Origin of the sequence: Streptomyces sp. SID10853, from assembly GCF_010548145.1 — a bacterium.
Lineage (GTDB): Bacteria > Actinomycetota > Actinomycetes > Streptomycetales > Streptomycetaceae > Streptomyces.
This window is the reverse complement of sequence record NZ_JAAGLN010000039.1, coordinates 1-41,988: the sequence shown is the minus strand read 5'-3', so window position 1 is coordinate 41,988 and position 41,988 is coordinate 1. Positions and strand designations below refer to the sequence as shown.

34 protein-coding genes and 1 pseudogene are annotated in these 41,988 nt (G+C 69.6%); 14 read left to right on the top strand and 21 right to left on the bottom strand.

Features of this window, described 5'->3' with window-relative positions:
• Positions 1-560 precede the first annotated feature (560 nt).
• From G3I19_RS37400 to G3I19_RS10910, 3 genes and pseudogenes are all read right to left on the bottom strand, one after another.
• Positions 561-1,862, bottom strand: a pseudogene (locus tag G3I19_RS37400) (protein kinase); the annotation flags it as partial.
• Positions 1,863-2,005: 143 nt separating this feature from the next.
• Positions 2,006-3,925 carry a serine/threonine-protein kinase gene (locus tag G3I19_RS10915; protein WP_164262606.1) on the bottom strand — a complete coding sequence of 640 codons (1,920 nt, stop codon included), beginning with the start codon at positions 3,923-3,925 and terminating at the stop codon, positions 2,006-2,008.
• An 800-nt stretch (positions 3,926-4,725) separates the two neighbouring features.
• On the bottom strand, positions 4,726-6,435 hold the full coding sequence (locus G3I19_RS10910; protein ID WP_164262604.1) for a glycerol-3-phosphate dehydrogenase/oxidase: 1,710 nt from the start codon (positions 6,433-6,435) through the stop codon (positions 4,726-4,728).
• 217 nt (positions 6,436-6,652) lie between these two features.
• On the opposite strand from G3I19_RS10910, the gene G3I19_RS10905 reads away from it, so the two are divergent.
• Positions 6,653-7,903 (top strand): nucleotide sugar dehydrogenase, encoded by a 1,251-nt coding sequence (locus G3I19_RS10905; RefSeq protein ID WP_164262602.1) that lies wholly within the window; start codon positions 6,653-6,655, stop codon positions 7,901-7,903.
• Positions 7,904-8,202: 299 nt separating this feature from the next.
• Positions 8,203-8,625, top strand: a complete 423-nt coding sequence (locus G3I19_RS10900; protein ID WP_239074155.1) for a hypothetical protein — start codon at positions 8,203-8,205, stop codon at positions 8,623-8,625.
• 116 nt (positions 8,626-8,741) lie between these two features.
• On the opposite strand, the gene G3I19_RS10895 is transcribed toward G3I19_RS10900, so the two are convergent.
• The 4 genes from G3I19_RS10895 to G3I19_RS10880 all read right to left on the bottom strand — a co-directional run bounded on the left by G3I19_RS10895 (position 8,742) and on the right by G3I19_RS10880 (position 13,268).
• On the bottom strand, positions 8,742-9,866 hold the full coding sequence (locus tag G3I19_RS10895; RefSeq protein ID WP_164262598.1) for a GuaB3 family IMP dehydrogenase-related protein: 1,125 nt from the start codon (positions 9,864-9,866) through the stop codon (positions 8,742-8,744).
• 105 nt (positions 9,867-9,971) lie between these two features.
• Positions 9,972-11,474 (bottom strand): IMP dehydrogenase, encoded by a 1,503-nt coding sequence (guaB, locus tag G3I19_RS10890; protein ID WP_164262596.1) that lies wholly within the window; start codon positions 11,472-11,474, stop codon positions 9,972-9,974.
• 361 nt (positions 11,475-11,835) lie between these two features.
• Positions 11,836-12,423, bottom strand: a complete 588-nt coding sequence (locus G3I19_RS10885) for a sigma-70 family RNA polymerase sigma factor (RefSeq protein ID WP_164262594.1) — start codon at positions 12,421-12,423, stop codon at positions 11,836-11,838.
• A gap of 233 nt (positions 12,424-12,656) precedes the next feature.
• On the bottom strand, positions 12,657-13,268 hold the full coding sequence (locus G3I19_RS10880; protein WP_003948568.1) for a response regulator transcription factor: 612 nt from the start codon (positions 13,266-13,268) through the stop codon (positions 12,657-12,659).
• Positions 13,269-13,661: 393 nt separating this feature from the next.
• On the opposite strand from G3I19_RS10880, the gene G3I19_RS10875 reads away from it, so the two are divergent.
• Positions 13,662-13,985 carry a WhiB family transcriptional regulator gene (locus tag G3I19_RS10875; RefSeq protein WP_164262592.1) on the top strand — a complete coding sequence of 108 codons (324 nt, stop codon included), beginning with the start codon at positions 13,662-13,664 and terminating at the stop codon, positions 13,983-13,985.
• Positions 13,986-14,266: 281 nt separating this feature from the next.
• Here G3I19_RS10875 and G3I19_RS10870 read toward each other — a convergent pair whose 3' ends face one another.
• A complete protein-coding gene (locus G3I19_RS10870) occupies positions 14,267-15,157 on the bottom strand; it encodes a LysR family transcriptional regulator (protein ID WP_164262590.1) in 891 nt (296 codons plus the stop codon).
• Between the two features lie 126 nt (positions 15,158-15,283).
• Between G3I19_RS10870 and G3I19_RS10865 the strand changes: the two genes are divergently transcribed.
• Both G3I19_RS10865 and G3I19_RS10860 read left to right on the top strand, forming a co-directional pair.
• Positions 15,284-15,958 (top strand): MOSC domain-containing protein, encoded by a 675-nt coding sequence (locus G3I19_RS10865; protein ID WP_164262588.1) that lies wholly within the window; start codon positions 15,284-15,286, stop codon positions 15,956-15,958.
• A gap of 194 nt (positions 15,959-16,152) precedes the next feature.
• Positions 16,153-16,926, top strand: a complete 774-nt coding sequence (locus G3I19_RS10860) for an SDR family oxidoreductase (RefSeq protein ID WP_164262586.1) — start codon at positions 16,153-16,155, stop codon at positions 16,924-16,926.
• A gap of 99 nt (positions 16,927-17,025) precedes the next feature.
• Here the strand turns inward: G3I19_RS10860 and G3I19_RS10855 are convergent, their stop codons facing one another.
• Positions 17,026-18,534, bottom strand: a complete 1,509-nt coding sequence (locus tag G3I19_RS10855; protein ID WP_164262584.1) for a right-handed parallel beta-helix repeat-containing protein — start codon at positions 18,532-18,534, stop codon at positions 17,026-17,028.
• Between the two features lie 263 nt (positions 18,535-18,797).
• On the bottom strand, positions 18,798-20,990 hold the full coding sequence (locus G3I19_RS37395) for a DUF2264 domain-containing protein (protein WP_239074154.1): 2,193 nt from the start codon (positions 20,988-20,990) through the stop codon (positions 18,798-18,800).
• Between the two features lie 231 nt (positions 20,991-21,221).
• Between G3I19_RS37395 and G3I19_RS10845 the strand changes: the two genes are divergently transcribed.
• The 5 genes from G3I19_RS10845 (at position 21,222) to G3I19_RS10825 (ending at position 26,983) form a co-directional block, all read left to right on the top strand.
• Positions 21,222-22,376: a substrate-binding domain-containing protein gene (locus tag G3I19_RS10845; RefSeq protein WP_164262582.1), complete on the top strand. Its 1,155-nt coding sequence runs from the start codon at positions 21,222-21,224 to the stop codon at positions 22,374-22,376.
• Positions 22,377-22,597: 221 nt separating this feature from the next.
• Entirely contained in the window at positions 22,598-23,917 is a 1,320-nt protein-coding gene (locus tag G3I19_RS10840) for a sugar ABC transporter substrate-binding protein (protein ID WP_164262580.1), read from the top strand.
• Positions 23,918-23,922: 5 nt separating this feature from the next.
• Positions 23,923-24,810 carry a sugar ABC transporter permease gene (locus G3I19_RS10835; RefSeq protein WP_164262578.1) on the top strand — a complete coding sequence of 296 codons (888 nt, stop codon included), beginning with the start codon at positions 23,923-23,925 and terminating at the stop codon, positions 24,808-24,810.
• A complete protein-coding gene (locus G3I19_RS10830) occupies positions 24,807-25,664 on the top strand; it encodes a carbohydrate ABC transporter permease (RefSeq protein ID WP_164262576.1) in 858 nt (285 codons plus the stop codon). The genes G3I19_RS10835 and G3I19_RS10830 overlap by 4 nt, the downstream gene beginning before the upstream one ends.
• Positions 25,665-25,954: 290 nt before the next feature.
• Positions 25,955-26,983, top strand: coding sequence for a hydroxyacid dehydrogenase (locus G3I19_RS10825; protein ID WP_164262574.1), 1,029 nt, complete (start codon positions 25,955-25,957; stop codon positions 26,981-26,983).
• 141 nt (positions 26,984-27,124) lie between these two features.
• Here the strand turns inward: G3I19_RS10825 and groL are convergent, their stop codons facing one another.
• Both groL and groES read right to left on the bottom strand, forming a co-directional pair.
• Positions 27,125-28,747, bottom strand: coding sequence for a chaperonin GroEL (groL, locus tag G3I19_RS10820; protein ID WP_164262573.1), 1,623 nt, complete (start codon positions 28,745-28,747; stop codon positions 27,125-27,127).
• A 126-nt stretch (positions 28,748-28,873) separates the two neighbouring features.
• On the bottom strand, positions 28,874-29,182 hold the full coding sequence (gene groES / locus G3I19_RS10815) for a co-chaperone GroES (protein WP_164262571.1): 309 nt from the start codon (positions 29,180-29,182) through the stop codon (positions 28,874-28,876).
• Positions 29,183-29,478: 296 nt separating this feature from the next.
• Between groES and G3I19_RS10810 the strand changes: the two genes are divergently transcribed.
• Complete coding sequence (locus G3I19_RS10810) at positions 29,479-30,798, top strand: SAM-dependent methyltransferase (protein ID WP_343235063.1); 1,320 nt, start codon at positions 29,479-29,481, stop codon at positions 30,796-30,798.
• A 115-nt stretch (positions 30,799-30,913) separates the two neighbouring features.
• On the opposite strand, the gene G3I19_RS10805 is transcribed toward G3I19_RS10810, so the two are convergent.
• Positions 30,914-31,279, bottom strand: a complete 366-nt coding sequence (locus G3I19_RS10805) for a hypothetical protein (RefSeq protein ID WP_164262567.1) — start codon at positions 31,277-31,279, stop codon at positions 30,914-30,916.
• 470 nt (positions 31,280-31,749) lie between these two features.
• On the opposite strand from G3I19_RS10805, the gene G3I19_RS10800 reads away from it, so the two are divergent.
• Positions 31,750-33,387, top strand: coding sequence for an alpha/beta hydrolase (locus tag G3I19_RS10800; RefSeq protein ID WP_164262565.1), 1,638 nt, complete (start codon positions 31,750-31,752; stop codon positions 33,385-33,387).
• Positions 33,388-33,567: 180 nt separating this feature from the next.
• On the opposite strand, the gene G3I19_RS10795 is transcribed toward G3I19_RS10800, so the two are convergent.
• The gene (locus G3I19_RS10795) at positions 33,568-34,266 is read right to left on the bottom strand and encodes a nucleotidyltransferase domain-containing protein (protein ID WP_239074153.1); all 699 of its coding nucleotides are present in this window, start codon (positions 34,264-34,266) and stop codon (positions 33,568-33,570) included.
• A 289-nt stretch (positions 34,267-34,555) separates the two neighbouring features.
• On the opposite strand from G3I19_RS10795, the gene G3I19_RS10790 reads away from it, so the two are divergent.
• The gene (locus tag G3I19_RS10790; protein WP_239074152.1) at positions 34,556-36,286 is read left to right on the top strand and encodes an HNH endonuclease signature motif containing protein; all 1,731 of its coding nucleotides are present in this window, start codon (positions 34,556-34,558) and stop codon (positions 36,284-36,286) included.
• 111 nt (positions 36,287-36,397) lie between these two features.
• On the opposite strand, the gene G3I19_RS37390 is transcribed toward G3I19_RS10790, so the two are convergent.
• The 4 genes from G3I19_RS37390 to tsaB are packed head-to-tail and all read right to left on the bottom strand — an operon-like array spanning position 36,398 to position 39,057.
• Entirely contained in the window at positions 36,398-36,685 is a 288-nt protein-coding gene (locus G3I19_RS37390) for a hypothetical protein (protein ID WP_164262563.1), read from the bottom strand.
• Positions 36,682-37,806 (bottom strand): tRNA (adenosine(37)-N6)-threonylcarbamoyltransferase complex transferase subunit TsaD, encoded by a 1,125-nt coding sequence (gene tsaD / locus G3I19_RS10780; RefSeq protein ID WP_164262561.1) that lies wholly within the window; start codon positions 37,804-37,806, stop codon positions 36,682-36,684. Before tsaD ends, G3I19_RS37390 begins: the two co-directional genes overlap by 4 nt.
• Complete coding sequence (rimI, locus tag G3I19_RS10775) at positions 37,799-38,278, bottom strand: ribosomal protein S18-alanine N-acetyltransferase (RefSeq protein ID WP_164262608.1); 480 nt, start codon at positions 38,276-38,278, stop codon at positions 37,799-37,801. The genes tsaD and rimI overlap by 8 nt, the downstream gene beginning before the upstream one ends.
• Positions 38,279-38,295: 17 nt before the next feature.
• A complete protein-coding gene (gene tsaB / locus G3I19_RS10770) occupies positions 38,296-39,057 on the bottom strand; it encodes a tRNA (adenosine(37)-N6)-threonylcarbamoyltransferase complex dimerization subunit type 1 TsaB (protein ID WP_164262559.1) in 762 nt (253 codons plus the stop codon).
• Positions 39,058-39,163: 106 nt separating this feature from the next.
• Between tsaB and G3I19_RS10765 the strand changes: the two genes are divergently transcribed.
• Positions 39,164-39,730, top strand: a complete 567-nt coding sequence (locus G3I19_RS10765; protein ID WP_164262557.1) for a hypothetical protein — start codon at positions 39,164-39,166, stop codon at positions 39,728-39,730.
• A gap of 196 nt (positions 39,731-39,926) precedes the next feature.
• Here the strand turns inward: G3I19_RS10765 and G3I19_RS36855 are convergent, their stop codons facing one another.
• The 3 genes from G3I19_RS36855 to G3I19_RS10755 all read right to left on the bottom strand — a co-directional run.
• Positions 39,927-40,091 carry a hypothetical protein gene (locus tag G3I19_RS36855; protein WP_203599421.1) on the bottom strand — a complete coding sequence of 55 codons (165 nt, stop codon included), beginning with the start codon at positions 40,089-40,091 and terminating at the stop codon, positions 39,927-39,929.
• Positions 40,092-40,442: 351 nt separating this feature from the next.
• The gene (gene tsaE / locus G3I19_RS10760; protein WP_164262554.1) at positions 40,443-40,991 is read right to left on the bottom strand and encodes a tRNA (adenosine(37)-N6)-threonylcarbamoyltransferase complex ATPase subunit type 1 TsaE; all 549 of its coding nucleotides are present in this window, start codon (positions 40,989-40,991) and stop codon (positions 40,443-40,445) included.
• The coding region (locus G3I19_RS10755; RefSeq protein ID WP_164262552.1) for an alpha/beta hydrolase at positions 40,963-41,988 on the bottom strand (1,026 nt) is incomplete at its 5' end. The genes G3I19_RS10755 and tsaE, both read right to left, overlap by 29 nt.

Here is a 41,988-nt window from a genome sequence, read left to right as displayed (position 1 = left end):
TCCGATCTCGCAGGGACCTGCCCCTGCCCCCAGCCGCCGGGCACGGCGACGGCCGCCGCAGGGGGGCGGGGGGCGAGCGGGTCGTGCGGCGCCGCCCCCGGGTTCCAGGCCGGATTCTGGGCCGGATTCTGGGCCGACCGGCCGCGGGCTGCTACGTCCTGAGCTGCTTGGCCGTGGGCTGCTTGGTCGTGGGCTGCTTGGCCGTGGGCTGCTTGGCCGTGGGCTGTCCGGTCGCGGGCCTGCCGGTCCTGGGCTGCTTGGTCCTGGGCTGCTTGGTCTTGGGCCTGCCAGTCCTGAGCTGCCCGGTCCTGAGCTGCCCGGTCGTGGGCGCCGCGCAGGTCGTCGGCGCGCATACCGTCCCCGGCGCCGGAACTCGGCTGCGCCCCGGGCCAGAAGCCCGAGCCCGCCGGTTCCTGCCGCCCGGACTGCCCCTGCCGCCCGGACTGCGCGGAGCCGGGCTGTGACGTACCTGTCTGTGAAGGGCCGGGCTGCTGCGGAGGGCCGGACGTGGGGCGCGGGCGGGCGAACGACCCGGTGTCGCTCCCCGGCTCGTCCCCGCTGACACGTGCGGCAGCTCGTGCGCCCGCACGGTAGGCGGCTATGGCACCAGCGCGCGCAGCACGGACGTCCCCCGCCGTAACAGCACCGTCCCCATCCCTGGCAGCGGGCAGACCGGAGCCGACCGGACCGGAGCCGGCCATTCCAGGGCCGGGCACCCCGGGAGCATCCGGTCCAGAAGCAGCCTGCCCAGAGGCAGCCTGTCCGGAGGCAGCAGGTCCAGGGACACCAGGTTCCGAGAGAGCAGGTCCAGGGGCAACAGATCCAGGGACAGCAGGTCCAGGGACAGCAGGTATGGACGAAGCCGTTCCAGGGGCAGGAGGTCCCGAGGAAGCCGCACCAGAGGCAGACGGCCCCGACACCTGCCCCGATTCGCGCGGCGGGTCCTGAAGCTGGTCGTACATCCGCCCACCCAGCTGCCCAGGCCGCTGGTCCTGGGTGTAGCCGGGCGGCAGCGCCGGTCCGGCCGGAAATACCGGCGTACCGGACGGCGCCTGCTCCCAGGGGAACGGCCGGTCAACGGCCGGCTCCACGACCCCACCGACCGGGCCGTCCACGACCACGTCCCCGGGCCCATCCGCCCCGTACGCCCCATACGTCTCATCGGGCCCTGACGCAGTAGGAGAATCGCGCTCGGACCGTCCCCCGCCCTCTCCACCTCCGGGCTGCGATAACTCCAACTCCGCCGGCGGCACCGGGTCGTAACCGCACAGCGCCTCCTCCGCCGCTCCGGCCGCCAGCCCGGTCAGGACCACCCGCCCGTCGTCACAGACCAGCACCGTACGGGCGGTGATATTGCGATGGGTCCAGCCATGGGCATGCAGCACGCGCAGCGCGGTGAGTACATCGGAGGCGATCTCCGCGGCGCGGTACGGGTTCAGGGGGCGCTCCGCGAGCATCGCGGCCAGGGGTGTGGCCTCGACCAGTTCGCTCACCACCCAGAGCGATCCGCCCTCGGCGAAGACGTCGAAGACCTGGTCCAGCCGTGGGTGGTCGGGAATCTGCGCTGCGGACTGCGCCGCCTCCATGGCCCGTCGTACGGCAGGGTCGGCGGGCCTGCGTGTGGTACGGGCCGACGCACGCCGCGCCTCGGAGAACCCGGCGCCCGGCCCACCGGCCGAGCCGGCGCCGTCCTCGTCGAGCATCTCCGCGTCCACGACCTCCGGCAGCGGCACCTGCCGGACGAGGACTTCCTGTCCGCTGTAGGTGTCGAACGCGCGGATCTCCGCAGGCTCGAACTCGTCACCGGGCAGCAGCGGAAGACGGTAACGGTCGGCAAGGACCCTTCCCGCGTACTCGTCCACGACGCCTCCCCGGAGCGCGCTGTTCCCTGGTCTCAGGGGCCACGTTAATCCGCACCGATCCCTATCAATCCGTCAAATACGGTCGATTACCGGCCCATTGCGGCTGCGTACGGTCCGCGTCCTCTCACAATACGTGGCCGGGGTCACTTCTTGGGAGCGAATGTCTTGAACGCCGTATTACGCAGCGTGGTGCACTCGCTGCCGTCCCAGTCGCTCGCCTTGCAGCTGATCATGATGGAGTAACCACGCTTGGCATCCACCTTGAATCCCCGGTTCAGCACCCGGACCCGCTGGCCGTTCTGGTCACGCTCGAACGACCAGTCGGCGACCGTCGGATAGCCGTTGTACTCGACCTTGTGTATGCCGAGGTGCTTGTAACCGCCGACGCTGGCCGACAGTCCACCGACCGCTGCCTGCCAGGCGGCCGCCGCGTCGTCCTTGGGCGAGTCGTTGAAGTCGATCTGGACGCGCGGGAACCCGCCCCTGGACTTGTTGTAGATGCCGCCCGAACTCACCCCCGCTATGGCCGTGCGGTGGAACCCGGCAGGCATCGCCATGGTGAAACGGAACCGGTCGTCCGTGACCTTCTTGTACCCACTGGGCAGCGCGTCACCGGCGGGCGGCGCGGGCGCCTTGCCGCCGGGTGAGGCCGAAGCGGTGCCACCGCTCTGGCCCTTGCCCTGATCGCCGCCCTTGCCCTGGTCGTCCGTCTTCCCCTTGTCCGTGCCCTTGCTGTCGTTCTTGCCGTCGCTCCCGGCCGTCGCGCCACTCGAAGCGCTCTTGTCGTCCTTGGACTTGCTCTGATTGCCCTGGTCATTGCCCCCGTTGAGAGCGAAGGCGAGGACAGTGCCGAGCACCGCGAGTGCGACGACGGCCGCGATTATCACCAGGGTGCGGCGCGGCACCACATCGGTGAGCGGCGCCCTGACCCGGGCGGGCGGCCCGGCCGGTGCGGTGGCCGGCTTGGCCGGAGCGGGCTCGGACCTGGCGTTCCGTACGGAGTTCAGCGCACTGCGCACCCGGTCCGCCGCGGCGGCGGTGTCCCTGGCCTTCTGTGGCCTTGGCTCCTTCGCCGGCTTCGGGTCCTTGACGAGCCTGGGCGCCTTGGCGGGCTTCGCGGGTCTGGACTCCCCCGCGTCCTTGGCCTCATCGGGCACCGGCGGCAGCGGCACGACCCGCGTCGCGTCCGCCGCGACCGGCTCGGCTTCGGCTTCCGGGACGGCCGGGGCGTGGATCACGTCGTTCAGCAGACGACGCGCACCCGCGTCGTCGAGACGCTGGGCTGGGTCCTTCGCGAGCAGCCCGTAGATGACCTCCGAGAGGGCGCCCGCGTTCTTCGGCGGGTCCAGCGGTTCGGTCATCACCGCGGTCAGGGTCGCGATGGCCGACCCCTTGTCGTACGGCGGCACACCCTCGGTGCTCGCGTACAGCAGTCCGCCCAGTGACCACAGGTCGGCCGGCGGGCCGGGTTTGTGCCCGCGGGCCCGCTCGGGCGAAATGTACGAGGGGGCGCCGACCAGCATTCCGGTCGAGGTCACCGACGGGTCGCCCTCGACCTGGGCGATGCCGAAGTCGGTCAGTACGACCCGGCCGTCCTCGGCGATCAGCACATTGGACGGCTTCACATCGCGGTGCAGGATGCCCTCACGGTGCGCGAGGCGCAGCACGTCGAGAATCGCGAGGCCCACCTCGGCCGCGCGCACCGGTGTGAGGACGCCCTTTTCCCGTACCAACTCGGCCAGCGAGCAGCCCTCGACGAGCTCCATGACGATCCAGGGCCGGTCGTCCTCGTCCACCACGTCGTAGACCGTGACGGCTCCGTTGTTACGGATCCGGGCAATCGCCTTGGCCTCGCGCAGCGTACGCGTCACGAGTCTGCGCTTCTCGTCCTCGTCGATCGCCGAGGGGAAACGCAGCTCCTTCACCGCCACGGTGCGGCCGAGCGTCTCGTCCACCGCCCGCCACACGGTGCCCATGCCGCCCTTGCCGAGCACACCCCCGAGCCGGTACCGCCCAGCCAGGAGGCGCCCCTCGGTGTCCTTCGCCTGCTCCGCCTCCGACATGCGTCCCCTCTGCATTCAACCCGCCCTGGCAGAGCGTTCATTGTCTCTCACTCCGGCACCGAAGATGGTGCCGGGTCCGTGGGCGACCATCATGGGCCATACGGGAGACGTTTCCCGCCACGCCTGTGCCGCAGCCGCCGCCCGCCACCGCGCCGGATCCCGGAACCACCCGGCAGCACCGCCCAGTCCCTGCCCGGATAACCCGAGGTCAAGCAGGCCCACAGCGCCCGCCCACCCCTCACACCACCAGCCCCGGACCCCACCGGAAGCCGCCCCGACTCGGCCTGACTCAACCTGACTCAGCCCGGCTCGGCCTGACTCAGCCCGCCCCGTCCCGTCATTTCGGCCCGCACAGCCCGGCCGTCGCCGGCCCGCGCACCCCGGCCCTCCTGGCCCGCGCACCCGAGCCGTCGCTTCGGCCCGCACAGCCCGGCCACCACTTCAGCCGTCGCTTCGGCCCGCACAGCCTCGCCACCTCTTCAGCCCGCGCAGCCCGGCCGTCACTGGCCCTGGCAGCCCGTCCACCACTTCGGACCGCGCACCAACCCGCGCGCCCCGGCCCGCTTTCCCGGCCCGCCTCACCCCAACCCGTCGGCCACATCACGGCGTCCCACCCCGCTCCAGGCACCTGACCCGGCCTCATACCCTGAAACGGCGACGCCCGCCAAGGAGTTCCAACGGACCGGCCGACCGGCAGACCTTCCGACCTTCCCACCGGCCCACCGGCCCACCGGCCCACCGGCAGACGATCAGCCCCCACTCGCTCAAGCGCACAGCCGCCCAGCCGCCCAGCCACACACTCACTCCAACGGCACGATGTCCGGCGCCCCCAGCCGGGCCGCGTCCGCCGTCAGGTCGTCCGGCTGGCGCTGCGACTCCCGCTCAGCCTCGACCCGCTTCTCGTAGTGCTCCACCTCCGCCTCGACACGGTTCTTGTCCCAGCCCAGCACCGGGGCCATCAGTGCGGCCACCTCCCGTGCGCTGCGCGTGCCCCGGTCGAACGTCTCGATCGAGATGCGCGTGCGCCGGGTGAGCACGTCGTCCAGATGCCTGGCCCCTTCGTGCGAGGCCGCGTAGACGACCTCCGCCCGCAGATAGTCGTCCGCGCCGCCCAGCGGCTCGCCCAGCGAAGGGTCGTCGGTGATGAGGTCGAGGACCTCCTGGGTCATCGCTCCGAACCGGTTCAGCAGGTGTTCCACCCGGGCCACATGCAGGCCCGTCCGCTTCGCGACGCGCGCCCGCGCGTTCCACAGGGCGTTGTACCCCTCGGCGCCGATCAGCGGCACGTTCTCCGTGACGCACTCGGCGACCCGCTGGTCAAGCCCGTGCACCGCCTCGTCCACCGCGTCCTTCGCCATCACCCGGTAGGTCGTGTACTTCCCACCCGCGACGACCACAAGGCCCGGCACCGGGTGTGCCACCGTGTGCTCCCGGGAGAGCTTGCTGGTCGCGTCGGACTCCCCGGCCAGCAGCGGCCGCAGACCGGCGTACACCCCCTGCACGTCGTCGCGCGTCAGCGGTACGGCGAGCACCGAGTTGACGTGTTCGAGCAGGTAGTCGATGTCGGCGCTGGATGCGGCCGGATGCGCCTTGTCGAGGTCCCAGTCCGTGTCCGTGGTCCCCACGATCCAGTGGCGTCCCCACGGGATCACGAACAGCACCGACTTCTCGGTCCGCAGGATGAGCCCGGTCGTCGAGTGGATCCGGTCCTTCGGGACGACCAGGTGGATCCCCTTCGACGCCCGTACGTGGAACTGCCCGCGCTCGGCGATCAGCCCCTGGGTGTCGTCCGTCCACACCCCGGTGGCATTGACGACCTGCTTGGCACGGATCTCGTACTCCCCGCCGCCCTCGGCGTCCTGCACGCGCGCGCCCACGACGCGCTCGCCCTCCCGCAGGAAGCCGGTCACCTTGGCCCGGTTCGCCACCAGTGCGCCGTAACTCGCGGCCGTCCGCGCGAGCGTCGCCACATAACGCGCATCGTCCATCTGCGCGTCGTAGTACTGCAGGGCGCCGACCAGCGCGTCCTTCTTCAGGGCCGGTGCCACCCGCAGTGCGTGCTTACGGGTCAGATGCCGGTGCAGCGGCAGCCCGCGGCCGTGTCCCGACGAGACCGACATGGCGTCGTACAGCGCGACACCCGAGCCCGCGTACCAGCGCTCCCAGCCCTTGTGCTGCAGCGGATAGAGGAAGGGCACCGGCTTCACCAGGTGAGGTGCCAGGCGCTCCAGGAGCAGCCCGCGCTCCTTCAGCGCCTCCCTGACAAGTGCGAAGTCGAGCATCTCCAGATAGCGCAGACCGCCGTGGATGAGCTTGCTCGACCGGCTCGATGTGCCCGAAGCCCAGTCCCTCGCTTCGACCAGGCCGGTCGCCAGCCCGCGGGTCGCGGCGTCCAGCGCCGTCCCCGCACCGACCACACCGCCCCCCACGACCAGTACGTCCAGTTCACGCTCGGCCATCCCGGCGAGCGCCTGTGCGCGCTCCTCGGGCCCCAGTGTCGCTGTCCTCACTGCTGCCTCCCGTTGATCAGGCCGCCGAAGCGGTGTCCGGTGCACCCTCGATTCTGTCCGCGATCTCCCACTTCAGCCACCGCCTGTGGACAACACACGGACATCCCGGCCCGCCCAATACCGCATATCGGTCATATTTACTCCTAACCTGACATTGCGCTGTCCACAGGAGTTGCGCACTCGTCCCCCTCCGGCTATTGGGAAGGACGGATCACCCATGCCCGCAGATCTCGCCGTGATCGGACTCGGCCACCTCGGCCTGCCGCTCGCCCAGGCCGCCGTCGCCACCGGTCTCGAAACCATCGGTTACGACACCGACCCGCGCCGCCTGCTGCAACTCGCCGCCGGCCACACCCCCGTCGACGGCTCCCTCAGCGCGGCCGACATCCGCCGGATGCTCTCGGGGGGCTTCCGGCCCGTCACCGATCCGGCCGAACTGGGCCGGGTGCGAACCGCCGTCATCTGCGCACCCACCCCCCTCGGCGAGGACCGGGCACTCGACCTGGCCCCCGTCACCGAAGCGACCCGCGCACTCGCCACCAGGCTCCGCCCGCACACCACGGTCATCGTCGAATCGGCCGTCTATCCGGGCACCACGGAGGAAATCCTGCGCCCCCTCCTGGAGGAGGGCTCAGGGCTGCGGGCCGGCCGGGACTTCCACCTCGCGTACTCCCCCAGCCGCCTCGACCCCGGCAACCGGACCCACCCCTACGCGGCGACACCCAAAGTCATCGGCGGCCTGACCCCCGCCTGCACCGAATCCGCGGCCGCCTTCTACGGCCGGTTGAGTGACAAGGTCGTCAGGGCACGCGGCCCCCGCGAGGCCGAAATGACCAAACTGCTCGAAACCAACTACCGGCACGTCAACATCGCCCTCGTCAACGAGATGGCCGTGCTCTGCCACGACCTGGGCGTCGACCTCTGGGACGTCATCCGCTGCGCCGAAACCAAGCCCTTCGGCTTCCAGCCGTTCCGGCCGGGCCCCGGCGTCGGCGGCCACGGCGTCCCCGTCGACACCGCGGGGCCCCCGCACACCGTCCGCCCGCTGCGCATGGTCGAACTCGCCCAGCAGGTCAACGACCGGATGCCGCAGTACGTCATCCAGCGCTGCGCCACCCTCCTCAACGAGCACGGCAAGTCGGCGCGCGGTGCCCGTGTGCTGCTCCTCGGCGTCACCTACAAACCCGACCTCGCCGACCAGCAGAACTCCCCGGCCTGCGAGATCGCCCGCAGGCTGATGGACCTGGGCGCATCGGTGAGCTACCACGACCCGTACGTCCCCGACTGGCGCATCCGCGACGTGCCGGTCCCCCGCGCGGACTCCCTCTACGAGGCGGCGGCGGGCGCGGATCTGACCGTGCTGCTCCAGCACCACCGCACGTACGACCTGCAGGGCCTCGCCGTGAAGGCCCAGCTCCTGCTCGACACCAGGGGAGCCACGCCGGTGGGAGCCGCCCACCGCCTGTGACGGCTGCACGTGACGGCACACGTCGTAACGGCACACGTGAACGCGCATGTAAATGCGCACGCAAACGCGCAGGTGAAGCCGCACGCGAACGCGCACGTGAAGGCATATGTGAATGTGATGTGTGGATGTCGGTCGGGACTGCTAGCGTGCGACGTTCGCTTCTCGCACACCCGTGCGCATCCATCCAGGGGGACCACATCATGACCCAGCCCGTGCCACCGCCCCATTCGCCGGAGCCGTCCTCGCACCAACCTCCCGGGGACCGGCCGCCGGGGCAACAGCCGGGCTACGGCTTCCCGATGGCCCCGCAGGCCGCCCCGCCGAAGGTCAACATCGCGGGCGGCATCGTGGTCGCCGTGATCACCGCCCTGGTCGTGGGCGCGGCGTACGGAGGCATCCTCGGCGCCACCAAGCACGAGTTCGGCTACGCGGCGGTCGCCGTGGGGTTCATCATCGGCTTCGCCACCGGCAAGGTCGGCGGCGACCATGTCGGACTCGCGGCCGTCGGCGCCGTCCTCTCCCTGGCATCCGTCTACTTCGGGCAGCTGTTCGGCGAGGCGATCGTCGCGGCCAAGGAGCTCCCGGTCTCCGTCCCTGAGCTGTTCTTCCAGCACTTCGGCCTGCTCAACGACGCCTGGCGCGCCGACGCCGACTTCCTCAGCTACCTCTTCATCGCCATCGCCGCGGGGGCGTCCTTCGCCGGCATGAAGCGAGCCCTCTGAGTCACCCCCCTACCGCCGGCGCTCGCGCACCCAGCACGAAGCCCGGACCGCAGCCGCGGTCCGGGCCTGTACACAGCACGACGCAGGCGGTACCGGACCGGTACCGCCCCGCCGGCTCAGCGCTTGTGCTGGGCGTCCGCCACCGTCACCTCGACGCGCTGGAACTCCTTCAGCTCGCTGTACCCGGTGGTCGCCATCGAGCGGCGCAGCGCCCCGAAGAAGTTCATCGAACCGTCCGGGATGTGCGAGGGCCCGGCGAGGACCTCCTCGGTCGTGCCGACCATCCCCAGGTCCACCAGCTTGCCGCGCGGCACGTCCTCGTGGACGGCCTCCATGCCCCAGTGGTGCCCCTTGCCGGGCGCGTCCGACGCACGGGCCAGCGGCGAGCCGATCATGACCGAGTCCGCACCGCAGGCGATGGCCTTCGGCAGGTCGCCCGACCAGCCGACGCCACCGTCCGCGATGACGTGCACATAGCGGCCGCCGGACTCGTCCATGTAGTCACGGCGGGCCGCCGCCACATCGGCGACCGCGGTCGCCATCGGGACCTGGATCCCCAGCACGTTGCGCGTGGTGTGCGCGGCGCCGCCACCGAAGCCGACGAGCACCCCGGCCGCTCCGGTGCGCATCAGGTGCAGCGCGGCCGTGTACGTCGCACAGCCGCCCACGATGACCGGGACGTCCAGCTCGTAGATGAACTGCTTCAGGTTCAGCGGCTCGGCGGCGCCCGAGACATGCTCGGCGGAGACCGTCGTACCGCGGATGACGAAGATGTCGACCCCCGCGTCCACGACCGCCTTCGAGAACTGAGCGGTGCGCTGCGGGGAGAGCGCGGCCGCGGTGACCACACCCGAGTCGCGCACCTCCTTGATCCGCAGGCCGATCAGGTCCTCCTGGATCGGAGCCGCGTAGATCTCCTGGAGCCGACGCGTCGCGGTCTCCTCGTCGAGTCCGGCGATCTCGTCGAGCAGCGGCTGCGGGTCCTCGTACCGCGTCCACAGACCTTCGAGGTTGAGCACCCCGAGGCCGCCCATCTCACCGATGCGGATGGCGGTCTGCGGGGACACGACCGAGTCCATCGGAGCGGCCAGGAACGGCAGCTCGAAGCGGTAGGCGTCGATCTGCCAGGCGATCGAGACCTCCTTCGGGTCCCGGGTGCGCCGGCTCGGCACGATGGCGATGTCGTCGAACGCGTACGCCCTGCGGCCGCGCTTGCCGCGCCCGATCTCGATCTCAGTCACGATGTGTGGCCTTTCCCTCTACGTATGCCGTTCCAGTATCCCCGACGCGCGCGCGGAAGCCCGCGGGCCGTCCGGCCCGCGGGCTTCCGCGGTGGTACGTACGCCTCAGCGCCGTGCGTAGTTCGGCGCCTCGACCGTCATCTGGATGTCGTGCGGGTGGCTCTCCTTGAGCCCCGCCGACGTGATCCGGACGAACCGGCCCTTGCTCTCCATCTGGTCGACGCTGGCCGCGCCCACATAGCCCATCGTCTGGCGCAGACCGCCGACGAGCTGGTGCAGGACATTGCCCAGGGGGCCCCGGTAGGGCACCTGGCCCTCGATACCCTCGGGCACGAGCTTGTCGTCGGACGACACGTCGGCCTGGAAGTAACGGTCCTTGGAGTACGAGCGGGCCTGGCCGCGCGTCTGCATCGCGCCGAGCGAACCCATGCCCCGGTACGACTTGAACTGCTTGCCGTTGATGAACAGCAGCTCACCGGGCGACTCCTCGCATCCGGCGAGCAGGCTGCCCAGCATCACGCTGTCGGCGCCGGCGGCGAGCGCCTTGCCGATGTCCCCGGAGTACTGGAGGCCACCGTCACCGATCACCGGGACGCCGGCGGCACGCGCGGCGAGCGCGGCCTCGTAGATCGCGGTGACCTGCGGGACTCCGATACCGGCGACCACTCGGGTGGTGCAGATCGAACCGGGCCCGACACCGACCTTGACGCCGTCCACACCCGCGTCGACCAGCGCCTGCGCGCCGTCACGGGTGGCGACGTTCCCGCCGATGACGTCCACGGAGACGCCCGATTTGATCTTCGCCATCCAGTTGAGCGCGTTGCTGTTGTGGCCGTGCGAGGTGTCGACGATCAGGAAGTCGGCTCCGGCCTCGGCGAGCGCCTGGGCGCGGTCCAGCGCCTCCGGGCTCGCGCCGACGGCCGCACCGACGAGGAGCCTGCCCTCGGCGTCCTTCGCCGCGTTCGGGTACTTCTCGGCCTTGACGAAGTCCTTGACCGTGATCAGGCCCTTGAGGATGCCCGCGTCGTTGACCAGCGGAAGCTTCTCGATCTTGTGGCGGCGCAGCAGCTGCATGGCGTCGGCGCCGGAGATGCCGACCTTGCCGGTCACCAGCGGCATCGGGGTCATGACCTCACGCACCTGGCGGTTGCGGTCCGACTCGAACGCCATGTCGCGGTTGGTGACGATACCGAGCAGCTTGCCTGCCGGGTCGGTCACCGGGACACCGCTGATACGGAACTTGGCGCACAGCTCATCGGCCTCGCGCAGCGTCGCGTCGGGGTGCACCGTGATCGGGTCCGTGACCATGCCGGACTCGGAGCGCTTGACCAGATCGACCTGGTTCGCCTGGTCCTCGATCGAGAGATTGCGGTGCAGCACACCGACGCCGCCCTGCCGGGCCATGGCGATGGCCATCCGGGCCTCGGTGACCTTGTCCATCGCGGCGGACAGCAGCGGGATGTTCACGGTGACGTTCCGCGAGATCCTGGACGAGGTGTCGACAGCGTTCGGGAGCACTTCCGATGCGCCCGGCAGCAGCAGCACGTCGTCGTATGTCAGCCCGAGCGTCGCGAATTTCTCGGGCACTCCGTCGACGTTTGCAGTCATGACACCTTCCCCAAATGGCCTTGATCGGTGCGGATGTCCATGCTAACGGGCCCGAAGGGCGTCTCATTCCACGATCAGCCCGATCCGGAATCCTTGGAGGTTTCTACCGACCGGAGCGCCTCGGGGTGCCGAGAGGTGCCCGGCCCGCCGACGGGCGCGGACTACTGCCGGTGTCTGCCGGTGGCTACGGGGCGAACGGAAGCGGACCACCGTTGCCTGCCTCTGGGATCCGGCAGCCGGAGCTGATCACTGGTGCCCGGCGGCTGTGACGAATGTCCTGGCGGCCGGTCCCTGTTCTGGCGGCCGGTCCCGCGCCTACCGCCTACTGCTGCCTACCGCCGACCGCTCGGCGAGGCACCCCCTACTGCTCGGCCAGCGCCCGCAGCCGGCTCAGCGCGCGGTGCTGAGCGACCCGTACGGCCCCCGGCGACATCCCCAGCATCTGCCCGGTCTCCTCGGCGGTCAGCCCCACGGCGACCCGCAGCACCAGCAGCTCGCGCTGGTTCTCCGGGAGATTGGCCAGCAGTTTCCTGGCCCAGGCGGCATCGCTGCTGAGCAGCGCACGCTCCTCGGGGCCGAGCGAATCGTCCGGCCGCTCGGGCATCTCGTCCGACGGCACGGCCGTCGACCCGGGATGGCGCATGGCCGCCCGCTGAAGGTCCGCGACCTTGTGAGTGGCGATGGCGAAAACGAAGGCTTCGAAGGGCCTGCCGGTGTCCTTGTAGCGCGGCAGTGCCATCAGAACCGCGACACAGACCTCCTGCGCGAGGTCCTCCACGAAGTGGCGGGCGTCGCCCGGCAGCCGGTTCAGCCGCGTACGGCAGTAGCGCAGGGCCAGCGGATGGACGTGCGCCAGCAGGTCGTGCGTGGCCTGCTGGTCTCCGTCGACAGCGAGATGGACGAGCGCGCCGATAGTTCCCTGGCCGTTCGCAGCCTCGTCGTCACGCATCGGTCCATGGTGCCTTGGCACCGAACCTTCCGCTTCACCGCGCTCGTAGTTGTGCACCGAAGCGTTATGAGCAGGTGCGCCGGAACTCATCCGCTGCGCCCTCCCCTCCCGCTCGAACGACTCGTCCCCGAGGAACTCCACACCTCAAGGATGCGGCATCGCGCGGGAAACAGAGTTGGGGCGTCCGCCACCCCGTCCGCCACCGAGCGGACGGGGGTACTGCCGGTCACCGTCTAACGGACCAGGCCCCATCGGAAACCGAGCGCCACGGCATGCGCACGGTCCGAGGCGCCGAGCTTCTTGAACAGCCGCCTGGCGTGCGTCTTCACCGTGTCCTCGGAGAGGAAGAGCTCCCGGCCGATCTCCGCGTTCGACCGGCCGTGGCTCATTCCTTCGAGCACCTGGATCTCACGCGCAGTGAGCGTGGGAGCCGCGCCCATTTCGGCCGAACGGAGCCGTCGGGGGGCGAGCCGCCAGGTCGGATCGGCGAGCGCCTGCGTGACCGTCGCGCGCAGCTCGGCGCGCGAGGCGTCCTTGTGCAGATAGCCGCGGGCACCGGCGGCGACCGCCAGCGCGACCCCGTCCAGATCCTCGGCGACCGTCAGCATGATGATCCGGGCACCGGGGTCTGCCGAGAGGAGCCGGCGCACCGTCTCCACACCCCCCAGACCGGGCATGCGTACGTCCATCAGAATCAGGTCCGAACGGTCGGCTCCCCAGCGGCGGAGGACTTCCTCGCCGTTGGCCGCCGTCGTCACACGCTCGACGCCGGGCACGGTCGCGACCGCTCGACGGAGCGCTTCTCGGGCAAGCGGGGAATCGTCGCAGACGAGGACGGATGTCATGACCGCCCTCCGCAGCTGATGCGCGTCACCTTGAGCCTCCAGGCTGGGTACTAATCGTCACCTGTGCGGTCGACGCCTCTCGGACATGTGCCCGAGCGCTTGTTGTTTCAACCGCCCACGCACTCTCAACGATGGTCACTCGAAAGAGTTACGGGCCGGACGGCCGCCTTCGACACTCTACGTGAGGACGTGGTCGCGGAGCAGAGTCCCACACCCCAATTGTCTAGTTTGAAAGGTAATGACCCGTTCAGCTGCTTTTCTTCCATTTTGCTGGTGTCTATGGCTAGATTCGTAATGAGTCATATTTACATCTACTTACATCGTGGATGTACGGTCGCGGGTGCGGTCGACATCACCGCCCCCGCCTCAGCAACGGCTTCAAGGGGACAAGCAATGGCAGATTTTTCCCGCCTTCCCGGACCCAATGCCGACCTATGGGACTGGCAGCTCCTCGCGGCCTGCCGCGGGGTGGACAGCTCGCTCTTCTTCCACCCGGAGGGCGAACGGGGCGCAGCGCGCAGCGCGCGTGAGACCTCGGCCAAAGAGGTGTGCATGCGCTGCCCGGTCCGCGCCGAGTGCGCGGCGCACGCGCTTGCCGTACGCGAGCCCTACGGGGTGTGGGGCGGCCTGACCGAGGACGAACGCGAGGAGCTGATGGGGCGCGCCCGCAACCGACTGATCACCGCCGCGACCCCGAACGGGTCCGGGCCCGCTTAGCGTTCAGCGCAGGATGCCTTGAGGGGAAACGTTCCTGCGCACGCACCCGTCTCCTGAACACGGCGTCTCGTGAGTGAACACGGTCTCGTGAACACGGCCTCTCAGCCTCCGTATGCCTTGCCGCACGGCCGTTTCTGTACGCCCGCTTCTGCGGGCCCGCTTCTGCGAGCCCTGCTTTCACACGCCCGCTGTGTCTGCTCCACCGCGTCCGTTCGACCAGATCCGTTCGACCGCGTCCGTGCGACCGGTCGGCGCCCGGCCCCGTTTCGGCGGTGAGCGGTTCAGCGCGCGGCGGCGCGGGCCAGCCGGTCCAGAGTCGCCGCGACGGCGGGGACCTGGGCCAGGTCCGGAAGTGTCAGTGCGACGATCTCGCGCTGGACCGCCGGTTCCACCGATACCGTCCTCGCACCCATGGGCCGTACCGACTCGATCGCCAGCTCCGGCAGCACCGCCACCCCGAGCCCGGCGCCGACCAGGCCGATCACTGCCGGGTAGTCGTCCGTGGCGAAGTCGATCCGGGGCGTGAAGCCCGCGCTCTCGCAGACCTCGACCAGCTGCCGGCGACAGCGCGGACACCCCGCGATCCACGACTCGTCGGCCAGGTCCCCCACCGTGATGGTGTCCGCGTCGGCCAGCCGGTGCCCGGCCGGAACCAGGCCGACCATGCGGTCGGTGAGCAGCGGCCGTACGACCAGGTCGTCCCACTCGTCCGTGGCGGGCCCGTAGCGGAAGGCGAGCGCCACATCGCAGTCCCCGTCACGCACCATCTCGACGGAGCGCGGCGGCTCCCCCTCGACCAGCGAGACCCGGGTGCCGGGATGGGCGGCCCGCAGCGCCGCCAGGGCGGTGGGCACCAGGGTCGAACTGCCACTGGGGAACGACACCAGCCGCACCCGTCCCGCGCGCAGACCGGCGATGGCGGCGACCTCCTCCTCTGCGGCCGTGAGCCCGGCGAGGATGCCGCCGGCGTGGCGGACCAGCGCTTCGCCCGCCTGTGTGAGGCGCATTTCGCGGCCCGTGCGGATCAGCAGCGTCGTGCCCGATGACGCTTCCAGTGCCTTCATCTGCTGGCTGACCGCGGGCTGGGTGCAGCCCAGTTCGCGGGCGGCCGCGGAGAAGGATCCGGTGGTCGCGACGGCTCGCAGGACGCGGAGATGACGGGCCTCGATCATGCGGCAAGCATAAGCGATTCTTGGGGTGGGTGCGGATTACCGCGTACTGGCTATGACATACACCGGCTATGACCGCTGCGGCCATGGAGTGGCGCTGTTCGCAGAGCGAGCCTCTAGCCTCCTTCCATGAGACTTCTGTCAGTGAATGTGGGGCGGGCCAGAACCGCCGCGTACACGGACGCCGAGGGCGGCAGGACCGGCGTCGACAAACGGCCGGTCGAGGGGCCCGTACGGGTCTTCCAGCCGGGCCGCAAGGGGGTGGGGGCCAGTGGGGTCGAGGGTGACGCGGTCTGCGATCTGCGCTTCCACGGCGGCAACGACCGTGCGGTGTACGCCTTCGCGCGCGAGGACCTGGACACCTGGGAGCAGGAGCTGGGGCGGCCGCTCGCCGACGGCTCGTTCGCCGAGAACCTCACCACCAGCGGTGTCGATGTGAGCGGCGCGCTCATCGGTGAACGGTGGCGGGTGGGCCCCGATGTGGTGCTCGAGGTCACCGGTGGGCGCATTCCCTGCCGCACGTTCCAGGGGCATGTGGGCGAGCCGGGGTGGGTCAAGCGCTTCACTCTGGCCGGGGCGCCCGGAGCGCTGCTGCGGGTGATCCGGCCGGGCGCTTTCAGCGCGGGCGACCCGGTCGAGGTCGTACACCGCCCGGAGCACGACATCACCGTGGCGCTGCTCTTCCGCGCGGCGACGGTCGAGCGCGAACTGCTGCCCCGGACGCTGGTGGCGGCCGAGTGGATGGAGTCGGGGCTGCTGGGTGTGGCGCGTGACTACGCGGACAAGCACGCGAGTTCAGCCTGACGAGGTATGGCCTGACGAGGTATGGGACACGGCGGTGGGCCGAGGCAGTGGGCCACGCCGGTGGGCCGAGCCAGTAGGTCACGGCGGTGCGTCACGGCGGTGCGTCACGGCGATTGGGTCACCGTGGTGCGTCACGGTGGTGCGCCGAGGTGGGGCACGGTGGCGGACCAGGCGGGCGGACTAACGTTCCGCCCATGACGACAGCACTGATCACGGGCGCGACAGCGGGAATCGGGGCCGCCTTCGCGCGGCGACTGGCCACGGACGGCCACAACCTCGTTCTGGTGGCACGTAACACCGAACGGTTGCAGGAGCAGGCGACCGAGCTGCACGACCGGCACGGCATCGAGGCCGAGGTGCTGACGGCGGATCTCGGCACCGATGACGGCATCGCCCTCGTCGAGAAGCGTCTCGCGGATTCCCGGAACGCGATCGACCTGCTGGTCAACAACGCCGGATTCGGCAACAAGGGCCAGTTCCTCGACGTTCCGATGTCCGACGAACTGACCATGCTCAAAGTGCACTGCGAGGCCGTTCTGCGGCTGACGTCCGCCGCGGTGCCGGCGATGCGGGCACGGGGCCGCGGCGGCATCGTCAACGTGGCTTCGGTGGCGGCGTTCCTGCCACGCGGGACGTACGGCGCTTCGAAGGCATGGGTCGTGCAGTTCACCCAGGGCGCGGCCAAGGACCTGACAGGCTCGGGCGTACGGCTGATGGTGCTGTGCCCGGGCTTCGTGCGTACGGAGTTCCACGAGCGGGCGGGCATGGGGACGGACAACATCCCGGGGTGGATGTGGCTGGACGCCGACAAGGTGGTGGCCGCGGCGCTCGCCGATCTCGCGCGCGGGAAGTCGCTGTCGATTCCCGACCCCCGGTACAAGGCGATGATGGGCGCGGTGAAGCTGGCGCCGCGCGGCCTGCTCGGAGGGATCACCTCCAAGACAGGCCGCAAGTACGGTCCTCAGTAAGGGCTTCCGGGCACGCGGGCTCGCAGCAGACATGCGGGCTCTCAGCAGTAACGGGCGCCCTGGGCAACGGCTTCTCCACGACCGCCGGCCGGGCTCTGCTCAGCGGGCGAGGCCCGGCCCGGCGTAGGCGCCGATGTTGGGTGCGCCCGGCTTCAGCCTGTTGCCGAAGTAGTCCCTGCCGCCGTTGTCGGGGACGGCCGTTCCCGCGCCGATGGCGGGTGAGCCCTTCGACAGGCGGAAGTCGCCGCGCAGCAGCGGGTCGGAGGTGATGCCGCCCGGGTCGGGCCGGGTCATGTCGATCCCGTAGAACGCGTTGTGGTCGAGTGCCAGGCCGGCTGTCGGGTTGGAGAAGGCGTAGCCGCCGGTGCCGCCGCTCACGAAGATGTTGTTGCGGATGTGCTGCTCGTGCTGGGTGGTGGCGGGGCTGCTGTTGTCGTCCTGGACCAGATATCCGGGGATGGTCTCCTTGTTGGAGAAGGAGTTGTTGTAGATCTGGGTGTTGAGGATGGGGCCCGCGCAGTTCTGGAGCAGCCGGGCGCCGTCGTTGTGGCTGACGTTGTACCGGGCGACCGTGTCGACCGTCTTCGCCCCGCTGTACGGGCAGACCAGCAGGAAGCCGCCCTTGTTGTCGTGGCTGTAGTTGTACTGGAAGACGGTGTGGCTGGAGGCTCCGTCCGCGTCGAAGGACATGCCGTCGTGGCTGTTCCCGCCGCCCGACACCTCGTTGTGCTGGATCAGGGTGTCATCGGTGTTGAACGTCCAGATGCCCGCGTTGGCGGAGGGCGAACGCAGCTGGAATCCGTCGACCCGGTTGCGCTCCACGACCGCGCCGCTGGTGGTGTCCAGCTTCATCCCGTCGCCACCGATGGACTTCAGGGTGTTGTCGTGGACACGGACGCCGGTGGACGGCGTCCAGGCGCCCGGGTAGACAGTGGGGTCCTGCTGCTGGCCGACCAGATCGCGCTTGGAGAAGGTCGACTTGAAGTAGATGCCCTCGCGGTCGACGTCCTCGATGCGGTTGTGGTGGATGTCCAGGCCGTCGTAGCTGCTGGCCTTCGCCGTGCCCTCGACGTCGATATGGATGGCACTGGAACCGGTCAGGGTCTTGGCGTCCCCGCCGCGGACATCGTGGATGTAGAGGTGGTCGATCTCGAAGCCGTGAGCGGTGCCGTAGTCGGTGAGGCGGAGCCGGACGGCGTTGCGCTCGCTGCCGGGGTCCGCGGCATTGGTGATTTCCAGGCCGGTCAGGTGGACGTACTGGGTGTTGGAGAGCAGTACGGCGTCGTGCGCGCCCGCACCGTCGATCGCGGCGCGGCCCTTGCCGGGGCCGTAGGGGGCGATGGTGAAGGGGGCGCGGGCCGATCCGGCTCCCTTCGGGGCGAGGGAACCTGTGCACGTCGTGCCTCGTTTGAAGAGGAGACGGTCACCGGGGGCGTAGGTGTGGGCGTTGACCTGGTCAAGGGTGGTCCAGGGGTGGCGCGCCGTGCCGTCGCTCCTGGCCGCGGATGTGGGTGTGGCGGGGACTGCGGGTGCAGCCGAACAGTCGACGTGGAAGGTGGCTCCGGGGTGGGGGGCCGCCGCCTGGGCGGGGGTGGCGAGTCCGGTCATGAACAGTCCGGATATGGCCAGGCAGCTGACTGCCAGGCCCGCTGCTCCCAGCCCGGTGGCGGCCAGACCGGACGCTCCCGGCCCGGACGCGGCCCGACCGGATGCGGCCCGACCGGATGCGGCCCGACCAGTCTCTGCCAGTCCGGTCTCTGCCAGTCCGGTCTCTGCCAGTCCGGTCGGTGCCAGTCCGGATGCTCCCCGGCGCGTCGTCGCACGGGTGGTGGGGGAGGCCGGGGTCGGAGGGGTGTGCGCAGGGCGAAGTCTCATCGTTCCTCCGGGAGTTCCGGGAGTCGCAGTACGGCGGTAGTGCCGTCCTGCCAGGTCACGTGGATCGTGCGGGGGCCGCCGACTTGGATGTCTGCGAGGGCTGCGGCGGGGGCGGGGTCCGGCTCGGCGGTGAGCGAGGCGAGGCTGACGAAGAGTGACTCGGGTGCGGTGGTGACGCCGTCGAGCGCGAGAACCCGCGCGCCCGGGCCGAACATGGTTGGCCCTGCGACGAGTTGGCGGGCGGTTCCTGTGTAACCGTGGAGGGGGTGGAGCTGGGCGATCGGCTGGACAGCCGGCTGGGAGGCCCTACCGGTCCGACGCTCGGGGGCCCCATGGGTCCGGCGGCCGGGGGTGCACGCCCAACCGGTCTGGCGTACCCGGGTGCCCGCGTCTGCTCCGACGACCAGATGCACGCGGATCTCTGCGCGGCCGTGGGCCATCGTGGCGGAGACAATCCGTACACCGGGCAGCGGTGCGGTCACGGACGCCACCCAACCGGGCCCGGAGGCAAGGGGCGTGGCCGGGCCGCGGGGCGTGCACTCGCCGTCGATGATCAGCGCGAAGTGATTGTCGCGCGGTGAGGCGAGCGGCCGGCCCGGCCGGGCGCCGGCCTGGTCGGTGGTCGTGAATCCGGTGCGGGTGGAGTATGCGTAACGGGAGTACCCCGGGTCGTCGTCCTCACCGACGTGGTTGCTGCCGTGGTTGTGGAGACGTACGAGCCCGTCCGCCGCGGTGGACTGGATCAGCATGGCGGGCGGGCCCAGCACGGTCACGGCGTCTGCCGTCTCGGCCGGCAGCGCCTCTTCCGCCGCGGTCCAGACCGGATGGCCGGCGGGCATCAGCAGCCCGAGGAAACCCTTCGACGCCCAGTAGGGCGATGCGGGGCCCGAGTACGGCTGGATGATCGGCTCGCAGGGGCCGTGCCAGCCCAGAGTGAGCAGCCCGCGTGCGTCGGTAGCGCGACGGCGCGGCGACGAGCTGGGGCCGGCCGGGCCTACCGGAATTGCCGGGGTTGCCCTGTCGCCCGGGGCTTCCTTGGCGACCGGGGCCGGTTGGGCCGGGCTCGCCTGCCCAGAATGTTTCGGCTGCCCAGAGCCATTCGGCAGGACCTCGCCCCCGTCTTCGCCCCCGTCTTCGTTCTCACCCTCGTCCCTGCCCAGGTCCAGGTCCACATCCCTGTCCAGGAAGTACCGCAGGGTTCCGGAGGCCAGGCGGCGGGTGGCGCCGGGTGTCAGCGGGGTGTGGCCGGTCATGGCGCCGAGCCAGGGCGCGGCCGCGGCAGCGAAACGGTAGGTGAGGGAGCGGCCGTACGGCATTGGGGCACCGTCCGCGCCGAACATCCGGGTATACGCGTCGAGATGCGCGTGCAGCCGGGGTCCGTACCGGGCGAGCAGTTCCGCGTCGCCACCGAGATGGGCGTGCAGGACCGGGTAGAAGTGCATCGCCCAGGCGTTGTAGTGGTCGAAGGAACGGTTGGGGCCATCGCTGTACCAGCCCTCGCCGAGCCACCACTCCTCGATCCGTTCCAGCGCACGGTCGATCGTCTGCCGCGCGCGGTCGGTCTCGATCCCGGCGTCCTGCAGGAATCCGGCGACGGTGAGGCCGAAGAGCCACCAGTTGTTGTTGACAGGTGACGGGCCGAGCGCCGGCAGCAGCCAGTCGACGACCTGCTGCTGTGTGCGGCCGTCGAGCGTGTCCCAGAGCCAGGGCCGCGTGAGGCGCAGCCCGAGCGCGACCGATGCGGATTCCACAACGGCCTGCTGGGTGTCAGCGATCCGGGGCCAGCGGTCCGCGTCCCCGGAGGCCGTGTCCCCGGGGCCCACATCGCGGGCGTCGGTATCGCCGGGGGCTGCCCCGTCCGGGCCGGGCGACGTGCCCGCGGCGAGACCCTCGGCGTAACGCGGGAGGAAGCCGTGCGGGTCGTGGCCCTCCGCGCCCGCGACCCGGAAGGCGGCAAGAAGCCAGGTGCGGGCGTACCCTTCGAGGCCGTCGGAGCGCGGGCCCGACCAACTGGGCCGGTGGCCAGGGAGATTGATCAGACCATGACGGGGCGACGCGTAGGGCCGCACGGCCAGCAGCAGTTCATCGGCCGCGGCCTCCCAGTCGGCGCGGGTCCAGCCGGTGTACGAGCTGAGCCGGCCGGGCGGGGCGGACGGGCCGGGCCTGCTCGACGAGTTCGGGCTCAGCATGATGCTCCCTGGAGGCGGACTTCGGCGTCGCCCGGAATCTTGAACCCACGGATGATCGAACGTCAATGGAAGAGTGACGAATGATCGAAACTCCCATCGTTCGATCAAATTGCATTAGGGTCTGACCGTGGCATCCGTCCCTGCCCGACCGGCCACATACCACTACCCAGACACCCACACACCGCCGGGCACCACACAGCCGGCCACCAGACCGCGAGGGGGACCGCCGCCGTGCGCGAGAGTGCCGACGAACGCCATGACCGACTGCTTGAGCTCGTACGGGAGCAGGGGTCGGCCCGCGTCTCCGACCTCGCGGGGCAGCTCGGCGTCTCCCCCGTCACGGTCCGGCGGGACGTCGAGACGCTGGCGGAGCGCGGCCTGCTCGACCGGGTGCACGGTTCTGTCTCCTGGCCGCGGTCCGCGGCGTCCACCGCAGGCGCGGGCGCACCGCCCGGAGGCGGCGGCCTGGTCATCGGACTGCTGGCCCCGTCGGCCACGTACTACTTCGCCGAGGTGATCAGAGGTGCGCACGACGCGGCCGCCCAGGCCGGCGCACGGCTGATCCTGCGGATCTCCGACTACCGCCCCAAGGAGGACAAGGCCCGCAGCGAGGGCCTGCTGGCGGCGGGCGCGGAGGGGCTGCTGATCGCACCGGGGTGGCAGGCCGCCGGCGACCAAGCGGCTTACGGCGACTGGATGTCGGAGCTGCCGGTGCCCGCCGTGCTCCTGGAACGGCAGCCCGCGCTGGGCAGCACCCTCGACGACATGGACCGGGTCTGCTCCGACCACCGGCACGGAGTGCTGCTGGCCGTGCGCCACCTGGTCGGCCTCGGGCACGGCGCGCCACTGCTGGTCGCCCGCGCGGACAGTCCGACCGCGCTCGCGGTACGGGCCGGTTACGACGAGGCACTGGGCGCACTCGGTCTGGAACAGCCGCGCCCCGTGATCGATTCCGTGCCGGCCGAACTCGACCGGGGCCGCTTCGAGGAGGCCGTACGAGCTGTACAGACCGCGGTGACCACGGGCGGCGTGACGGCGGCACTGGTCCACAACGACGTGGATGCCATCCATCTGGTGCAGCGCCTGGCCGAGTTGGGCGTACGCGTGCCGGAGGATCTGGCACTGGTCGCCTACGACGACGAGGTGGCCGCCCTCGCGGACACTCCGCTCACCGCGGTGGCACCGCCGAAACGCCAGGTCGGGCTGTACGGGACCCGGATGCTGGTCGAGCGGCTGAGCACGGGGCCACGCGGCAGGACGCCGGAGCCGCAGGACCGGGAGCACCAGGGCCGCCAGGAACCGGGCCAGCAGGAACCGGGTCAGCATCTGGCGCTGCTGCCCAGGCTGCATGTGCGGGATTCCTGCGGAGCTACCGCGCCCCGGTAGTGGCGCCGGCCCGTTAGGGGCGCCGGCCCGTTAGGGGCGCCGACCCGTTAGGGGCGCCGACCCGGTAGCGGCGCCGGCCCGTTAGTGGCGCCGGCCGGTCCGGATTTCGATAACACTCTGATCTTTTTTCGATCATTCAATCTTTCGCTCTTGACTTCGGTCATTGCGGGGCCAAGGATCACGGCCAACGTCAATGTCGCCGCTAGCTCAGGAGTCTCGCTGTGAGCCGCAGTTGGAGCAGAACGACCCTTTCCATAGCCGGCGCCGCCACTGCCCTGGCCGTCCTCACGGCCTGCGGCAGCAGCGGCGACGACTCCTCGAAGGGCACGGACGGCAAGCCCGTGGCCATCACGTTCTGGGGCTGGGCCAAGGGCTCGAAGGAGACCGTGGACGCGTTCAACGCCTCACACAAGAACATCCACGTGAAGTACGAGGAGATCCCGTCCGGAAACGCCGGCGGCTACGCCAAGATCTCCAACGCGGTCAAGGCGGGCAACGCCCCCGACCTGGTCTCCATCGAGTACCCCCAGCTGCCGGAGTACGTCAGCCAGGGCGCGCTCCAGGACATCAGCAAGTACATGACCGACGACGTGAAGAAGAAGTTCCTGCCGCAGGCCGTCGAACAGACCACGCTGGGCGGCAAGAACTGGGCCGTCCCGTTCGACGCGTCGCCGCAGGCGTTCTACTACCGCAAGGATCTGTTCAGCAAGTACGGAGTCGCCGTACCCAAGACCTGGGACGACTTCCGCAAGGCCGCGGAGAAGATCAAGAAGGCCGACAAGAAGGCCCGGATCGGCACCTTCTTCCCTGACGATCCGACCACTTTCGAGGCGATGGCCTGGCAGGCCGGGGCCCAGTGGTTCAAGGCGGACGGGGACACCTGGAAGATCAACACCACGGACTCCGCCACCACCAAGGTCGCCGGTTACTGGCAGGGTCTGATCAAGGACGACCTGATCCGCTCGCAGGCGTCCTTCAGCCCGGAGTGGACGAACTCCCTGAAGAACAGCGGCACCATCGGTTACCTCGGCGCGGCCTGGGGAGCCGGAGTCCTGAAGTCCACACTGCCGGAGCAGAAGGGCAAGTGGGCCATCGCCCCGATGCCGACCTGGGACGGGCAGGCCGCCAGCGGCATGCTCGGTGGCTCCACCTGGGCCGTGACCAAGGACAGCAAGCACGCCGACGCGGCAGTCGAGTTCGCCAAGTGGATGTCGACCACGCAGGACGGCATCAAGGCCCGCATCGCCTCGGGCACTTCGAGCGCCTACCCGGCCGCGACCGAGCTGCTGCCCGCGGCGAAGAAGGCATTCGACTCCTCGTTCTACGGCGGCCAGGACATCTACCAGCTGTTCGGCACCGCAGCCGCCTCCATCAAGCAGGGCTGGACCTGGGGCCCGGCGACCGGCACCACGAACACCGCGATCAAGGACCAGTTCGGCAAGGTCGCCAGTGGCGGCTCCACGATCAGCGGGTCGGTCAAGGCCGGCCATGAGGCGACCGTGCAGGAACTCAAGAAGCGCGGACTGAAGGTCGAGGGCTGACCGGTATGAAGGCCCGCACCCGCGCCGCCGCGATCCTGCTGACCCCGTTCTTCGTCCTGTTCACCGCTGTAATGCTGGTGCCGATCGGATACGCGGTCTGGCTCAGCCTCTTCACCGAGAAGCAGTCGGGACTGGGGTTCGGCGGCTCCGAGTCCGTGTTCTCCGGTCTCGACAACTACGCGGCGGCGCTGGGTGACCGGGCCTTCCGCGAGGGCTTCGGCGTACTGCTCGGATACTGCGTCATCTACATCCCCCTGATGGTCTGCGGCGCCCTCGCACTCGCACTGTTGCTGGACTCCGCGCTGGCCCGCGCCAAGCGCTTCTTCCAGCTCGCCCTCTTCCTGCCGCACGCCGTTCCCGGCATCATCGCGGCACTGATCTGGGTCTACCTGTACACACCCGGACTGAGCCCGGTGGTCTCCGCGATGCACTCGGGCGGCATCGGCTTCGACTTCTTCTCCTCGTCCGGTGCTCTCCCCTCCGTCGTCAACATCGCGCTGTGGGAATGGCTCGGCTACAACATGGTGATCTTCTACGCCGCCCTGCAGGCCATCGACCGCTCGGTCCTCGAAGCGGCCACCGTGGACGGCGCCGGCGGCTGGCGCACCGCCGTCAGCATCAAACTCCCGCTGATCCGCGCCTCCGTCGTGATGGTCGCGCTGTTCACCATCATCGGCTCACTCCAGCTGTTCACCGAGCCGCTGATCCTCAACAGCGGCGCCGGGTCTGCCGTCTCCTCCACCTGGACACCGAACATGTACGCGTACACCGCCGCCTTCTCCCGCAACGACTACGGGCTCGCGGCGTCCGCCTCCGTGCTCCTGGCGCTGACGGCCGCACTGCTGTCGTTCCTCGTCACCCGCTTCACCGGCCGCAAGGGGAAGAACGCATGAGCCCCCGCCCGGCACCGAAGAACCGCTGGCTGTCGAAGACCGCCGTCAACGGCGCGCTGGTCCTCGCCGTCGTCTACATGCTTTTCCCTCTCATCTGGCTGGTCACCGCCTCCACCAAGGACACCGGCGGGCTGCTCTCCGGCAACGCCTTCTCCTTCGAGGGCTTCAACCTCGGCCAGAACCTCTCCGACCTGGCCTCCTACGGGGGTAGCGTCTACTTCCGCTGGTACGGCAACAGCCTGCTGTACGCGGGTGTGGGCGCCGTCCTGTGCTCGCTGATCTGCGTCGCCGCCGGTTATGCCTTCGACAAGTACGAGTTCCGGGGCAAGGAGAAGCTCTTCGGGCTCGTCCTGCTCGGTGTGCTGGTTCCCACCACCGCGCTCGCGCTGCCGATGTATCTGCTGGCCAGCAAGATCGGCATCGTCAACACCTACTGGTCGGTGCTGATCCCGGTCCTGGTCAACCCCTTCGGCGTCTACCTCGCCAGGGTCTTCAGCGCCGGCTACATCCCGAACGAGGCGCTGGAGGCAGCCCGTATCGACGGGGCCGGTGAACTGCGGACCTTCTGGTCCATCGGTATGCCCATGATGATGCCCGGGTTCGTGACGATCTTCCTCTTCCAGTTCACAGCGATCTGGAACAACTTCTTCCTCCCCCTGGTCATGCTCTCGGACCGCGATCTCTTCCCCCTGAGCCTCGGCCTGTACTCGTGGAACACCAACACCCATGGCGAACCGAGCTTCTATCCGCTCGTGGTCACCGGATCCCTCCTCGCCGTCATCCCCCTGATCGTCGCCTTCGTCTCCCTCCAGCGGCACTGGAAGGCCGGCCTCACCGCGGGCAGCGTCAAATGACCACCACCGGGCGGACACGGACCGGTCCCCCACAGACCGGGCCGGCCCCCGTCGGACCGACACCTCCTCGTTCAACACCTCCCGGATCAGCACCTCCGGGACCCGCCCCCGTCACGCCGAAACCCACCGTGCCGAAACACGCCGTGCCGAGACCCACCGTGCCGAATCCCGCCGTGCCGATACCCGCCGTGCCCACCCCTGCTTCGCCTCATCCTGCTGGGCCGAACCCTGCCGGCCCGACCCCTGCTGGGCTGCGCCCTGAGCAACCAAGAAGGAGCACTGGGACCACCATGCACCACGCCACTGACAATCGGCCGGGCGTCCTGCTTGCGATGGCTCCGGGCATCATGGAGCGCCTGTTCGCCGAGCGCCATCACAGCCGGCTGACCGCCCTGGCGCGTACGGACAGCCGACTCGTGGCTCACGACCTGGCGAGACCCACGGCCGAGGTCGCCGCAGCGCTCGCCGAGGCCGAAGTCCTCTTCACCTGCTGGGGCGCGACCCCGCTCACCGCCCGGATCCTGGACTCGGCACCCCGGCTGCGCGCCGTCGTCCACGCGGCCGGCTCGGTCAAGCACCACATCACCGAGGCATGCTGGGAGCGCGGCATCACCGTCGCCTCGGCCGCGGCGGCCAACGCCCTGCCGGTGGCCGAGTACACCCTCGCCACGATCCTGCTCGCCAACAAGCGGGTCCTGCAGTCCGCGTACCGGTACCGCGCGATGCGCGGTGAGCACGACTGGCGGGACGAGCTGGACGGCGCGGGCAACTACCGCCGCACCGTCGGCATCATCGGCGCCTCCCGGATCGGGCGCCGGGTGATCGAACTGCTGCGCCCGTTCGACCTGCGGGTCCTGCTGTACGACCCGTATGTCGACACGGCCGAGGCCACCGCGCTCGGTGTGGAGCCGGTACCGCTGGACGACCTGTGCGCACTCAGTGACGTCGTCAGCGTGCACGCCCCCCAGCTACCCGCCACCCGGCACATGATCGGAGCCCGCCAGCTGGCCGCGATGCCGGACGGGGCAACGCTCATCAACACCGCCCGCGGCTCACTGATCGACGAGGAGGCGCTGGTTCCGGAACTGGCGAGCGGGCGGCTGCACGCGGTACTGGATGTGACGGATCCCGAGACTCCGTACCCGGATTCGCCGCTCTACGACCTGCCGAACGTCCTGCTGACCCCGCATGTGGCGGGATCGCTCGGCGGCGAGCTGCACCGGATGGCGGATCAGGCGCTGGACGAACTCGAACGGTATGCGTCGGGGCAGGAGTTCGCCGATCCGGTACTCCCGTCGGACCTGACGCGCTCGGCCTAGCGGGGCACGGGCCCGGCCATTCGGCTCCTCCGACCCCGGCCCCGGCCCCGGCCCGCCCCCGTAACAACGCCATAAACGCCGAGGCCCGGCACCCCTTCGAAGCGAAGGGGTGCCGGGCCTCAAGCGTGCGTCGTGTCAGCCTCAGTGCGAGTGACCGTGGCCGTGAGCAGCCTCGGGCTCCTCCTCCGCCGGCTTCTCGACGACCAGGGTCTCGGTCGTGAGCAGCAGCGAAGCGATGGACGCGGCGTTCTCCAGCGCGGAGCGGGTGACCTTGACCGGGTCGATGACGCCGGCCTTCACCAGGTCGCCGTACTCGCCGGTCGCGGCGTTGAAGCCGTCGCCCTTGCCGAGCTCGGCGACCTTCGAGGTGATGACGTAGCCCTCGAGGCCGGCGTTCTCGGCGATCCAGCGCAGCGGCTCGACAGCGGCGCGGCGGACGACCGCGACACCGGTGGCCTCGTCGCCGGTCTTGCCCAGGTTGCCTTCGAGCACCTTGACGGCGTGCACCAGAGCGGAGCCACCACCGGAGACGATGCCCTCCTCGACCGCGGCGCGGGTCGCGGAGATGGCGTCCTCCAGACGGTGCTTCTTCTCCTTGAGCTCCACCTCGGTGGCGGCACCGACACGGATCACGCACACACCGCCGGCCAGCTTCGCGAGACGCTCCTGGAGCTTCTCGCGGTCCCAGTCGGAGTCCGTGGACTCGATCTCGGCCTTGATCTGGTTGACGCGGCCCTGGACCTCGTCGGCCTTGCCACCGCCGTCGACGATGACGGTGTCGTCCTTGGTGATGGTCACGCGGCGGGCGGTGCCCAGCACGTCGAGACCGGCCTGGTCGAGCTTGAGGCCGACCTCCTCGGCGATGACCGTGGCACCGGTGAGGGTGGCCATGTCGCCGAGCATCGCCTTGCGGCGGTCGCCGAAGCCGGGGGCCTTGACCGCGACCGCGTTGAAGGTGCCGCGGATCTTGTTCACGACCAGGGTCGACAGGGCCTCGCCCTCGACGTCCTCGGCGATGATCAGCAGCGGCTTGGAGCTGCCCGCCTGGATGACCTTCTCGAGGAGCGGCAGCAGGTCCTGGATCGAACCGATCTTGCCCTGGTGGATCAGGATGTACGGGTCGTCGAGGACGGCCTCCATACGCTCCTGGTCGGTCACCATGTACGGCGAGAGGTAGCCCTTGTCGAAGGCCATGCCCTCGGTGAAGTCCAGGTCGAGACCGAAGGTGTTGGACTCCTCGACGGTGATGACACCGTCCTTGCCGACCTTGTCCATCGCCTCGGCGATGAGCTCGCCGACCTGCTTGTCCTGCGCGGAGAGACCGGCGACAGCAGCGATGTCGGACTTGTCATCGATCGGACGGGCGGTCGCGAGGAGTTCCTCGGACACGGCCTTGACCGCGGCGTCGATGCCCTTCTTCAGGGAGGCGGGCGAAGCGCCGGCGGCGACGTTGCGCAGACCCTCGCGGACCAGTGCCTGGGCCAGCACGGTGGCGGTGGTGGTGCCGTCACCCGCGATGTCGTTGGTCTTGGTCGCCACCTCCTTCACCAGCTGCGCACCGAGGTTCTCGTACGGGTCGTCGAGCTCGACCTCGCGGGCGATCGTGACACCGTCGTTGGTGATGGTGGGGGCACCGAACTTCTTGTCGATGACGACGTTGCGGCCCTTGGGGCCGATCGTCACCTTGACCGTGTCGGCAAGCTTGTTGACGCCGCGCTCAAGGGCGCGACGGGCGTCCTCGTCGAACTTCAGGATCTTCGCCATGGAGCTGATTCAGTCCTCTCAAAAACGAACTGCGCCCCCGGTGCCCGTCACTCGTTGTGCGAACACACTTGTGCGAACACAGCAGATGCGGGGCCAGGGGCGCAGATCAAGAAATACGTCGGTGAATTACTTCTCGACGATCGCGAGAACGTCGCGAGCCGAGAGGACGAGGTACTCCTCGCCGTTGTACTTCACCTCGGTGCCGCCGTACTTGCTGTAGAGCACGACATCGCCGGCCTTGACGTCAAGCGGAAGACGCTCGCCGTTCTCGAAGCGGCCCGGGCCCACGGCCAGGACGACGCCCTCCTGGGGCTTCTCCTTGGCGGTGTCCGGAATGACCAGGCCGGAGGCCGTGGTCTGCTCGGCGTCGAGCGGCTGGACCACAATGCGGTCCTCGAGCGGCTTAATGGCAACCTTGGAGCTGGTTGTCGACACGATCCGGTCTCCCCCTTCGGAGATCTCACGGGGTGAACTGTCTGAGTGGCGACCGGATGGATCCGTCGTCGCGGGTGCCGGACCGGCCCGTCGCCATATTTGGCACTCTCCCGTGGGGAGTGCCAGAACTGAGACTAGGACGGCAGTTAGCACTCGGTCAAGCGGAGTGCCAATGTGGTCGGTCATGTCGTCGGCTTCCTGATGCGGGCGGAGCCCCGCCGGGGGCAATGCCGCGGTCCCCTCCCGCCAGTTCAGCGCCTCACCATGGGCTGCGGGCGGCCGGTCGCCCGCAGCCCATCGCCCACAATGGACAGGTGACCGATATCGACGCCTTCACCGCGCTGTTCACCGATGAGGGCGCCGCCCTGCTCGAATCACTGCGGGAGTACGACCCCGCCCAGGAACTGGCCGTCGCCACCAGGTTGCGCCGCACGTACCCCACTGAGCTGGTCTCGGCCGCGCTCGCCCAGGCGCGGCTGCGCCAGCGGGCCGTACCGAAATTCGGCGCCGCCGACGCGTACCGGATGTTCTTCACGCCCAACGGTGTGGAGCAGTCCACCCGTAGATCCGTCGCCGAGTACCGCGCCCGCCGCTTCGCCGAGCTGGGCGTACGCAGCGTCGCCGACCTGTGCTGCGGCATCGGCGGGGACGCCCTGGCGCTCGCCCGCGCCGGGATCTCCGTACTGGCGGTCGACCGCGATCCGCTCACGGCCGAAGTCGTACGGGCCAACGCCGACGCCCTCGGGCTGAGCGGCCTGGTCGACGTACGGTGCGCGGATGTGGCAGGCATCGACACCGCCCCGTACGACGCGGTCTTCGTCGACCCGGCACGGCGTGGCGGTCGCGGCCGGATCTTCAACCCCGAGGCGTACTCACCGCCGCTCTCCTGGGCCACGGGTGCGGTGGCCGACCGCCCGGCCGCCGGACCGGACCGCAAGGCGGCAGGGGCAGGAGCGGGCTGGGAACCGGGAAGGGCAAAGGAAACGGCAGCGGCAGCGGGCCGGGGACCAGGACGCGCGACGGCCACGGGAGCCATCAAGATCGCTCCCGGTATCCCGCACGAGATGATCCCCGCCGACGCCGAGGCCGAGTGGATCTCCGACAACGGTGACGTCAAGGAAGCAGTGCTCTGGTTCGGCACGGAACCGGGCCTGCGCCGCGCCACACTGCTCCCGTCAGGGACCACTCTCACGGGCCGCGGACTCCCCGACCCCGCGGTGCGGGCACTGGGCCGGTATCTGTACGAACCGGACGGCGCAGTCATCCGCGCCCACCTCGTCGCCGAGGTCGCCGAGGAACTCGGCGGCGGGCTCATCGACGAGACCATCGCCTACATCACCGCGGACGAACTGCGCCCGACGAACTGCGCGACGGCCTACGAAATCACCGACGAGCTCCCCTTCGGCCTGAAAAAGCTCAAGGCCCTGCTGCGCGAGCGGGAAGTCGGGAACCTCACCGTCAAGAAGCGCGGCTCGGCGGTGGAACCCGAAGAGGTACGACGCAGGGTCAAGCCGCAGGGGCCGAACGCGGCCACCGTGATCCTCACCCGCGTCGCCGGCGCGCCGACGATGCTGATCGGACACCCGGCGAACCCTGACGGAGCCGCCGGCCCCTGAGGCTCACCGTTCCTCGTGAGGGGAGGCTTGTCGGCGTCTCCTCGTGGGCGCTTGCCGGCGCCTCGCCTGGGGACGCTTGCCGGCGCCTCGTCAGGAGACGCTTGCCGGTGCCTCGTCAGGCAAGGTCCGTCAGCTCGTCCGCGTACACCTGGGACAGCGGCTGCGGCCCTACGTACTGCTGACAGTTGCAGACCCCGGGCTCGAAACTCAGCGGCTTCTTGTTCTCGTCCCAGGATGTCGGCACCTCGACGGTCTCATGGCACTTGCCCTGCCGGTCATGCTTGGCAAGGTGGTGCGTGCAGCCGCAGACCGGCTCGGGCGGTTTGTGTGCCGCCTCGATCTCCCTGCGTTCCCTCTCGGCCGTCTCCAGCCGCTCCATCCGGCGCTCATGGCGTGTGCGCAGAGCGGTGCGGCCCGTGTCGGCGACCCAGCCGAATCCGCCGACCATGAAGAAGATGAATACCCACCAGAACCAGTTCACTCGCGGCCCCTTCCCCCCGGCCCGTGTCCTGGCCTTCAAGGTTACCCGTACGGACACCGAGAGCCGAAGGGGCTGGGCGGGGAAGCTCTGGACGGGGGCTGCGTAGGGGCGCCGCGGGCTGAGCTGGGCTGGGTGGCCTGGGCGAGTGGCCGAAGAGGCGGGGGTGGCCTGGGGTGGCTCACCAGGGGTGGCTGACGGCCCGTCCCCCGTACGGACCTTGCGCCAGGCGGTATCCGACGGGTCGTCAGAGGATGATCAACATGACGCTTCGTAAGCCGTCGCGCCCGTCGGCGCGTTTGTCGCCCCGCTCGTCCCTTCCTGCGGCAGTCCGCTCGGCCCTTCCTGCAGTCCGCTCGGTCATCGCGGCCCCGCCTCGTAAACCGTTCCGTACGACGCCGCGCACGCCGCGTACGCGGCCCCTTCCGTCCCTTCGCGTGACGTCCCGTAAGCCGCTTCGTACTGCATCCCGGATGGCGCTCCGTACGCCCACCGGAGCATCAACCGGCGATGCGCTCCGCCAGGTGCGGGCCGGCCTGCCCCGTAAAGCCGCCGGGCGGGTCGTGGGGTGCGCCGCGGCCGCCTCTCTGCTGCTCGGCGGCCCAGCCTTCGCCGCCGCCCCGGCACCTCCCGCAGCCACGCCGTCGGCCACTGCCGGCACCGCCGCGGCGCCCACGGCTCAGGGCCCGCTGAAGTGGGCCACGTGCCCCGCGCCCTCCCAGGCGCAGGGCGGGGGCAAGGCTCCGGGTACCGGCTGGACCTGCGCCACGCTGTACGTCCCCCTCGACTACACCAAGCCCGGCGGCAAGACGATTCCGCTGGCGCTGATCCGGCACCGTGCGACAGGCCCCGGTAAGCGCATCGGCTCGCTGATCTACAACTTCGGTGGCCCGGGCGGCTCGGGCGTCGACACACTGCCCGCGTTCACCCCCACGTTCGCGAAGCTCAACACCCGCTACGACCTGGTGAGTTTCGATCCGCGCGGAGTCGGCAACAGTGCACCCGTCAACTGTCTGACCGGCCCGGAGACCGATGCTCTCAACGCCGTCGACTCCACGCCCGACACCCCCACCGAGGTCCGGCAGTGGATGGAGGCGACCCGTAACTTCGCGGCGCAGTGCACGAAGAAGTCCGGCCCTCTCCTGCCGTATCTGACGACCACCAATGTGGCCAGGGACCTGGACCGGATCCGCGCGGCGGTGGGCGACAAGAAGCTGAACTACTACGGCTTCTCGTACGGTACGGAGCTGGGCGGGACCTACGCCCATCTCTTCCCGCGGAAGGTCGGCCGTGCGGTGCTCGACGGTGTCATGCACCCCGACAAGGACTTCACGCAAGGGGCCCTCTACCAGTTGAAAGGCTTTCAGCTGGCCCTGGACCACTTCGCGCGCTCGTGCGTCGCCGCCACGTATCTCTGTCCGCTGCACCGCTCCACTCCTCAGGGGGTGGAGAAGGTGCTGACCGGGCTCGTGGCCGGTCTGGAGAAGCACCCGGCGGCCGCAGCAGGGGGCCGCACGCTCAATGACTCGCTCGCGCTGACAGCGATCGAGGGCGCGCTGTACTCACCGGATTCCGGCTGGCCACGCATGGCGAGCGCGGTCGCGGCATACCTGCGTACCCACAACCCGGCGGCGCTGCTGTCGATGGCCGACAGCATGACGGGCCGCGACGCGAAGGGGCACTACTCGAACAGCAACAACGTTTTCTCGGCCACCAGTTGCGTCGACTTCGGCGTTCCGGTGGGGAAGACGGAGATCGAGCGGCAGATGCCCGCCTTCCGGAAGGCGTCGCCGCTGTTCGGCCCACAGTTCGCGTGGGCGCTGAACCAGTGCACGTACTGGCCCGTCAAGGGGGCCATGAAGCACATGGAGGTCAGCGCGAAGGGCGCACCGCCGATTCTGGTCATCGGCAATACGGGTGACCCCGCCACCCCGTACGGCGGGGCGAAGGCGATGGCGCAGCGGCTCGGGAAGGGAGTCGGGGTGCTGGTCACCTGGAAGGGCGGCGAGGGCCACTGCTCGTACGGGAACGGCAGCGCGTGCATCGACGGTACGGCGAACGCGTATCTGCTGGACGGGAAGGTGCCGGCGTACGGGACCAGCTGCTCCTGAGGGGGCGGGGGGCCGGAGGCTGAGGCTTCCCGGGGGCCGTCGGAGGTGGCTTCCGGGGGGCCGCCGAAAGGGGCTTCCTGCCGGGGGCTCCCGGGTGGGGAGGGGGCGGGTGATTCAGAGACGGGAACCGGTATACGCCGTTCCACAGCCCGGGCGCGCGGCCGCACGCCCGGGCGGGCCTCACTCTTGCAGCAACTCCGTCGCGAGACGTTTGACCTGGTCGGCGAGGGGGCGCTGCGCCGGCTCGTGGTGGGCAGCCGCGTCGGCCAGCCGGACGACGTCCACCCGCCACCGGCCGCTCACCGCCCCGTCGGCGCCGACCCGGCGCAGACCACGCTCCAGCAGCCCCTCTGCCACCTCAGGCTGCCCGCGCAGCACCGCCTTGACGACCGCCACAGCGTTGGCAAGTGCGCTGGCCGCGAGAGACCACTCGGGATCCTCCACCACGGCTGGAGTGCAGCCGTCCTGCGCCCGCCCACTGCCCGTCGGGCCTACCGCCCCCGGTGGATCTACCGCTCCGTCGGCGACTGCCGTGATCTCCAGGTCCAGCCGCCAGAACAGCGGCATATCCCGGAAAGTGAGAAACAACAGCCGTCGGTCGCACGACCTTTGGGCCTCCGGGTCGCTGCGCAGCGAGACGACGTCACGAACCGCTCCGAGGCAGGGACCGACGGCGGCCACACAGTCATCGAACTGCGCGTACGGCACCGCCCAGGCAAGGTCGATATCGCTGTACGGATCAGCCGTACCCCGGGCGAGCGAGCCACGCAGCGCCGCCACCGACCCGGCACACCGCGCCGCGAGCGCACTCTGCAACTCCTGAGCGAAGGCAGCCCGGCGGACCGGGTCCAGGTCCATGGCGGACGGCACGGGAGACATGGCGCCACAGCGTAAAGCACGTCGGTCCCAACGCTGTCTCGTCCAGCGCGTCCCCGGGCCTCACAGGCCGACAAGAGCGACAGAACTGTCTGGCATCCTGCCTCCTGGCATCGTGCCTCTCTCACAGGGCGGCTGAGGGTCGAGATGTTGAGTTCCACGTTCCGGATCTGCCATTCAAATGAGTGAAAGCACATCACGACCTGGCATTACTACGGAGAGTGAGCAACGATAGGAGTGTGACTCGCCCAAGAGGTGGCGAGAGTTGAGGCCAATCACGGGGGTGTGGGCCATGACCATCCAGACGGATCAGACGAACCGAATGGCAAGGACCAGCCGGTCAATTCGGCCCGTCCACGCAACACGGACCGTCCAGACGGCGCGGATCGAGTCCGCTCGGTCGGCACACGCAAGCCAGACTGCGGTACTGGACAGGGCAAAGCCCGAACCAACCGCTTCAACAGGCCCACTTGGTATGTCGGCCGGACCGGACGAGCCCAGTGAACCGGACGGACTGGACGGACTGGACGGACTGGACGGACTGGACGGACTGGATAAAAGTTCCCAGCTCCCACTGCCCGATGTACCCGAAGCCCAACCTGATCCACCAGTTCCCTCAACTCCCCCAACCTCCCCAACATCATCAGCTCCACCGAAGCCAGCCGACCCTCACACAGCGGCCCCTCAGACAGCCGACGACTGGGCCGCCCACCTACGGGAGACAACTCCGTCAGCCCAGACCGCAGCGCTCCTCGGTGCCCTGGAATCGAAGAAGCTGTCGCCACGCGGACGTATCGATGCTCTGGCCGTCCTGGAGCGACACGCAGCATGGTTCGCTGCCCGGCAGGTCCATCTGCTGGCGGACATCGCCACGCATGCCGAGACCGCACTGCCTTCCAGCCACAGCGACAGCGACGTCGACACGCAACTCCTGAACCAAGGGGACTACGCGGCCGAAGAGGTGGCGTGCGCGCTGCGTATCAGTAACGCGACCGCCACCGAGCGCCTGCAGATCGCCAAGGAACTGGCCGGTCAGTACGCCAACACGCTCGGTCTGCTCGAAGGCGGAGAAATCTGCTACATGCAGGCCAGGAACCTGGCCAACGCCTGCCGGGTCCTGGAACCCGAGGCGGCAGCCCGAGTTGAGTCAGCCATGGCGACGAGGATGCCCACTCAGGCCACCGGCCAGAGTTCCCGAGCGCTGCGCCGACAAGTGATCAAGGCAGATCCCGAGGGCTACCAGCGCCGACTGGAACTGCGGACGAAAGAGCGGGAGATCGTTCGTTATCCGCAGGATGACGGCATGATCACATGGGGCGCCACGGTGCCGGCAGAACTCGGAGCGCGCTTCGACCAGGCAGTCGACGCCCATGCCACGACGCTCGTCGCGGACGAGCGCACCCTCAGTCAGCGCCGAGTGGACGCCCTGGCTGATCTCATTCTCAACCGGCCGGTTCTGCTGGGCAGTTCCAAGAAGCCCGCGGAAGCCGAGACACCCGCAGGGCTCTCCGGTCGGCCTCCCGCCGCCACCGCACTCGTGCACGTCACCGTCCCCCTCGACGTACTGGTCGGTGCGAGCGAAAACCCGGCAGAGCTGAAGGGCTACGGCCCCATCACCGCCCTGCAGGCCCGCACGATCGCCTTCGCCGAGGGAACGATCTGGCGCCGCCTGATCACTCACCCGAAAACAGGGTTGCTCATCAAGACCGACCCCACCACCTACCGCCCCACCGCCGAAGCCGAACGCCATGTCGTCGCCCGGGACCAGCAGTGTGCCTTCCCCTCCTGCCGCATGCCCGCGCAGCGATGCGACCTCGACCACATCCAGGAGTTCGATCACGACCATCCCGAGTCGGGCGGTAAGACAGTGCCGGAGAACCTCATCCCGATCTGCCGTCGCCACCACTTGATGAAGCACCGCGGCAACTGGACTGTCACACGGGACCCGGTCACCGGAATCACCACCTGGGTCAGCCCGACCGGCCATATCTACCTCAATACGCCGCGAAACTACGCCGAATAACAAAGGCGACAGGGCAACTGACACCGACAACCGGCCCACTGTGGCAACAGCGACAGCCGACAGATCCAAGCCACAGGCACAGGCACAGCCACAGCCACAGCCACAGCGGGCCTACTCCACCCCGACTGATTCAAAGCGCCAACGGTGGACCGCGCGGGTGATCAAGCCGACGTCGGGTTCCGGGAGTTCGGGGAGCTCCGCATCGTAAGGCGCGTCCCACCAGGTGAGGACCAGTACCCGGTCCTGAGGAGCACGCAGAAACTCACGGTGCAGCGGCCCCCTCGTTCCACCCGCTCCCACTCTGAGAGCCGGTGCCTGTGACTGCTGCCGCACCCAGTCCAGCAGTTCGGCGCCCCTGCCATCAGTCGCGCGGGCCTCCCACATCAGCGCGACGGTCATGAGTAGAGGTTGTCCTTACTGATTTCGTGGACATGATCATGATCATGTGCGGGGCCGCCTGCCCCGTTGCCCCGGGCCGCCCCAGGCACATGCGGGTCCGTCACCGGCAAGGAGGAGTCGGCAGACAGGTCCCAGTCCGATGACGCCCTGTTGCGCGCCACCATCTCCGCACCGAGCGCCGCAACCATCGCACCATTGTCCGTACACAGCCCGGGGCGCGGCACCCGCAACCGGATACCGGCCCGCTCACACCGCTCCTGGGCGAGTGCGCGCAGCCTGGAGTTGGCGGCGACGCCACCGCCGATCATCAGGTGGTCGACGCCCTCGTCCTTACAAGCGCGGACCGCCTTACGCGTGAGTACATCGACGACCGCCTCCTGGAAGGACGCCGCCACATCCCTTATCGGAAGCTCCTCGCCCGCCGCCCGCTTCGCCTCGACCCAGCGCGCCACAGACGTCTTGAGCCCGGAGAACGAGAAGTCGTACGGGGCATCACGCGACCCGGTCAGTCCGCGCGGGAAGGCAATCGCCTTGGGGTCGCCCTCCCGGGCCAGCCGGTCGATGACCGGACCGCCCGGGAAGCCGAGGTCCAACACCCGCGCGATCTTGTCGAAGGCTTCACCGGCCGCGTCGTCGATCGTCGCGCCCAGGGGCCGGACATCCGAAGTGATGTCGGGCGCCAGCAACAGTGAGGAATGACCGCCCGACACGAGCAACGCCATGGTCGGCTCGGGCAGCGGCCCGTGCTCCAGCTGGTCCACACAGATGTGGGAGGCCAGATGGTTGACGCCATACAGCGGTTTGCCCAGCGCGTATGCGTACGCCTTCGCCGCGGATACACCGACCAGCAGCGCCCCCGCGAGGCCGGGCCCCGCCGTCACAGCGATGCCGTCAAGGTCCCTCGCAGACACCCCGGCGTCCTTCAGCGCACGCTCGATGGTCGGGACCATCGCCTCCAGGTGCGCCCGCGAAGCGATTTCGGGCACGACCCCGCCGAAGCGGGCATGCGTGTCGACGCTCGATGCGACAGCGTCCGCGAGCAGCGTCGTGCCACGGACGATCCCGACCCCCGTTTCGTCGCAGGAGGTCTCGATACCGAGTACGAGAGGTTCGTCAGCCATGGATCTCTGTTCCTTGTGCGAGGCCCATTTCCGGGCGCAGTTCGAGGCGCATGACGAGCGCGTCCACATTGCCCGGCTGGTAATAGCCCCGGCGGAAGCCGATGGGCTCGAAGCCGAAGCGTTCGTAGAGTTTCTGGGCACGGATGTTGTCGACCCGCACTTCGAGAAGGATCTCGGCGCACTCGAAGGCGGTGGCGTGTTTGAGGAGATCGCTGAGCAGCTCGGCGCCGAGCCCGGTCCCCCACTGGTCTCTGGCCGAGGCGATCGTCTGTACGTCGCCCATGCCGCCGACAGCCGAGAGCCCGGCGTAGCCGACGATCCGGTCGGCCGTCTCCGCGACCACGTACCGGCGGGTCGCGTCGGCGCCACGCGCGTGGGCCAGTTCGGACCAGAACATGCCCTCGGACCAGGCATCATCGGGAAACAGTTCGTGTTCGAGCTCCAGCACCGGGGCAATGTCCCACCAGCGCATCTCACGCAGTACGGCTGTCACTGCGGGGTGACCACCTTGTAGTTCTTGGGCACCTGGGCGTCGGGGCGTCGCAGATAGAGCGGTGTGACCGGCAGGAAACCGTCAGCGACCACCACATCGCCCCGCTCCGCCCGGGCCCGGTCGGCACCCCCCTCGTCAGCATCGATCCCGTCGGTACCCATTCCGCCCGCACCAATCCTGCCGTCGCTGTTTCCCCCCGCCAGCTTCTCGGCCGCCAGTGCCGCGAGGGCTCCAGCCGATACGTTTTCCGGAGCTCGCGCGTCGGGGAAGGTGTCGGGATAGAGCAGGGCTCCAGCCCCCACCGCGGGCAGTCCCGCGACCTGTTCGGCGATGTCCGCGGGCCGGTCCACGACGGGCTCGTCCAGCCGGGTACGGAATCCGTCGTACCGCGCCCAGTAGACCTCCTTGCGCCGTGCGTCGGTCGCGACGACGAAGGGGCCGTCGAGCCCGGACGCGTAGGCGAGGCCGTCCAGCGTGCACAGCCCGTAGACGGGTACGCCCAGCACGGAACCGAACGTGGCGGCCGTCACCAGCCCGACGCGCAGCCCGGTGTAGGGTCCCGGCCCGACGCCGACGACGATGCCCGTGACGGCGTCCAGTTTCAGCCCGGCTTCGGCGAGGACATGGTCGACGGCGGGCAGCAGCAGTTCCCCATGACGGCGGGCGTCGGTCCGACTGGACTCGGCGACCACGGATGTTCCGTCGTGGAGGGCAGCGGTGACGGCGGGCGTGGCGGTATCAACGGCGAGCAGGAGCACACAAACAGCCTACGGCTCCCGCGACGGGGGCACGGCGCCCCGTCCCGTCAGCCCGCTGCTGCTAACGTCACCGGGAATTCGTACGTACGAGAAATGGGAGCCTCAGGTGTCAAGGAGCAGCTCGGGAATCGTGGCCGGGCTCACCGGGGCAGCTCTTGCCGTGGTCGGCTTCCTCGCCTACCAGGCGTCGGCGAATGCCCCCGCCGATCTCTCGTCCCCCAAGCCCTCGTCCTCGGCGTCCTCCCCGGCCAACCCGTCCGGCACTCCGACGAAGCCGGGAAAGCAGAACAGTCACGCGGTGCCACCGAACTCGGGCTCCGGCTCCCGCGTCGTGTACTCGCTCAGCGCGAAGCGGGTGTGGCTGGTGAGCGACACCGGTACCGGCGTACGGACTTTCGAGGTCATGCCGAGCGCGGTCAGCCCACGGCCGGGGTCGTACCAGGTGACGTCGCGCACGGGCAGCACTGTGGGCTCGGACGGGGTACCGATCGAGCACGTGGTTCGCTTCGCGAGCATCAATGGCGTGACCGTTGGGTTCAGCGCTGCTACGGACAACTCGATGTCGAGCCCCGACCCGGAACAGAAGACCGGCGGGATCCGGATGAAGCGCGCCGACGGCAACGCCATGTGGCCGCTCGCGACGTACGGCACGAAGATCGTCGTGGTGCCGTAGCCACGTCGTCCGCGCAGCCGCCTGCTCGGCTCGTATGGACCGGACGACAGGCCCCTGCAAACGGTCCGCGGGCTTCCCGTGCGGTGGTTCAGGGGGCGGACCGTTACAAGCCTGCGGCCTGCCGTACAAGCTCACGGCTCCCCGTTCGCCCCGTTGCACCCGCCGCCGACTGCTGTCGGCCTCTAACCCGAACGGATTACGCGGCGTCGCGCTCTTCCTCGGGCTCTCCGGTGACGGAGGCGGGCTCCGGTTCGGGGGCGCGTGGCGGTGTGGACACGGCGTTCGCCGCCTCGCAGGAGGCGAGCAGATCGCGCATCGACATGGGGGACGGCGACTGCGCTTCGGTCTCCGATGCGGACATGGCTGCCTCCTCGGTCAGGCATGGTTAGGTAGACCTAACCAGGTCTTAGTATCCATGTGACCACGCCCGGTGGGATCTGTGCAACACCTTGCCGACGGCTTGTCGGAAAGTACGGGGTGAATCTCCGCATGCGTGCGCGAAACCCTCGGGCCGGAAGACACCCGGCCCTTCTCCCGCCTCCGGCCTCTCGGCCCTCCCCGCCTCCCCGGTTTCGGCCGGTTTCGGCGCTCCCCCGTTTCGGCCGGTTTCGGCGCTCCCCCGTTTCGGCCGGTTTCGGCGCTCCCCCGTTTCGACCGGTTTCGGCGCTCCCCCCGCCGTTTCGGCCCTCCCCCGTTTCCGCGCCCCCGGCCCTCAGTCCTCCGCGAGCGCGCGGAGCCCGTCGAGACCCGCCCGCTGAGTTTCCTCCGCCCAGCGCGCCCCGACCCCGCTGACCGTCACCACGCGGCGTTCGTCGTCCGTGTCGCCCACGCCACGCTCGATGACCACCCGGAGCCGGTCGTCCGACAGGTCCTCGACCTTCCCGTCCCCCCACTCGACCACGATCACCGAGTCGGGCAGCGAGACGTCCAGGTCGAGGTCCTCCATCTCGTCGAGTCCGCCGCCCAGCCGGTACGCGTCCACGTGTACCAGTGCGGGACCGGCGCCCAGCGGCGGATGGACACGGGCGATGACGAAGGTCGGGGACGTCACCGCCCCGCGCACGCCCAGGCCCTCGCCCAAGCCACGCGTGAGGGTGGTCTTGCCCGCGCCGAGTTCACCGGAGAGCATCACGAGATCGCCGGGGCGCAGCAGTACGGCGAGGCGACGGCCCAACTCCTGCATATGGTCGGGGGAGTCGATGGTCAGACGGGTGGCGAATGCGGCGGCCGTGTCAGCTGCCGGGCTGTGCGGGGCTTCCATACGGGCCAACGTTAGCGTCTGCCGGCAGTGCACCCGTCCTCGCCAGCAGCTCGGCCAGCCGGCCCGTCACGGTCCCGGGATGTTCGAGCATGACCAGATGCCCGGCGTCGGGAACGATGACCAGTTCGGCCGCGCGCAGCAGATCGGCGATGATCTGACTGTGCGCGCTGGGTGTCACCAGGTCGTTCTCACCGGCCAGAACGAGCGCGGGCACCTCACCGAAGACCGCAGCCAGCGCGTCCGCCTTGTCGTGGTCGGTGAAGGCCGGATAGAACTCCGCGACCACATCGATCGGCGTCCCCTCGATCAGCCGCTCCGCGAACCGGGCCACAGCGGGGTCGACGTCCTTCGAACCGAACGAGTACCGCTTGACCAGTCCCGCGAACAGGTCAGCCGTGGCCCGCCGCCCCCGCTCCACCAGCTCCGTCTGGGAGCCGAGCGCCTTCAGTACGCCGGGGAGCACACGCCGGACCGCGTTCACGCCCGCCACCGGCAGCCCGAAACTGACCTCTCCGAGCTTCCCGCAGGAGGTGCCGACGAACGCGGCCCCCACGACGCGGTCCCTGACCAGGTCGGGGAACTGGTCGCCGAGCGCCATCATCGTCATGCCGCCCATCGAGTGCCCCACCAGCACCAGAGGCCCTTCCGGCGCAGCGGCGTCGATGACCGCCTTCAGATCTCGGCCGAGCTGGTCGATGGTGAGCGGTACGCCGTCGGCCTGCGCCCTGCCGCGTTCCGAGCGGCCGTGGCTGCGCTGGTCCCAGTGGACGGTACGGACGACACCGCGCAGTGCCGCGCGCTGGAAGTGCCAGGAATCCTGGCTGAGGCAGTAGCCGTGCGAGAAGACGACCGTGACGGGCTGAGGCGCCGCCCCGCGCCGGGAGGACCGCCGTTTACGCGCCCCGGCCGGCCCGACTGCCCCGACCGCTCCTGTCGCCCCGGCCGACCCGCCGGCCCCAGCGGTTCCAGCAGCCCCCGAGCCCCCGGCCGTTCCGGG

Bases quoted from the DNA above. Each gene is read 5' to 3' on its own strand.
- guaB (WP_164262596.1), bottom strand. From the start codon at position 11,474: ATGACTGCAAACGTCGACGGAGTGCCCGAGAAATTCGCGACGCTCGGG.
- G3I19_RS10860 (WP_164262586.1), top strand. From the start codon at position 16,153: ATGACGACAGCACTGATCACGGGCGCGACAGCGGGAATCGGGGCCGCC.
- G3I19_RS10790 (WP_239074152.1), top strand. From the start codon at position 34,556: ATGACCATCCAGACGGATCAGACGAACCGAATGGCAAGGACCAGCCGG.
- G3I19_RS10855 (WP_164262584.1), bottom strand. From the start codon at position 18,534: ATGACCGGACTCGCCACCCCCGCCCAGGCGGCGGCCCCCCACCCCGGA.
- G3I19_RS10905 (WP_164262602.1), top strand. From the start codon at position 6,653: ATGCCCGCAGATCTCGCCGTGATCGGACTCGGCCACCTCGGCCTGCCG.
- G3I19_RS10875 (WP_164262592.1), top strand. From the start codon at position 13,662: ATGGCAGATTTTTCCCGCCTTCCCGGACCCAATGCCGACCTATGGGAC.
- G3I19_RS37390 (WP_164262563.1), bottom strand. From the start codon at position 36,685: ATGACCGTCGCGCTGATGTGGGAGGCCCGCGCGACTGATGGCAGGGGC.
- G3I19_RS10915 (WP_164262606.1), bottom strand. From the start codon at position 3,925: ATGTCGGAGGCGGAGCAGGCGAAGGACACCGAGGGGCGCCTCCTGGCT.
- G3I19_RS10870 (WP_164262590.1), bottom strand. From the start codon at position 15,157: ATGATCGAGGCCCGTCATCTCCGCGTCCTGCGAGCCGTCGCGACCACC.
- G3I19_RS10835 (WP_164262578.1), top strand. From the start codon at position 23,923: ATGAAGGCCCGCACCCGCGCCGCCGCGATCCTGCTGACCCCGTTCTTC.
- G3I19_RS10885 (WP_164262594.1), bottom strand. From the start codon at position 12,423: ATGCGTGACGACGAGGCTGCGAACGGCCAGGGAACTATCGGCGCGCTC.
- G3I19_RS10900 (WP_239074155.1), top strand. From the start codon at position 8,203: ATGGCCCCGCAGGCCGCCCCGCCGAAGGTCAACATCGCGGGCGGCATC.
- tsaE (WP_164262554.1), bottom strand. From the start codon at position 40,991: ATGGAAGCCCCGCACAGCCCGGCAGCTGACACGGCCGCCGCATTCGCC.
- G3I19_RS10880 (WP_003948568.1), bottom strand. From the start codon at position 13,268: ATGACATCCGTCCTCGTCTGCGACGATTCCCCGCTTGCCCGAGAAGCG.
- G3I19_RS10825 (WP_164262574.1), top strand. From the start codon at position 25,955: ATGCACCACGCCACTGACAATCGGCCGGGCGTCCTGCTTGCGATGGCT.
- G3I19_RS36855 (WP_203599421.1), bottom strand. From the start codon at position 40,091: ATGTCCGCATCGGAGACCGAAGCGCAGTCGCCGTCCCCCATGTCGATG.
- rimI (WP_164262608.1), bottom strand. From the start codon at position 38,278: ATGCGCTGGTGGGACATTGCCCCGGTGCTGGAGCTCGAACACGAACTG.
- G3I19_RS10795 (WP_239074153.1), bottom strand. From the start codon at position 34,266: ATGTCTCCCGTGCCGTCCGCCATGGACCTGGACCCGGTCCGCCGGGCT.
- groL (WP_164262573.1), bottom strand. From the start codon at position 28,747: ATGGCGAAGATCCTGAAGTTCGACGAGGACGCCCGTCGCGCCCTTGAG.
- G3I19_RS10800 (WP_164262565.1), top strand. From the start codon at position 31,750: ATGGCGCTCCGTACGCCCACCGGAGCATCAACCGGCGATGCGCTCCGC.
- G3I19_RS37395 (WP_239074154.1), bottom strand. From the start codon at position 20,990: ATGCTGAGCCCGAACTCGTCGAGCAGGCCCGGCCCGTCCGCCCCGCCC.
- G3I19_RS10830 (WP_164262576.1), top strand. From the start codon at position 24,807: ATGAGCCCCCGCCCGGCACCGAAGAACCGCTGGCTGTCGAAGACCGCC.
- G3I19_RS10865 (WP_164262588.1), top strand. From the start codon at position 15,284: ATGAGACTTCTGTCAGTGAATGTGGGGCGGGCCAGAACCGCCGCGTAC.
- tsaD (WP_164262561.1), bottom strand. From the start codon at position 37,806: ATGGCTGACGAACCTCTCGTACTCGGTATCGAGACCTCCTGCGACGAA.